Here is a 57,163-nt window from a genome sequence, read left to right as displayed (position 1 = left end):
CTTCCGATATAATTGTTAAAGTGTTAAAAAGATAGATCGTGATATAAAAAATTTGAGCATTCAAAAAGAATGCTAATTATCGACTTACCTAATCACCTCCTAAGGCTCTGCTTTATGTATTTCTTTAAAAGGAATGTGGACACAACGATGTTTTGTGAACTCTCAGCAATGAGAAAATTATATTGTCCATTATCTTTAAAAGTAATTTCGAATGAAAAACGTTATTCAATACATATATCGGTAATAAAAGGTAAAATTTTACCAATTATCTTCTTTTATCAAAGAGCATTCCATTCATACTAAAGAAGGAGGGGGGCAACAAGATACGCTACTTCCCCATGTAATAAAAAAGTTAGAAGGATAATGTAGTTTATCCTTCTAACTTTTATTTAGTCTTTTTAATTCATCTAACCTTGAATCTACTCTAGATAAATATTTTTCATTACCTGATTCCTTTGGTTTATAATACTTTTTATTTATTAATTTATCCGGCAAGTATTGTTGTTTAACCCACGAATTTGGATAATCATGAGGATATTTATAACCTACTCCATGCCCTAATTTAGCCGCCCCATCATAATGAGAATCTTTTAAATGAGCTGGTATTTCACCAACCATACCATGCTTAACATCCTCTATAGCCTCGTCTAAGGCTTTATATGCGCTGTTTGACTTCGGAGACAAACATTGCTCAATAACAATATTCGCAAGTGGGATACGAGCTTCTGGAAGTCCTAAGCGCTCTACTGCATCAACTACAGCAACGGTTTTCATACCGATATCAGGGGCTGCTAAGGAAATATCTTCATAAGCTATTACAATTAACCTCCTACAAATAGAAGTCAAATCCCCACCTTCTAATAACCTTGCTAGATAATGTAGGGCTGCTGAAACGTCACTACCTCTTATTGATTTCTGGAAACTAGAGAGCAACGAATAATAGATGTCCCCGTTCCTATCATGTGAAAACCCTTTCCCCTTTACACAATCTTTTACAATTTCTATATCAACATTTATCGGTTCTAGACTACTTTCAATTGACGCATGGACTACTTCTTCAAGAACAGTTAAGGCAGAACGAGCGTCTCCTCCTGTACTCGATGCTATAACATTTATTGACTCTTCTGAGATATTAATCTCCATTCGTCCTAAGCCTCTTTCTTCATCCTTCAAGGCTCTATACAATAATTCCTTGAGGTCGTCTGAACTTAGTAGCTTCAATTCTTTAATTTGACCACATCTACTTCTAATCGCTGGATTCACATCATGAAATGGATTTTCTGTCGTTGCTCCAATAAGAGTAATTAAACCTCTCTCTACATGCGGTAATAAATAGTCCTGCTGTGCTTTGTTAAACCTGTGTACCTCATCTACAAACAGTATTAATTTCCCTTCCTGTTTGGCAATATGTACTGCATCTTCAATATCTTTTTTACCAGCAGTAGTTGCATTAATTGCTTCAAACGGCGTCTTTATGGTTCCTGCTATTGCTTTAGCAATTGAAGTTTTACCTACACCCGGAGGACCATATAGTAACATTGATGGAACATAATCATTCTTTATCATTTTATATAAAGCAGTTCCTTTACCTAATACATGTTTTTGTCCAACAACTTCATCTATATTCTGAGGTCTCATTCTGTATGGTAAAGGCTCTTTAATAAATGCATCAAATAACAAAATAATCCCCCTCTTTCATATTTGTATTTAAAATTCTTTTATAAACTATTTTTTATTTTATCAAATGTTGAACATGAAATAAAAAATATTATCTACATCTTATGTTCCTATTTAATATCAGTTAATTTTCTTTCTGTTAAAAACTAATCATATGCTATATAAGGCTTCAGAGTTATTTTATCTCTAAATTTCATTTTTTTATCAAAAGTATTAATATAAATGCAGCCCTTTATTATTTAGCCCACTTACTCGAATCCGGTGATTTAGTGGCGGTTTGTAGAAGATTACTCGTAATGGCATATGAAGATATTGGTCTTGCTAATCCCGCTGTTGGTGCACATGTCACAGCAGCCACAGATGCCGCACAGCGACTAGGGATGCCAGAAGCACGTATTCCACTTGCAACAGCGGTTGTCGAGATGTGCTTAAGTGACAAATCCAACTCTGCCTATAAAGCACTTGATGCAGCTATTCAGTCCATACACGAAGGTAACGTAGGGGATATTCCAAATCATTTAAAAGATGCCCATTATGCTGGCGCCTCTATGCTTGGTCATACAGGCTACAAGTATCCACACGATACACCCATCGGTACATTTGGCGGCTGGACTAACCAACAATATTTACCTGATCATTTAATGGATACGGAGTTTTATCAACCGGTTATCGCCGGGGAAGAAAAACGTATGGCGGCCATTTATGAAAAGTTAAAATCCTTTAAAAAATGAGGAGCTCAGCAATGCAGCTCCTCATTTTTTAATATGGAATTTCGAAACAGCCTGTGCAAGTGTCCCAATCACAAGTGAGCTCCGTTCTGTATCGTAACGTGCTTGTTGTGTTAAATCGCTCATTGTTTTCATTGCATCCTCTACAGCCCCTACTACACGCACATTTTGCTCACTACTTGCGGCAATATTTTGCATAATATCTCGCATTTCATCTGTGCCATTTGCCCGTCCATTCGTTCCTGCTGACATCGCATATAACACTTCTTTCACCACTTGAATGTATTGCGCTCCCTGCTCTACCTCATCACTGTTTGTTCGAATGGCTTGTTCAATGAGTGTCGAACTATTTTCGATCAATTTCAACGTTTCATCGATTTCTTCCGTTGCTGTTTTTGTTTGATTCGCTAGCTTTCTAATTTCATCTGCGACAACCGCAAACCCTTTACCATGTTCCCCTGCACGTGCTGCTTCAATGGATGCATTTAGTGCGAGTAAATTTGTTTGTTCTGCAATGGCATTAATCGAAATGACTACTTTACTAATGCTCGCAGATGAATCTGTAAATGTAGACGTTAAGGCAATCGTATTTTTCACTTTTTGTACGATGTCATTCATTTTATTGTTAATGCCTTCTACTTGTTGTTGTGCTTCGATTAGTTGTTTAACGGAGGCTGCTTCCATTTCATCCATCCTCATCGAAATGTGATCTATCGTTGTCATAGCTTCTCGTACATCTTGTAATTGTCTTTGAATGGCACTGAGCATTTCATCCATTTGATTCATCACATGCATAGCGTGCAACTCAACGTTTGACGTACGTTCCCGTAGTTGCTGATTCGTTCGTTGTACATCACTAGATGAGATTTGCACTTTTGCCATTAAACTTGCTTGCGTATCAACAAAATTATTCACCCAGCGCCCCATCTCACCTGTTTCGTCATTAGATAACATATTTTTATCCATACGAATCGTTAAGTCACCCTCACCTTCTGCAATTTTTTGAATCATACCTGTTACACGATTGATCCGTTCAGTAATTGGTTTAATTTGATGCTGCATAAAGTAATATGTGCTACCTAATCCGTATAGTAGATTAATTCCTAGCACAGCTAGTGGTGGCATAAACTGAAAGGCCGTTAACATTTGAAATAGCAAAATATTTATCAGCATAAATACAGTAAAGCTAGTCCCTAGTCGAAGACCGATGGAACGTGTGCGGTATACTTCCTCTAAATCCGCCTCACACATCATTCCCCACACATCAGGGCTATGTGGTAATTGGAATGTAACACCTTTACCAATAACAGGAATATGGCGATAATCTGAATAGCCTGGAAACGCAACAAATAAATTGCCGCCATTTTTAATCGTGTTCGCTACCCCCAGATGCAATTGTTTTGTTGCAGGGTCTGTAAAGCGAATTTCAAATTCTGTATGACGCTTTATTTTGACGATTCCCCATTCTTTTGTATGGACACCCGCTTTTAAATTTTCACCAAGTGTAAATGTTTCATCTTCAAAACGACTGCGAGAAAGAGCAATCCCTTCTTGAATGGCAGGATCTAAATTTGATTTTGTCATAAAGAGATAATTATCACCCGAGTCTGGATAAATATGACCTGCCTCCCGCTGGATTAAATCGGATATGACATCATTTGGCACACGGGCTGCCAGTATATAAGCTAATTGTTGATGTTTAAAGATCGGTTGTAGAAATAGGAGTGTCACTTCATCGTGAAATTTTGAACTGCGAGGACCGATATGCAATGTGAGTGCATCGATAAACGGACCGTATAAAAGTGGTTTTCCTGTTTGCCATACCGTTTGAATGGCTTTCTGGTAAACAGGCGTAGTAGCTGTATTGTAGCATTTGCCAATATGCTCTGGATAGCTCGAAGCAAACACTTCACTATCCCGATTAATTAAAAAAAGCTCGGTAAAATACGAACTGCGATTTTTAGATTGTATTAAAAAAGAAGCCAATTGTTCTGGAAATTCATCGTACCGAATCATTTCTTCCGCGCGTGAATCCAGCGATACCCAGCGATCCATTGTCCACGAATGTAATAAACGAACTCGCGTTTTCGCAATACTTTCAAAAATCTCCTCTTTTGTCGCTTTCGTCTGTTTATTTAATGTATATGACCACCAAAGTGGTAAGCCTTCTTTAAAATCTAACCATCCAAATAGGCCCATAGAAACTCCCCCTCTTACCCAATTCAATACAACTTTTCACACATGTATAATGTAAATTGTAGGCAACATATACAACGTTTTCAATGCTAAACATCGTTGTGTCATGTACTTGAAATAGAGGGTTTAAGTCCTTTTCACTTGCTATAGTTCACCAAAATAAAAATAAAAAATTTTTTCTCCCTCACATCTATACGGTACATAAATCCTATTAATCATCTACCGTTGAAATAAGCGAAGTATATTTTTCTAAAATAAAAACTGTCCATTCAATGAGGACAGTTTAAAATATATTATTATAGCGTTTTTATATAATCATAAAAGTTTTGTAAGCATTCTGTTAATGGGTACGAAACCTTTTCGACTGAGTGGTTACCATTCGAAATTTGTTGCAAGCTTTTGTTAATTTCTTCAAACAGCTCTTCGTTTTCTTCAAATTGCTTATTCGGTAAAATCTTTGCGGCTACTTCATAAGCTCTCGTAATATCGCTTCGAGTTGCTTCATCTAAATCTGATACAGTATGTTGTTTAGCGAGACTGTTAAAATATACTAAACGGGCTGATATATCCATAAACAACACCCAGTAAGGGTTACTGTTTGGTATAGCACCACCATTGCTATCTACATGTACTTCAAAATATTCCCTAACTTGTGCATAGAGCGTGTACAGATTTTCCTGTGCTTTTCCCCAATTTTGCGTCGTATCTACATAATCAAAAACTGTACGATCTAGCTTTTCCTGTAAATCCGCTAAGTTTAAAATCTTATTTGTTACTTCAATACTCATCACCATTTTCTTTCCCCCTTCAAATCCCCTAAGTATACGTTTTGTACACACAATTAACTATATCAAAAAAAAATTCTAGATAATTCAAAAATTATAATTAACGGAAAATATGCGATATTTGTGTGAAATTTTGTATAAATGAAAGGATGACATTTATCCTTATATTCAAAATTTTTTTATTAGGAATATCTAGACATGCTCGGCTAGTCTATAAACATACTTTGGATATAACTTCGCCTCGATTAATGACTGCTCACTTTTATGTAACAAATCTGCTATTCCTACTACCGTAATGTCTTGCCCGTGAAAGCATTTGACCGATTTGTTTGAGCTGTAAAATTGCCACGTCAAACTACTCATCCATTCATTCATATTAGATTTTCTTTTTTCTACAAAAAAATACTTTTGCTTCAATACTTCTGCAAGCTGAAAAAAGCCCTCACTTAGCTCGTAATTTTTCTGTTTAAAATTATAGGTCGGTTCTACTACATAGTTCGTATCATATATGTGTACAACGTCTAATACCTCATCTAACGCGATTTCAACCGAACAAACTTCATCTAGTAAATTTAACCCTTTATATTCCATCTCACTTAATTGCACTTTTTACCTACCTCACTTATTCAATGAAATTGTTTTTATAATCATAACATCCTATTATATCATGCGAATTTTAGCGAACAATTTTCCGTGACAAGCGAAGAAATTTAATATATAAAAGAGAAAATATAGTAAATTAGTATTTCGTTAAACTATTAAGAAAAAATAATAGGAGGAATTCATCATGGAAGCGAAAGTATTACATGGGAAAGATTTAATAGAGAAAAATACTATATTAATGCTTGTATATGGATTAGCCGCCAATTTAGGTGCCATCGCTCAACTCATCCTTGGTCGTCCAATCGGTATTGCTTTATCTTTATTTATTCCTGCACTCATTACTTTAGGGATTTACGTTTTGCAACGAAAAGTTGAAAAAATACGCCCCCTTTTCCCTTTTGTAGTATGTATGGCTGGGACCGTTACAACATACGGAGCAATTGTTACAAATCATGTAACGCTCGCTACAATCGTACTTAGCTTCTTCGTGCTAATTATCAGTACTATACACGGAAAGTATTCTGTACTTGCTGCAGGTTATATCGGTTCCACACTCGGTTTAATTTTCAACTTCACGCTTGATACAAAAGGATTTGCGGTAGACCCGGCCAATGTATTTGTGACACAAGCATTAATGACACTCGCCATCGCGCTTCAAGTACGACAAAGTAAACGTCTATTTCACAATATTGAAGAACTCATGATCGATGCCCATGAAAAAGCTCAGAAAGAAGAAGAGCTCCATACTCACCTGGATGCTGCTGTGCAAACGATGACAGCGAAGTTAGAGCTCATTATTACCGGCACAAATACCGCCTGTATTGCACAGCAAAATATGATGAATGCCGTTCAAGAAGTGAGTATCGGTGCTCATCGTCAAACGGAACATGTCCAAGAAATTGTGCAAAATACACAAGCCACAACAAATGAAATTGAACAAATGGTCAACCAGCTAGAGCAAATTGTGGAGGAAGCAGAAGGGGCGAGTGCCAATGCATCAAATGGTGCAAAAGCAATGGATACTATGAAGCATGAAATGGATGCATTTACAGCATTTTTCAATCAACTGCATGCCACTTTTATTGCGCTTTCAAGTACAATTAACGAAACAAATCACTTTGCTACGGATATCAAAAAAATAACAGAACAAACAAACCTACTTGCACTAAATGCTTCCATTGAAGCAGCTCGTGCTGGTGAACACGGGAAAGGATTTGCCGTTGTAGCAGAAGAAATTCGGAAATTAGCACAAATGACAGCACAAACACTCATTAAAATTGACAACAATTTAAATAATGTAAATAGCTATAATCAAGATGCATTGGAAAAATTGCAAAATGGGCTAGATCAGATTACGATGCAAGTAACCGTCACAGATGAAGTCAATCGTACATTTAGCGAGTTATTTCATTCTATGAAAAAATTACAACTTGATTTAGAGAAGTTCTCTAAAGCGACAACAGAAATTGAAATAAACAGTAAATCGATTCAAATGAGCACAAATGAGTTTGCAGCCATTATTGAAGAAAGCTCACAAGCTGTAGATCAACTAAGCACGATGCTACAAAAAGTGAATGATGAACAGCAAATCATCACTAAAAATATCGAAGAAACTTACCACAATGCTTTAAGTATTACAGGAAGTTAGCAAAAAAGTAGCGATTTGCCTCATGCAAATCGCTACATCTATTTCATAAAAATTTTAACTAAGCAAAGCTTTTGAAACAGCACTATCCTTGTACACGTGTAATTTTTATATCTTTTACAATTTGGTTAATGACCCAGCTCGCAGCAATTAACCCCGCAACAGATGGGACAAATGCATTCGATGAAGGCGGCATTTTTGCTTTACGAATATCCGCATTAGGATTCCCTACTGTTTCCACTACATCTGGGCGAACAACAATCGGTGATTCGTCTGAAAAGACAACCGTTACGCCTTTTTTAATGCCCTCTTTTTTCAGTTTTGTCCGAATAATTTTGGCAAGTGGATCTGTATGTGTTTTGGAAATATCGGCAATTTTAAAACGCGTCGGGTCCATTTTGTTTGCTGCACCCATACTCGAAATCATTGGAATACCGCGCTGTAAACATTCCTTCATAATATGAATTTTGTACATCACTGTGTCTGATGCATCAATAACATAGTCAATCCCTTGTGCAAAGAACTGTTCATATGTTTCCTCTGTATAAAACATATGCATATCAATGACTTCACACTCGGGGTTAATATCAGCAATGCGCTCTTTCATTACAGCTGATTTCGATTTACCGACTGTCGAAAGATAAGCAACGAGCTGACGATTAACATTCGTAATATCAACATTGTCCTTATCTACTAAAATGATTCGGCCAACTCCACTGCGGGCACAAGCCTCTGCCGCAAATGACCCCACACCTCCGACACCTAAAATAGCTACTGTCGTATTTTTTAATTTTTCAAGTCCTTCTTGACCAATCGCTAACTCATTTCGCGAAAATTGATGTAACATGTGGAAACCTCTCACTCCATTTATTTTGAAAGTTATTTGAAAACGCTTTGTTGATAAGTACTATTGTACATACATTGAAACAAAAGTGCTTATCGATCGCCTCAATCTTTATTATTCTACTCGGAATTATACACACTAACGATTCGTCCTGCAACAAAAAATAAAAACCCTTCTACTATTTGTAGAAGAGTGAACAAGTATTTGTATGGACAAACCCTAAATGTGCCGTTCTATATAATATCGTCTTGAACCCACTCTTTAGCAGGGAGGTGTCCTCACTCTTACTTTAAACGTCCCGCTCCAATGGGGCATGTTTGCCACAAGAAAATATCGAACTCCCAATTATCTTATGTTCGGTCAAAACTGATAGGTATTATTTAAAAACGTACACTTTAGGGCTGTTATTGTTATTTTATCATCATTAATCTGAATTTTCAAACTAAAAAATCAAAAAAACTTAAAAATTATTAAACACTTATTTGTTTACATAGTGACACATCTTTGCTCATAAATTAAAAGGACTTGCACAAGGCAAGTCCTTTTGTTTTATCGTTTAACGGCTGTAACACGTAAGTTTAATTCTTCTAGTTGTGCATCTGATACGTTTGACGGAGCAGATGTTAGTAAACAGCTTGCTGTCGCCGTTTTCGGGAATGCAATTGTATCGCGTAAGTTTGTGCGACCTGCTAGTAGCATCACAAATCGGTCAAGACCGAATGCTAAGCCGCCATGTGGAGGCACACCGTATTCAAATGCTTCTAGTAAGAAACCGAATTGCTCGCGTGCTTCTTCCTCTGTAAAGCCTAAAAGCTTGAACATTTTGTTTTGTAGCTCTGGCTCATAAATACGTAAAGAACCACCACCAAGCTCGTAACCGTTTAACACGATATCGTAAGCTTGTGCACGAACTGCTGCTGGGTTTGTATCCATTAGCTCAAGATCTTCATCGAATGGACGCGTGAATGGGTGGTGCGCCGCATAGTAGCGCCCTTCTTCTTCGTCATATTCGAATAATGGCCAATCAACAATCCATAAAAATGCAAATTGAGATTCATCAATTAACTCTAATTCTTTCCCTAATTTTAAACGAAGTGCGCCTAATGCATCCGCCACAATGTTCACTTTATCTGCACCGAATAATAATAAGTCGCCTGCTTCAGCACCCATACGCTCAATTAACTTATCAGCCATTTCACCTTCAAAGAATTTCGCGATTGGGCCGTTTAAGCCTTCGTCTGTTACTTTTAACCAAGCAAGACCTTTTGCTTTATAAATCGCAACAAATTCACCAAGTGCATCGATATCTTTACGCGAGAATTTCTCCGCAGCACCTTTTACGTTGATTGCTTTGACTTCGCCACCTGCTTCAATTGCACCTGTGAATACTTTGAAGCTAGAATCTTTCACGATATCAGAAAGTTGTACTAGCTCTAAGCCGAAACGTACGTCTGGTTTATCTGAACCGAAACGATCCATCGCCTCTTTGTAGCTCATACGTGGGAATGGTGCTGTTACGTCTACACCTTTCACGTCTTTCATAACCGCTTGAATTAAGCGCTCGTTCATCTCAATGATTTCATCCATCGTCATAAACGATGTTTCGATATCGACTTGTGTGAATTCTGGTTGACGATCCGCACGTAAGTCCTCGTCGCGGAAACAACGTGCGATTTGGAAGTATTTCTCGAAACCAGATACCATTAATAATTGCTTAAATAGCTGTGGTGATTGTGGTAACGCATAAAATTCACCATCGTGTACACGAGAAGGTACTAAATAATCACGTGCCCCTTCTGGCGTTGATTTTGTTAAAATTGGTGTTTCTACTTCTAAGAAGCCTTCTTTTTGTAAGAAGTTACGAATTGTTACCGTGACGTCCGAACGCATTTTGAATGTGTCAAACATCACTGGACGACGTAAGTCTAAATAACGATATTTTAAACGTAAGTCTTCTGCTACTTCTACGCGATTTTCAATTGCAAACGGTGGGTTTTTTGCTTCATTAATAATCGTTAAAGAATCTGCAAGAACTTCAATTTCACCTGTTTTAATATTTTTGTTTACTTGTGCATCGTCACGAAGCACGACTTTCCCTGTTACTTCGATAACGTATTCATTACGTACTTTATCTGCTACTTCAAGTGCGTCTTTTGCTTGATCACCGAAAACGACTTGTACGATGCCTGTACGGTCACGCATATCTACGAAAATTAGTCCGCCTAAGTCACGACGTCGCTGTACCCATCCTTTTAATACTACTTCTTGACCATGGTGAGCAGCTGTTACTTCACCACAAGCATGTGTGCGTTGTGCCATTGTTATTCCTCCAAAACTTCTATCTATTTTTGTAAATACGTAACTAATTCATTAAAAGCAACCTTTTCTTGATTACCTGTTGCCATTTCTTTTACATTGACTGCTTGCTCCTCAAGCTCTGAGTCTCCTAGTACGATGACATACTTTGCTCCTTGACGATCGGCTGTCTTCATTTGTGCTTTCATTTTGCGGTCCGCATAGTCCATATCTGCTGAAATACCGTTTGCACGGAATTGGCTCACTAGCTCGATGGCTTTGGCTTTTGCCTCATCTCCCATTACAACGACATACATATCAAGGGCTTCGTTCGTTTCAAGCGTTACACCCTCTGCTTCAAGCGCTAGTAGTAAACGTTCAATGGATAATGCAAAGCCGATGCCCGGTACATCCGGTCCACCGATATCTTCAACTAAACCATTATAACGTCCGCCACCACAAAGTGTTGTAATCGCGCCGAAACCACTTGCTGTAGACATAATTTCAAATGCTGTATGGTTATAGTAGTCTAACCCACGTACTAAATTCGGATCGACTTCATACGGAATCTCTAAAATATCTAAGTAATGTTTTACTTTCGCAAAATATGCAGCCGAATCATCTGTTAAGTAATCCGTTAAAGCAGGAGCTGTTGCCATTAATGGATGCTCACGATCTACTTTACAATCTAAAATACGTAAAGGGTTTTTCTCTAAACGCTTTTGACAGTCTGAACAAAATTCCCCAATAGACGGCTCAAAGTGGTTGATAAGCGCTGTACGGTGTGCGTTACGCGTCTCTTTGTCCCCTAATGAGTTAATGACTAATTTTAAATCTTTTAACCCTACTTTTTTGTAAATGTCCATCGCAAAAGCAATCACTTCTGCATCGATGGCTGGGTCTGCTGAGCCAATTGCTTCCACCCCAAACTGCACGAATTGACGATAACGCCCCGCCTGCTGACGCTCATAGCGGAACATTGGCCCCATATAAGATAGTTTGACTGGTTGATCTGGCTGACCAAACATTTTGTGCTCCACGTAAGAACGAACAGCGGCAGCCGTTCCTTCCGGGCGTAAAGTTAACGAACGTCCCCCACGATCCTCAAATGTGTACATTTCTTTTTGTACAATATCCGTTGTATCGCCAACACCACGTTGGAATAATTCGGTTGACTCAAAAATCGGTGTACGAATTTCTTTGTATCGATACACATGGCAAAGTTCACGTAAAACCTCTTCTACTTTCCGCCACTTTTCCGATTGCCCTGGTAAAATATCTTGTGTTCCACGAGGTACTTTAAAGCTCATGTATGACACTTCCTTTCTCTCCATTGTTAAACGAAAATAAAAAAAGCTTCCGCCCCTTGCGTATTTGCAAGGGACGAAAGCTTGTTACTTCCGCGGTTCCACCCTAGTTGATGCGTATGCATCCACCTCATAATCGGATAACGGCCGATTCCGTTTTTCCCTAGTAAGCAACCCGTTCAGGAAAAAGCCTCCCAAGTGTTATTCGCATCATACATACTGCAGGAAAATTTTCAGCCTAGGATTTTCCCTCTCTTGTCAGTAGTGGTATTTACTACTTGCTTGATCATTAGCATTTCGTTTTAGATTATACATAATCTTAATGTCGAGTACCGTTCTTGTCAACTGTTTTTTAGTAAGACATAGTCCAACAGTACGAAGGTAGTAGGAATATCGTATCTTCTTTTTCAATAATTACATGCCCTAATGACTGCTTATACGCCAAAAAAACTATAGATTTTACTATATCATTGCTTTTAAAATAGATATAATATGATTCGTTAAAGAACTACATATGTGGGATTATTTTCTCATCCTCAAAAAATTATTCTCTCGAGAGGAGACATCTTATGAGAAAAACAGTTCAATTGCTGATTGCGCTTGTACTTATTCTTTCCATATCTATGCCAAAGCTTTCAAATGCTGCAAGCGACGATTTAGTCGTCACTGGAAAAATCCTAAATTTACGTGAAGGTCCAGGGTTATCTTATCCAATTTTAGACGAATTGAAAGAGGGCGATACACTTTCTACGATTGAAAAGTCAGGCGACTGGATCCATGTAAAATCAGGAAATACGGAGGGCTGGGTTGCTAGCTGGTTAACGAAGCCACTTACCCAAAAAGAAAGTGCAGAAACGTCCAAAATCATTGTCGCACAGGTGGATCATTTGAATGTTCGAGCTGAACCATCTCTTTCTGCAGCAGTATTAGCCCAACTCTTTTTAGGGAATGAAGCGAATTACATAAAGTCAGAAAATGATTGGATTCAAATTCAATTTGGCACGGTAACAGGTTGGGTATCTTCTCAGTATATAACAGTAAAAGATAATATTGTAGAAAGTAATGCATCACCTGTGACATCAACTTCAAAAGGAAATGTATTTATAGTTACAGTCGATGCCGTAAATGTACGAAAAAAAGCGGATTTAACATCTAAACGACTTGGCGTAGCCTACAACGGTGAGCAATTTACCGTACTCGACCAAGCAAAAAATTGGGTGCAAATTCAATATGCAGATAAAACAGAAGGTTGGATTTATAGCTTTTACGGGACCTTTTCAACGAATAAAAGCTCTTCATCATCAAATGGACAAACTTCTGATGAAAGTGTAACAATTCTTCATGAAGGTACAAACTTACGTGAAGAAGCTTCCACTTCAGCTGCCATTGTCCATCGTGCAAACGTAGGAGAAACATACCCTATTCTCTCTACAGAGGGCGATTGGTATAAAATTGCGCTGAAAGATGGACAAGCAGCCTTCGTGGCAAACTGGGTTGTCTCGTTAACTAATACCGTTCAACCTGTATCGTCTACAAAAAAAGATAGTAGTGACCGAAAAAAAGGCACATTAAGAGGGCTAACAATCGTCATTGACCCCGGTCACGGTGGAAATGACCACGGAACAACAGGCGTTCGTGGAACAGATGAAAAAGATATTACGTTAAAAACAGCCGAACTTTTAAAATCCAAACTACGAGCTGCAGGCGCGGATGTAGTGCTTACACGTGAATCGGATGTTTATGTCGATTTGCGAAAGCGTGTAGCAATGGGACATCAAGTAGAGGCCGATGCTTTTATTAGTATTCATTATGATGCAACGGAAAATAGCGCTGTTTCAGGTGTAACAACGTATTACATGAATAGCTATCAAAAACAATTAGCTGAATATGTACATGCTGGTCTATCAAAGAAAGTATCGATTCGTGACCGTGGTGTCCAGCCAGGAAATTATTTAGTATTGCGTGAAAATAAGCAAGAAGCCATTTTGATAGAGCTAGGCTTTTTAAGTAACCCAAGTGAAGAACGTAGCATTACAACAGACTACTATCGTGAACAAGCTACACTAGGCATTTATCAAGGCATACTCAACTACTTTGATGCACAATTATAATAAAAAAACAAGAATCCGCTCGCTTTCTAAATGAAAGCGTTGCAGATTCTTTTCTTTGTATAAGCCATGAACTTACTTTTTACATATTTGATAATAACCTTTTCGCAATCATTTGGAACTCTTCTGGTCCAATACCTGGTGCAAATTGTTCAGGTAAATCATCTAAATCTGGCATTTTTCCACCCTCCGGTATACCTTCAACGACGATGAGCGGTGCGTTTGTCGTTGGATGACAACCTTTCCAAATCTTATCAATATCCTTGTAATCTCCCTCATAATTCCATGTAAATAAGACATTACCGTACCCGCGATCCTCATACTTTCGTGCCGCATCAAAAACCCGATTATCGAGATCTGGAATAGGTAGCATCCTTGTCACATCGACCCCTGTTGCCATTTCAAGCGCTCTTGCATAAGCAACAATATGTGTACCACCTCTGACTAATAAATAACCAATCATTTCACGGGCTACAGGATGATCGGTCATTTCATATACTCGCATTTTATGGGTACGTGCCCCGCATTCTAAAAAGAAATTATGCAATAAATCGAGCACTAAATTGCCACTTGAAAATACATTTTCCCCTGTCCACGCCTTGCCCATCGAATCGACTGGGAGTGAGGCTTGCGCTGCTGCAATAAAACTTTGTGTATTGCGCATATTTTTAGCATTTTGTAGTGGCGTTAAATCCGGGGGTGCTGTAAAGGAACTACTTTTATTGAGTAAATTAATCGTTGTTGAAACGAGCTCAACATGCCCAAATTCCTCAGCAGTAATACTTGCGACTAGGTCATAAAAAGGCTTTAATTTTTTCTTTCCACGGAAGTTAAACGATTGATACATGTAATTATTTAATGTAGACATCTCACCAAATTTACCACCTAGTAACTCTTGTACGGCACTTGCAGCATTCGCATCACCATATTCGACATTCGGTAAATCAATCGCTAAACGATTGACACGTTGAAACATAAAAAAACACCTCCGTCTTGTCTCTGTGTAACATATGACAAGCCGAAAGTGCTTATACGTATTAATTTGAAACCCTAGCTAGCGTAATCCAAACAATTTCATCCATTCGAATAAAGAATGGTGTTTTGCAAATTTCGATGACAATATGATCAGGTAATACGGACGTCAGAACGCCCTGCTGAATATTGTTTCCTGTTTGCACGACAATTGGTTGCCTCATTAAACCTTTTAACGTCTCAAATAAGTATGGATTGGATACTTGCATCGATTGATTCCCCCTACCCCTTCAAATATACTCTCACTTTCATTGTATGAAGGGATATAGGAAAAGTTTACTTGGCAGAATCGATGACAATGGTTACTGGTCCATCATTGATCAGTGCAACATCCATCATAGCACCAAAAACACCTGTCTCAACATGTAAACCATATGACCTTAAGGCTTCATTAAACGCATCCCACATCGGCTTTGCTTGTTCGGGACGTGCCGCCTCGATAAAGCTTGGTCGTCTCCCTTTTTTCGTATCCCCATACAATGTGAACTGTGAAACAGATAAAATCGCACCACTCGTTTCTAAAATAGAGTGGTTCATCTTCCCTTCTTCATCTTCCCATAAACGAAGTTCCGCTACTTTTTTTGCACAATAAGCAATATCTTCTGGTGTATCTGTATGTGTAATACCTACTAATAAAACATATCCTTTATCAATTGCACCTGTCACTTCTCCACCTACTGTGACCGATGCTTGTTTTGATCGTTGAATCACAACTTTCATCTTTCGTACCTTCTATCTTTTTTTAATCACTAATATTATTTTTAACTCATAACGAGCAAATCCCGAAAAATATATTACCATTTGAGTAACCGTTGCTTTCCGCTGCGGCACTCGCTTTCCACGGGCGAGATCAAGCCTCCTCGTCGCTCATCCTTCGCTCCTGCGGGGTCTTGATTGTCTCGCTTTTCCCGTAGGAGTCTCGTGCCTCCACTACAAGCAACTATTGTTCAATAAAAAATGAGTTGCTAAAAAATAATGAAATATCCTAATTAATTATAGTAGAAGTTAGGCAACGATATGTGCAAATGGAAAGAAAATGGTCTCTTTTAAAGAAGATAAATGTTTTTCTAGTATATTGAGAAGTATTCACTTTTGCCGTAGCGCGCCATAGCCACAGGAGCCGAAACAGGAGATCCAAACAGGCCGCGCCTGTTTTAGCTCCTGTGTAGGCTGTGGCAAAGCGCGGAGGCTATGATACATACCTTTTATTATTTACCTGGTATTTGATAGGATGCGTTTTTGCTCATTACGAGTTTTAAGCAAATCTAATTAATAACACGTTGGACCGAATAAATGTCTGGTAGTTGTTTAATGCGGTCGACTACTTTATGTAGTCCCGTTATATTCGTAATGGATATCGTTAAGTGAATTGTGGCAATTTTGTCACGGTCCGCGCGACCCGATACGGCTAAAATGTTTGTTTTTGCATCACTTACTGCCATCATGACATCATTTAAAATGCCTGGTCGATCGAATGCAGAAATTTCAATATCTACTGGATATTCTTTGCGCTCTGCTCTACCATTTTCCCATTCCACTTCAATTAAGCGATCGGCATTCTCATCTTCTTGAATATTTGGACAATCTGCTCGGTGCACAGAAACACCGCGACCTTTTGTGATAAAACCAACAATGTCATCCCCAGGAACCGGCGTACAACAGCGTGATAAGCGAATTAATAAATTATCAATGCCTTTCACGACAACCCCTGTTTCCGTCCGTTTTTGCTGGACAGGCTTCGCCATTTCTTTTGCAATCTTTTCAAGCGCTTCCTCATGTTCACGCTCTCTACGCATTTTTTCGGCCAAACGATTCACAATTTGTTGCGCTGTAATACCGCCCACTCCCACGGCAGCATATAAATCATCTTCATGTGTATAATTGAGTTTTTCAATAACCCGTTTAATATTTTCTGTCGTTAATACTTCTTTTAAATCAAACTCTTGGGCTTTAATTTCTTTTTCAACTAAGTCGCGCCCTTTAACGACATTTTCTTCACGTAAATTTTTCTTGAAGAACTGTTTAATTTTATGTTTCGCTTGCGAGCTTTGGGCAATTTTAATCCAATCACGACTTGGACCAAATGATTGTTTAGATGTTAATACCTCAACAATATCCCCTGTTTTAAGCGGTGTATCAAGCGGTACCATTTTGCCGTTTACTTTCGCACCAATTGTCTTGTTCCCAACCTCTGAATGTACACGATACGCAAAATCGATCGGTACGGAACCAGCTGGCAGTTCAACGACGTCACCTTTTGGCGTAAACACATAGACCATATCGGAGAATAAATCAAATTTTAAAGATTCCATGAATTCTTCCGCATTGGATGATTCATTTTGAAACTCTAAAATTTCCCGGAACCATGTTAATTTTTGGTCAATGCTTTCACGTTTGTTTTCAACATTTTTACCTTCTTTATAAGCCCAGTGCGCTGCAATCCCGTACTCCGCAATTTTATGCATTTCCTTTGTACGAATTTGTACTTCTAGCGGATCACCATATGGACCAATGACTGTTGTATGCAATGACTGATACAAGTTTTGCTTCGGCATCGCAATATAATCTTTAAAACGACCAGGCATCGGCTTCCAGAGCGTATGCACAATGCCAATGACAGCGTAGCAATCTTTAATGCTATCAACTAAAATACGGACTGCTAGCAAATCATAAATCTCATTAAACTGCTTTCTTTGCAACGCCATTTTACGATAAATCGAGTAAATATGCTTTGGTCGTCCGTAAATATCTGCATCGATTTCAACATCCGCCAGCTGTGATTTAATCTCATCGATGACATTATCTAAATACGCCTCACGCTCATTGCGCTTTTTTTTCATTAAACTAACAATACGATAATATTGTTGTGGATTTAAATAACGGAGCGCTGTATCTTCAAGCTCCCACTTTACTGTACTAATCCCTAAACGATGCGCAAGTGGTGCGAAAATTTCAAGCGTCTCTTTTGAAATACGACGTTGTTTTTCTGCTGGTAGATGCTTTAACGTCCGCATATTGTGCAGACGGTCTGCCAGTTTAATTAAAATAACGCGTATATCTTGTGCCATGGCCACAAACATTTTTCGATGATTTTCCGCTTGTTGCTCTTCTTTCGACATATATTTAATTTTCCCGAGCTTCGTTACACCATCAACGAGCATCGCGACTTCTTCATTGAATGCACTTACTAAATCTTCACGTGTTACCGCTGTATCCTCTACTACATCATGCAAAAATCCAGCAGCAACCGTTTCCGGATCCATTTGTAAATCCGCTAAAATCCCTGCTACTTGCACAGGATGTATAATATAAGGCTCTCCCGAACTACGGAATTGCTCTTTATGTGCTTCCTTCGCTACTTCATATGCTTTTACAACAAAAGCAACGTGCTCATCATTCATATACGATTTAACGAGCTCGAAAACATCTTCGGGCGCTAAAATTTGTTCTTTCGCCATAATTCGTCCACCTTATTCCGATTTTTTTCTCTATTAAGTATCATAACTTTAATTGTATAAAATAGTCGTACAAATTGTAAAGACATACTAGTGTATACTTCACTGTAATAATAATATATGGAAATTCAGTGAAAATGAAACATTTTTATGGAAGTTAGTTTTTTATTAAAAAAGCAGCCTCAACCTGAAAGAGACTGCTTTTGCGATTAGTATTGGATTAATGTTTTCACTGGGTATTTGCCGATTTTTTCGCGACCTTGTAACTCTAATAATTCAATTAAAAATGCACACCCTACGACTTCTCCGCCTAATTGCTCGATTAAGCGAATCGTTGCTTCTACTGTGCCACCTGTTGCAAGCAAATCATCACAGATTAACACTTTTTGACCTGGCTTTACAGCATCTTTATGCATCGTTAATGTGTCCGTTCCATATTCTAAACCGTAATCAGCCGTAATGACTTCACGTGGCAATTTTCCTGGCTTACGTACTGGAGCAAAGCCAATTTCAAGTGCATAAGCAACAGGACAGCCGATAATGAAACCACGTGCTTCTGGACCAACAATAATTTCTGCACCTACTTCTTTTGCATAAGCAACGATTTGATCGGTTGCATATTTGTAAGCGGGACCGTTATCCATAATCGTTGTAATGTCTTTGAAGCTGATACCTTCCTTTGGCCAGTTATCAACTGTTGTTACATATTGCTTTAAATCCATTATTTTTCCTCCTTGAGGGTTTAGCCCTTCATTCGTTCATTAAACCAATTTTTCAGCTCTGTATATGTAGCATATAAAAGCTTTTGCTCTAATTCTAATTGTGCTGAACGCATTTTATATGACGGTGCCTCTTCTAATGCTTGTTTTGGTGCATTTTCGACAACAGTCGTCAAACCATCCTCTATTTTAACAAATCCCAGCTCAAAAAACACCTTTGTCATAAACTTAATTACATCAATATTTAGTCCAATATGTTGCGATAATTGTTCAATATGCGCTTTTAAGTTAAATGTCGGACGTTTTTTCAAAAATGCATAATACCAGCTAAAGTGCTGACGAGTTGGCATCCCATTGAAATACTGTGAATTCGCTGTATAAAAATGGACATAAATGCGTTTGAATTGCTTTTCTTTCAACATGTTTTCTAGTAATTGTACATTTTCTGGTAAATCAAGAATAACAATATAAGGACCAAGCTGTTGATACGCTGTTTCATTTTCGATTAAGTGAATGGCATGCTGAATTACACTTTGATACTGACTGATTGTCTGCTGTTGGAACGCGACAAAATCAACTTGCTCAACTGGTAACTTCGATAACCAATTGGCCGCTTGACTTTTCCCTCGATAATCATATAATTGCCATTCTTCCGTCTGCACATCCTCGATCATAAATTGCGGCTTTTTGATGCCTTGCCATTCGTTTATTTGCAAATCTCCGACAAACGATACTTGTACATCATAGGAAATTTCATTAAACAAATACCCTTTGCCAAATCCAATAGCATCCACTTTCCCATACGCATCTTCAAGTTCCATTTTTAAATGGTTTTCTTGCGTACCAATACGACGCATTGACGCAACATTCATTTTTTCTAACGCAAATACTGGCTTTGCAAACTCTGTACCAAATGGGCCAAGCTTACGAACTTCTTCAATTGCTTCGATGGACACTTCACTTAAATCAACGGGTACATCAATATAAAGTTTTGGTACAAGCTGCTCTTCTGTTAACACCGCTGTTGCCTGTTGATGAAGACGTGTACGCAATTCATCGACATGCTCAAGTGGCAATGTCATACCCGCCGCCATCGGATGCCCACCAAAATGCGGTAAAATATCACGGTTTTTCGCTAGTTCCTCATATAAATGAAAACCTTCGATACTACGAGCAGAACCTTTTGCTGTTCCTTTTTCTTGATCAAGTGAAAGTACAATCGTCGGCTTATAGTATTTCCCTACAAGCTTGGATGCAACAATTCCTACAACACCGGCGTTCCATCCCTCTTTTGCGACGACTAACACAAGGCTATTCTTAATGGCTTCATCAGATTCAATCATCGCCATAGCCTCTTCTGTAATCGTACTCACGATTTCTTTTCGCTCGTCATTTTTCTGATTGAGCAATTTCACTAATGTGTCTGCTTGTTGTTTTGTTTCACTCATTAAAAAATGAACCCCAGGCATTGCATCCCCTAAGCGACCGATCGCATTGAGACGTGGTCCAAAATAAAAGCCAATCGACTCCTCATTGATTTCTTTTTGCTTTACACCGGAAGCCTCACAAATGGCTTTTACCCACGGACTTTGTGAAGTATGTAGTGCTTCAATGCCGCGCTTGACGAAATAACGATTTTCACCTTTTAACGGTACTAAGTCGGCGATCGTCCCAATGGCAACCAATTCAAATAAATGCTCCGGTACTTCACCATATAAAGCATGAGCGAGCTTAAACGCAACCCCTACACCAGCAAGCTCCCCAAATGGATAATGCCCTTCAGGTACACGAGGATGCAAAATGACGTCTGCTGGTGGTAACACCTCGCCTGCCTCATGATGGTCCGTCACAATCACATCCATTCCAAGCTCCTTCGCTACACGAATCGGCTCAATCCCGCTAATCCCATTATCGACTGTAATAATTAACTTTACGCCATTTTCATACGCCTGGCGGAATAATTCTTCATGTGGACCATACCCGTGTGTGAAACGATTCGGAATCATAAAATCGACATCTGCGCCTAAATCCAATAATACATTAAGCATAACCGTCGTACTGGTTATGCCATCGGAATCATAGTCACCATATACTACTATTTTTTCGCCTTCTTCAAGCGCTTGATCGATACGTGCTACTGCCTGTTCCATCCCATGCATGGAAAATGGGTCGTGAAAATGACGCTCATCGGTTTGGAGCAGTGAGACTGCTTGCTCCTCTGATGTACAACCACGTGCTACTAAAATTTTTGCTGCAATTGCTGAAATCCCTAGATCTTTTTGTAATTGTTGCACTACATGTGCGTCCGGGCGTTGCACAATCCATTTTTTTGCTGATTCTATCATTCTTTCACTTCCTTTATGATGTCCATTATAGCGGTTTTTTATTTTAAATAGGGGAAATATGAATAGATTGTTATTAGAAAAACATCCCTCACCTTAAAATTGTTGTAGATGGATTTAGTGCTTTTTAAAATATGTATACACGCTTTTTAAGCATAAAAAAGCGATAAAATCCTATAAACTAGATTTTACCGCACCGTATAATCTTTTATCTATATCCATTTTTATGTTCCAGCCATAACGATTGACTGTAAAAATCAACCTCCATATTGCAAGCTTATCGCCTCATTTGCTTGCAATATGGCTAAAAATAAATGTATTTTAACGGTTCTGAGGATTTTGACTGGATACGGCAAGATTTTACTCTCACTGGGTAGTTTTGACCAGATGCAGTGACTTTTTGCTCGGATACCATAGTTTTTTGACTGTTCAATGTCGACAGTTTGAAAATGATTTATATATCTACACGACTTCACTTTAAAAACGGGTTGTGATACTCACGGTCCAATTGCTCTTGCATCTTTGTCATTTGTAATTTTAAGCTAATATACTCGGCATTTTTTTCTGTTAATTTGCGATCCATTGTGTGTAGCTCATTTTTTAACTCATTCAATTTATACCGCATAGCGAATAGACGCACAGCTGAAAAACAAGCTGAGATCAATATTCCTATACAAGCTGAACCGACTATAACAAAAAATAATGGCCACTCCGCTTTCCCAAATACATAATTCACAGATACTTTTTCTATGTTAACGTAAGCAAATGCAGCAATCATAAGAGCAAAAAGAAGTCCCGCCAATATTGTCCATTGTACCTTCATAAAAATGTTCCCCTTCTCCATCTATATGCATGCCTATTTACTCAATATGTAATGTCAAAAAGAAAAAAGTGTGCCAAGAAAAAACTTGACACACTTTACTACTTGCTTTATACAACTGGCTCGTCTGAACCCCATTGTTTTTTCTCTTTTTTCACAACTGCTGTACCCTTTTTACCCATCTCACGTGACTTCAACGTATACCAAATTTGAGCAGCGATACAGATAGATGAATACATACCTGTTACTAAACCGATTAATAAGGCAATCGAGAAGTTTTGAATAGAAGGAGCACCTAATGCAATTAACGCAATTACAACGATAATAACCGTTAATACGGTATTCACAGAACGCCCCATTGTTTGACGAAGTGATTTATTAACGATTAACGCTAAATCCTCTTTCGTCGTAATTTTTTCTGAACGCTCGATATTTTCACGAATACGGTCAAATGTTACGATTGTGTCATTAATAGAGTAACCAACAATTGTTAATACAGCGGCGATAAATGTAATGTCTACTTCTAAACGTAAGAAACTGAAAACTGCGACAATGAAGAAGACGTCATGTAGTAATGATACAATAGCGCCTAGACCCATACGCCATTCAAAGCGAACTGCTACATAGATAATGATACCAAGTGCAGCAATCAATAATGCCTTAATTGCATTTTTCACAAGTTCCTTCCCAACTGTTGATGATACGGCGCTGACATTCGGCTCAAGACCATAATCTTCTAGCACTTGTGCTTTAAAATCTAAAATTTCTTTTTGTGTAAATTCTGTTTTATAACGTGCTGCAGCCACATTTTGTTCCTCACCTGAAATGACTACATCTTCAGTCGGATGACCGATTGAATCTAAATAAGTAATCATCTCTTCTTTTGTGACAGCTTGGTTTGTTTCAATATCGACCCGAGTACCACTTGAGAAATCAATCCCTAGATTTAAACGATATATCCCAATAATAACCGAACCAACTAATAAAATAATCAACGAGAATGCGTAGAATTTTTTACGGTTCTTCACAAAATCAAGACGATCAAATTTTGTCGTTAAATCCAGTGTACTAATATTTTCTTCCGGCTTATGTTGCTTTGATTTCGAAATACCAAACCAAGCAGGGCTATTGAAGTAACCGCTATTTACGAGCAAGCCTAGTAAAATACGAGAACCCCATACCGCTGTAATGAATGATAATAAAATCGAAATAATTAACGTCGTTGCAAAACCTTTAACCGAGCTTGTACCGAATGAAAATAATACAACAGCGGCAAGTAATGTTGTTAACTGTGCATCAACAATTGCAGATAGTGACTGCTTCGAACCAAGTTGGAACGCCTCTTTCACTGTACGACCAACACGCAATTCTTCGCGAATCCGTTCAGCTGTTAAAATGTTGGCATCTACAGCCATCCCAATACCAAGTACGATGGCGGCAATCCCTGGTAAGGTTAATACAGCATTAATCCCATTAAATACAACTAATACTAAATACGTAAAGACTGCTAATGTAATAATCGAAATGAAACCTGGTAATCGGTAGTACAATAACATAAATACAAAAATTGCCACAACACCGACAATCCCTGCAAATACTGTATCATTCAGTGCATCTTTACCGAACTGTGCACCAACGGATGTTGAGTATTTCTCTGTTAATTTAACAGGTAATGAACCTGAGTTTAAAATACTTTCTAATGTTTTCGTTTCTTCTACAGTAAAGTTTCCTGAAATTTGAACATCTGTTGAATCAATGACTTGTGAAACCGTAGCCGCTGATGCATACTTCGGCTTCTCACCTTGAGACATTTTTGCCACTTCAGCCGCGTATGAATCCACACCTTCTTCAAAGTCTAACCATACAACTAATAAATTTTCGCCAGCAGGACGTGAAGCAAGCTCACGTGTTACAGCAGCAAATTTATTTGCATCTTTTAATTTTAATGTTACGATTGGTTGGTTTTGCTGGTCAAATGCCGAAGCAGCACCACCCTCTTTTAAATCTGTCCCATCAAGTAATACGTTATCGTTCACATCACGAAACGTTAACTCCGCCGTACTTGATAATAGCTCACGGGCGGATGACTGGTCATCTAAGCCGGCAAGTTGTACACGGATACGGTCTTCTCCCTCTACTTGAATGCTTGGCTCACTAACACCAAATCGATTAATACGATCATTTAAAGCGGTTGTCGTATCAGTCAATACTTTTTGCGTAACGTCTTGGCCATCTACAAGGGATTCGACTTGATACAGTACTTCAAAGCCGCCTTGTAAATCTAGGCCTAGTTTTACGTCTTTTAAAATGCCTTGTACCGTTGTACCCATACCTGCGAATAGTAGCCCTACTACAAGTATAAAGGTCAGGATACGGTTTGCTAATTTCATCTGTAAATCCTCCTCAAAATGCATGCTGACGCACACGAGAAAGAGCGCAAAATGATTTGCGCTCTTCCTTTTACTTATGTAGCAAATATTACTGCTAAGCTATACTTTTCCCTTCACCTTACTATTCTAGAAATACGAATAGCAATGTTGATTAACAGAGAAGTTTGTAAAAGAAACGTGCAATAAGCTTATTATGAAATAGGTCGCGTTCGCTGTCAAATGAACATTCCATAAATAAGCATTTTTTTACTAAAATGTTATTCTTTTTTCTTAGGTCCTAGTAATGCTTCCAGTTCTTCTGCATTTAAGTCAATGATTCCATCATTGAACTGTAGTTCTTTGATTTGTACATGATTTAACAGTTCTGATGGGGTGATTGAAAAAATCGTTGATACTACTACATGTAACGGAAGTTCCTCTACTACTTTTTTGCGCCATTTCTTTTCAACACAATATTGCCATAACTGTTCCATTGTAATGGCATCATATTCATAAAGTTCAAACTCTTCCAGTTTGCTTTGTAAAACTAATTGCATTTTACGATAAAGCGACTCATAAGGAACTGCCACGACAATCCACCCCTAATCGTTAGTTTTAATGGTCGGTGTATTCGCATACCAATATTGTATATGAAACATAAAAAAAAGAGAAGGGATTGCACTGCTCATGGCTTCTTTTGTTAAAGGCACGCTTCTGTTGACCGTCGTTATTTTTTTATCTAAACTATTTGGTTTTGTTTATCGCATGCAGTTCATGCGTATTGCGGGAGAAGAAGTTGTAGGTATTTATATGACGGCCTACCCTGCTTTTATTTTCTTTATCTCTTTAGTGCAACTCGGCTTACCAATTGCTTTAACAAAAGTGGTAGCAGAACTGTATGCAAAGGGGAAAATTACCGATACAAAAAGCGTTTTAAAAACGTGCCTACGTATTTCTACCGTTTCCATTTTAGTTTTATTACCGGCTCTTTGGTTTATTACGCCAACGATTGCAGAAACTTTATTACAAAGTGAGGGGACACGCTATCCACTAATAGTCGCGATTTATACCGTACCAATCGTGGTGTATGCAGGAATTATTAAAGCTTATTTGCTCGGGTTAGGGAAAACGACGCCTACTGCCTGGTCTTCCCTAATAGAGCAAACGATCCGCATTGCTGCTGTTTCCTTTGCTCTGCCGTACTTATTAACCGATTCCAGTACGACAAATGCGGCATTTGCCATGGGAATGACTGCGCTCGGTGAATGTGCCGCACTCATTTACTTACTGATTCACTATCATTTCGTGAAAATACGGACAGACAAAAAAGTAGGTACTTACCGCAGTGGACCACTGTTCCGTATTGCATTACCTTCAGCAGGCAGCAAACTATTCGGTACATTTACGTGGTTTTTAGAGCCTATTATATTTTTAAAAGCACTCACGATTTCAGGTTTAACGGCAACAGCGGCGACTACTTTATACGGGGTGATTTCAGGGGTACATATCCCACTCCTACTCTTCCCAGCATTCATACCGGCAGCACTCGCGATTATTCTCATTCCTGCGATTAGTAATGCCGCAGCTGTTCAAAACGTTCGATTACTCAATCAACGAATTACAATTTCATTGCGCCTTTGCTCACTAATAGGTTGCTATGCTGCGACATTTTTCTTGTTATACGGGGACTTTCTTGCAGTAGAACTATTTCACTTAAAAGATGAAACAAACTACATGAAAATACTGGCACCTATTTTTTATTTTTATTACATTCAAAGTCCGCTCCTGTCCATTTTACAGGCGTTGGACCAAGCCCGTGTGGCGATGATGAATTCGATTTATGGTGGGATTGGGAAGCTTTTATTAATGCTTGTGTTGGCGGCACAGCCAATGTTACAACAGTACGGTGCTATTATTGCGATCGGGTTTGGTGTTTTACTTACTTCGTTTTTACATATTGCATCCGTTCGTAACAACCCAAAAATCGAAGTGGGCTTCCGTTTATTTGCTGCATCCTATGGTTGCTTTGTCGTCACATGTATTGTGCAATCAATGATTTCTTACAATTCCATGATTACAAGTATCGCGACAACATTTGCTGTATTAACCACTTTACTTGTCTTGACAAAACAAATTAATCTATCCGATTTCCGTTACGTCCGTTTACTTTTTTCGCGCCTTTAATTGATAATGAATCTTCCCACCTTCATAACAACAATAAAACACATCATCCGTAGTATGAACACCTTCGTCGCGTAACTGATCTTCTAACCATTTGCGATCTTTCCCGATAAATTTCAAATGTTTATCATCCACGTAACCATCTATGACGATTGGCAGGATGAACGGTTCATCCCCTTTTTTAAAAACTGATAGTTTACCAGACGGTTCTAAAAAAGCATAAGCAATACTTTGTACAGATGAAATACCTTGTTCACGTAACTGTTGAAATAAATCATCTAAATTATAGCGCTGTTTACGCATTTCAGCTTCTACAATTACACCGTCACGAATAATAATGGTCGGATCACCATCAATCGTATCACGCATTTTCTTATTTTTTAAAATAAAAAGGGCATTTAAATACTGGATGATAAATAGTAAAACAATCGGTACAACAGCTAACACTAATGACCGATCTAAATTATCGATTGCTAATGACGCTACTTCGGCAATGAGTACGTATACAGCAAAATCAAGCAAGCTTAGTTCTCCTACTTCTCGTTTTCCCATCAAGCGAAAAACAAGGAGGACGATAATATATAAAACGATCGTACGAAAAGCAATGATCCAAAACTCAGCCATTTCCCACACCCCTTTTTCATTTCAGTGTGGGCGAACAAGTTAGGCATTATACAGAAAAAAGGAAGGGGATGTCCAGAAAGCTTTTACTTTCCAGACATCCCCTTGGCAATATCCATTACGAAATATTGCTCCTGGGATGGTCGCATCAACATGCCACCACCCTCCTTTTTATTATTCTACAACTCTGCCGATTGCTTGGCGTTCAAATTTTACAGTTGTATTATTAGCAATTTTTAAATAAATCGCTGTATCTTCAATTGCATCAATTTCGCCATGTAAGCCACCAATTGTAATGACTTTGTCACCTTTTTTTAGATCGTTTTGCATCGCAACTGTTGCTTTTTGTCGCTTTTGTGCTGGACGGATTAAAATAAACCACATCGCAACAAACATCAAAGCAATCATAATCAATTGTCCATATGCTGCATCCATTTTATATAGACTCCTTTCGAAAATCTTATCTTTACTAGTATAGTATAAATTCTCATTATATGGCGAGATTTTCTATCGAATTCTTGAATTTTTCTATCATAAGAAAGGAATTTCTACAAAAACGATTAGAAATTCTTCGCATCCGGTTTATTATAACCGTATTTTTCGAAAAATTCTTCTTTAAAATCCCCAAGACGATCTTCTCGAATCGCTTGACGTACATCTTCCATGAGCTTAATTAAGAAGCGCAGGTTATGATACGACGTTAAGCGTAGACCAAATGTTTCTTCCGTACGTAATAAATGACGAACATAAGCACGTGTATAGTTTTTACATGTGTAGCAATCACATGTTTCATCAATTGGACGGAAGTCACGCGCATATTTCGCATTTTTAATGACCATACGCCCTTCTGATGTCATTAATGTACCGTTACGGGCAATTCGCGTTGGCAATACACAGTCGAACATATCAATCCCGCGGATAGAACCATCAATCAGCGAATCGGGTGAACCAACCCCCATTAAATAACGCGGCTTGTCTGCTGGCATTAATGGCGCTGTAAAGTCTAATACTTTGTTCATGATGTCTTTTGGCTCACCAACGGATAAACCACCGATTGCATAACCTGGGAAGTCTAGCTCTATTAACGCTTCTGCTGAACGACGACGCAAGTCTTCATATTCTCCACCTTGAATAATCCCAAATAAGCCTTGCTCATCTGGACGCTGATGTGCTTCTTTACAACGTTTTGCCCAGCGTGTTGTACGATCCACAGACGCTAGCATATACTCATACGTCGCTGGAAACGGCGGACATTCATCAAACGCCATCATAATATCTGAGCCAAGGTCATTTTGAATTTCCATCGCTTTTTCAGGAGATAAAAATAATTTATCGCCATTTAAGTGATTACGGAAATGAACGCCTTCCTCTTCAATTTTACGGAATTGACTGAGCGAAAACACTTGGAAGCCGCCTGAATCTGTTAAAATGGGACGATCCCAATTCATAAATTGATGCAATCCGCCCGCTTCTTTGACGATATCATTGCCTGGACGTAGCCATAAGTGATAAGTATTCGATAGGATAATCCCTGCATTCATTTCCTTTAATTCTTCTGGGCTCATCGCTTTTACTGTTGCTTGTGTCCCAACCGGCATAAATGTTGGCGTTTCAAACGATCCGTGTGGTGTGTGCACAATTCCAAGGCGCGCACCTGTTTGAGCACAAGTTTTAATTAATTCGTAACGAATTGGTGGTTGTGTCATAAATAAAATCCCTCTCATTTCTAAAGTAAAAACAGTACTTCGATTGAACTCGTAATATTGTATCACAAAAATTTAAAAGTGCATGGATAAAGCATTTTTATGTTGAAGGGAAATTAACTGTTTTGCATTTTTGTATATTTAAATGAAATGGTTTGGGGTACATTTGGGGTACCTCTGGGGTACTGATATTATTTTAATTAATAAGACCGCTTCCTATTTATATGGAAAGCGGTCTTTCGGTTTTGGTTATGAGTTTCATCTTATTTAATATTCAATATCTTTAACACTTAAAATATCCAAGAAGTGAACTTTATGCATATCCCCCCACTTGTTTTGTATATGTATCAACTTGGTGTTAGCATCCATTTTCGTGACTATGCCTTTTAAGGGTTCTTCTTTTTTATATATAGTGAAAACTTTATATTGCTTTTCTTCCATTGCTTCAGTCAATGCAGCAGCAAGTTCCTCTAATTCAAACTCATCACGAGTCGGATGCTTCGGTTCTTTCTTCTTTGATGCAATTTCTTTTTTAGCTACCATTTCCATCTACCCTTCCTATATAATGTTCCGTTCTCTTTGAATAACCGGAGCAATGGCAAGAACATTATTTATAATAAAAGTCCGTTTTGCCTGTCTTGTAAAACAGTATGCCTGGAATGTATCACCAGCCATTTTAATGATTTTTATACGGCGCTTTGTAATTTTACCGTCCTTGGCCAGGTACATCATATTTGCTGGTTGCCCTCTTTGCATTACCTTTAATAATTGTTCTTTCATTATTCCATCCTCCTTCAAAAAAGAACGTTTGTTTGTATTTATATTAGAACATTCGTTCTTATTTGTAAATAAAAAAATGTCATCCACAATGATCTGTGGATGACTTTAATTTTTATACTTGCTCATATGTAATGTCCTCTCGATGCTTAATACCAACTGCATTGACGATACCTTTTTCTTTTAACATCTTCAATAGTAATTCTTCTGTGGCATACTGTTTTTCTTCCAAAGTTTTAAATTGAATATTTGTTATACCTTCATGCAATTCACCGGCGTAGACATAGTAATACTTAACAAATTGTTCCATGGTCCTCACCTCCCTCTTCGACATAATTCGGGAGAGGAAAATAAATCCCTTTATAAGTGTTCAAATTTAAATTTTGACCGAATCTATTGACAAAATAAAAAAAGAGAGCGATTGCTCGCCCCCTTTCCTACCACGCACTCAGGCGAATAGCCAATTCACCTATTTACAATATATTACACTTTTTGTACATGTACAATACTAGCCAACTTGGCATTTTTAATTTTTGTAGCACCTGTATTAGCAGCTTCTAATCCTTTAAATGTACCTGTTTTTACACGCCACAAATCATTTACTTGATCTAAATAACACGTCCAACCAAAACGATACTTCATAACATCGATAACATTCTCTGCATCCTCACGTGATTTATATGTTCCTGTAAATAAACGATATAGCACATTGGTATCTTCTGGAGATTGAACAGGTTTAGCAATCGCATTAGACCCTTTGACCATTTGCAAAAATGTTGTCCAAGGAATCTTATTGCTTCGTATTAATTTAGGGCAATTCTTACCTGTGTAATAATTGTGTTGTACTACGTTAGATAAAGGAATCCCCTCATCTTGCATAATTTTAGCCACTAATGCAGCAGCGTTTTGCACAGCTTTTTGATAGTTTCCATCTGCATTAACGCAGATTTCAATATGAATCGCTTCATTATTACCACTACCAGCTGCCCAACAACGTATGTCATGCGTAAATGATTGAACTGCTTCATGATCGTCTACTTGCCAATGCCAGGATGCTTGTCTAGTGTTACCATTCTTTTGGAGTCGGCTATGTGCATCTGCATCTGCACCAGCACGTGTATTATCTGTTTCGTGTACACAGATACGTTTTTTACCATTGCCCTTACCATATGACACTTTATCCACAATTAACTGATGTACTAAGTTTTGACGAATTTTCACCATTACTTATCACCACTCTTTACAACTTTAGTAAGGTCAAACGTACCGCAAGCAGCCAAACCACCAATTGCACCTGCTAAAGCCATAATGTATATCGAGTACTCTGTGATTGGCCATACTGCAATCCCAATTAAAATACCGACTGCCACAGAGACAATCGGTACATATTGGTTAGCTAATTGAAATGTTGTTTTTACGACCTGAACGAATGCGTTAATAATTCCTAAAATCGCTACTGCGACGATGAATAATACTGTTAAATCCATGTTTATGCACTCTCCTTCTTATAAGCATATTTTTCGATACGGTCAACGCGCCCCTCTAAAGTTGAAAGGCTTGTATTTATACCCTCTAAAGCGTGAGCCGTTCTTTCTTGTGATTCATTTGAGCGCTCTAAATGCGACATTAACGCCTTTTCACGTTCTTTTGATTCCTCTCGATGCGACTGATCAAGTTGGACTAAATAATTGAAAATGTAGCGCCCAGCAAACATTGCTGCGAAAATTAATACGATGGATAAGTAAATCCATGGATTTGAACTACTCGCTACTTTTTCGGCGATACCTGCCCCCGTTACTACTAATAATTCCAATGCCCTCACCTGCCCATAAAAAATAGCACTGCTCGGTACAGTGCGTTGCTTGGGTCTTGATGCAATATAAAAAGCACTCTCGAGTGAGAGTGCAAAAAGAAAAGAACGCCCAAATGGACGTTCTCTTTCAAGTTATTCGATTTACAACAACTGTTACAGTAACATCTTCGTAGCCTGTTGCTTTAATCGTCCATACATGTGTCCCAATCGTATAGTATCCACCAGACGAAGCTGCGATTTTTCCAACTGATTTTTGAAATGCCGAAATCATATTACTTCCTGTAGGTTTTGAATCGATAGTAGAAGTGATGCTAGTAATGGCGTTTCTCCAATCTGGATCATCTGGAAATGTAAACTCAACAGGACTTCCGTATAAAACTGGTGAATCTGCATACATAACTGGTGCTACTTTCAATCCATTGCTATTCTCGTCTTATCCCTCTCTATCTCGGTTTTATAACGAGCCTTCACCGTGCAGGCGACTTTCATCGCACACGGCGATCCGTCAGCGATAGATCTTCTAAACTTATCTCCCCAATTTTAGTATACTCTTTCAACATTAAATTTACGTTAAAAAATATTTTTGACCATAAAAAATAACGCTAGCTACTGCTGCGTTTAAAAGTCTTGCTTTGTAATTTCTTTGTACTCTTCGGCAGTGATTTCACCAAATGGATTGCTCTCAGTAAAAACAGCTGAACGCAATTGTTCAGCCGTCACCCACTTTAATTTATAAGCCATTTCCCAGAATTCCATTAGGACGCACCTCCTTTCAACTGCATAATTTCAAGTTTCATTTGAGCTACTTGTGTGCCAAGTCCGTTGATAATTGCTTCTTTATACATATTAGCTAGTTTTTCTTGCGCTAATTGAGCACCTAAAGCAGCAACTTTTTCTCTTTCAGTTAAGCCACTAAATATTTTGGTTGGTGGCTTTAAGTTACCAAATTCATCTCGTTCACGGATTTCCATTAGTCAATCACCCCTATCAGTACATGGATTTTTTCATCGGCTAGTAAAGAAGATTGCTGTAAGTCTAGTTGTAAAATGATGTGATCAGCAGGTGTTGCATTTTCATAATGGAATTGATCCTCAAACATGCCCGGTACATTCGCTACTGGTGCTGGCTCTTCTTTTTTAATCATTGGCACAAAGTTTTCAGCCTCACCTGTCTGCGTCATGCTGATAGATGCAGATACTACTAGATTTTCATCACGTCGTACCCAGATAACGACTCCTTTTGCAGTACCGAGTGGAGGTAGGATTTTATAGCGTGCAGTTGATTTCAATTGTTCCGTTTTAACTTCGTTTTTTTGAAGTTTTATAGTACGGCTTGTCTTAGCACCGTAGCTATCAATCACCTCAACGACAATATTATTCAAACCAACTTTGAGCTGGCCAAGCTTTATTTTAAAATCGAAGTGACCATTTGTACCAGATGCGACTTGGACACTGTTGCCACCGTTGATACGATAAGAGACAGTCGTTGTATTGTTGTCCAAATCGTTGTAAGAGCCAGTAATCTCAATCTCGTCACTGTCAATGATACCAGCTGTAACAGGTGGGTTAACAGTTAGTGATGGGGCCCGGTTTGGAACAACGTAAAATGTACGTTCAACAATTGTTGATGTACCGCCTTGGTCATCTGTAGCCCAAACTTTGAGTGTGTGGGCTACACCATCTGTTAAGCCACTGACAATAAGTGTTTCACCGTCGTAAAGATTCCCTCTACGGAATGTTAACGTTTTGCTAAACGCCTCTGCTGTGCCGTTGGAAACAAGCGCTTTTATAGCGCGTACAGTACCAGCATTAATTTGGTACCGTACTGTGACGGTGTTGCCGTTATCTGCGTCGGATGCTGTGCCAGCAATATTAAGTGTGTCGTTTTCGTAAAATGTGTTGCTATTTTGAGTATCTAGTTTTACTACTGGGTTATTATTAAACCAATCTATAGGAATACTTATAGGGATTGCTTGATAATTACCTGCGATACCAGTATCGACTCCAAACCCGTCAAAAACACCATTACTTGTTCTTCCCCCTTTTATAGTGAGCGCTACCTGGTCGGGAATTTTATTTTCATCTAAGTCAATAATAGGACCTAAGAAAACAGACGGATTGTTAGGGGAATCCGCAACTGTATATAATGTATAGGTTTTTTCTCCGTTTTTATAATATAAAGCTGCATAAAAAGATGAAAAATGAACAGCAGTGTGATGATCTAAGCCTACAATTAATTTCAGCCGTACTTTTCCAGATGATACGTAATCTAAGTACGCTTTAACTCTATCACTTCCTATATTTGTATATTTTAAAGGTATTGCTATACTAACAACAGTTGGCATCTCATACCACCTCCACTAACTCAACATTAAACGTCACAAACGGCGCGACATCTAATGTTTGACTTGTTGCATTAACCGCTGCCGTACTACGCGCTACTTTCGCACCTTTACTGTAATCAGCTGTTAAAGCCGCTACCGTAATTGTATTTGCTCCTGTATCAACACTTTGAATCGTTACATGCTCATAGCTATCGGCGTCATAAATTGTCACTACCTGTAACGCTTCGAACAATGAGGCATTTGCTACTGGTATCACTGTATCAGCACTTGTTACAGTAGCCGTTACATCCGTTTGTGCAGTCAATCGCTCAAGACGCGACAAACCATTGCCATCATCAAAAATATCAGCAAATGTACCGTTGTTGCCCGGTGCGCGACCGTCAAGCTCCATTAAAGCTTGCATTTTTTCTATCTCTCGGTACATAAATCCAAGCAGCATATAAGCGTTGTAAATCCCCCACTCGATGTTATTGGCATACTCTGCCCAGAAAGTTGTACCTTCTTCTAACACTTCACTCGTCACTGGATCCACTAAGTCATCTTCCCATTGGGTACGAGTGTAAGGATTATTTTTGGGATCAATTGGGATGGGTCCATTCATTAATGACATTAGCTTTTCACCTCAACTTTTTTCGAAACAATCTCTAATTCAAACGGGAACGATACGGCATAGCCTTGTGAGCCGATAGTGTGATTCATCGTTTTCACGTACCATTCGCGACCCAAACTATCGACAAGCGCCACTTTCGTGACTGTCCCTCGTTCGGTCGTAAACTTCACATACTTACGCAAGCCATGCTTTCGGCTAACGTGCGATATTTCCTTTTCGTATGTGACACCATCAACAGTCACTTTGGCACTAACCGTATTGGCATCTAAAAAATCAATCATGCTATCAATCGCAATTTGTTGTAGCTCTGTAGCCATCTAAACACCTCCAGCACGAAAATGACCACATCGTTTACGGTTGATACCGAACGTGTAGCCATTGTCATTAATATTAACTTTTTCACTTGTAACTGCACCCGGACGAGTTTCCGTTTTAAAATGACCGGTAATCGGCGCATCGAATGGGAATGTATAACTTGGTTGCATTTGATAGGGTGGTAATTTCCCGGCGTTTCCTGGGCGAGATGCTGTTTTAAATCGACCACAAATGCGACCGTTGAATACCCAGCCGTATGTGCCGACAATTAGTTGCAGCATATCCTTTAAAATACCTTCTGCAATAATCATATAAATATTTAACGGCACCATTGGCTCTAAAATATCCAATAGCTCACGATAATAGTTCTGTTCGCTGGGTATCAATAATTCTAAAACATACTCTTGTGCATCTAGATTGATTTGATAATTACCTTCTCCGAAAATAGAGTTCAATAATTGTTGTAACGAGCGCCATGTGTATGGTAGCTTGTTATTAATTTTTGCCAGAACCCTCATTCTTCTTGTTTCAAGCGTATCTGTAGTACGCCGTTTTAATTTCAACATCTTTTCCCATCGAGCAATACCAACTTCATCTGTATGATGAACAAATCGCATGGCAAAAAGTTGTAATAACTCCACTCTCACTCGATTGAAATTTGTATTTTCAACTTTTCCAATTTCAATAAATTCCTCAAAATCACTAACAGTCGGTGGATAACGTTTTGTCATATCAATCTCATGTGTTAACGGTTCATACATTGGTTATCTCACCCCTCGCTGGTATAGCATCACTATCTAAAATAAAGTTATTGGCTACCCCATTGACTGTCGTATTTTGTACATCGATTATGCCATTAATTTCAAGCATTCGTGATTCTAATTGCACAATACGAACAACGAGTTGCGTGGTGTTCTCCCATGTTTTTTTCAGCTCCAACAAATAGTCATCTACCATTTGCTGCACATCTAATTCAACGTCTGCCCAACCATACCCATCCTCAAAAATGATGTTCGGGAAATTAATATCTACTGTAATCCGATTGACACCCACAATTAAAACGGTATGACCGATTGGTGCGATACCTAAGCCCTCTCCTTGGTTGGTCACTGGATCAATGGCTGTCTGTAAAGATTCTAATAGCGTCGGTGATGGCACATTATAAGTTGCGTCTAACACAACCAATTTCACATTGTAAATCCCTTCTCGGATGCGATACGCCTTTACGCCACCTACCCCTTGTAATTCGTGGACCTTCTCCATATAATCTTTCCGATTCCCACCGTAAGCAAGTGCTTCAAAACTTTCCAAATAGCGTTTACGTAAACTTTCTGTTTCTTCCTCATCTTCACCGGGGATTAATAGTTCAGTTAATTCAGCTTTTGTTAAACCGTCGATATACTCAATCGGTATTAATTGCCCAAAATAATTGTTACCGACCGAACCAGGTGTTTCGCATTCTAATTTAAAAACACCGTGACTGATTCTCTCAGTGACGGTGTAATTAAGCATATCCAGGTTAAAGCGGCTCCCCATTGGTACATCCATATTAAATTTGCCTTTTAAAATAGCCTTTTCAGCTGGATATGGTGTGATCCCCCTGTCTTTACATAAACGGATTAAAAATGCACGGGAAGCGGTATCACCAAACATTTCTCGGAGCATACCTTCCATCGAAAAATACAATTCATACAATTGAATCGTATGAGGTGAAAGAGCGTCCCAAACAATCGACCCTTCTCGCTTGTCGATGTTTGTTTTGACCATATCAAGTGCATCCTCAAGTAGCTGCTCTTGTGTAATATGTTCAAACATCAGATATCCACCTCCTTTTTAATTTGAATGAAACCGTATATGGTGTTGGCCATAAGTGACATAAACACCTTGTTCCGTTTGTGACTAAAGGAGAAATCATCTGCCGAAATAATACGATCGTCGTGAAGTAATGCCTCTGTAGTAAGTCGCTTGAGTTCACTATAAACATATGGAATAGGCTTCCCCATAAGTTTGGCGATTTCAGCACCATAGTTCCAACTGTATATAATTTCATTGTATCGATAAGTACTTAATAGCTTATATATTGCTTGTTCCATCGCTTCACGACCATCTGTATAGCCGACAATACGTTTCCTTTCATGGTCCATTCGGTACGTCCTCGATGTTTGAGTGGGTGTTTCTTCAAAATCCATTGTTAAATCGATATTATTTTTGTTTGATGGTAGCATCCTTCACCCACTCCTTATCGAAAATGACATATTTTTGGCCACCCATTGCACGCAGCATGTACACCACATCGCCTTCTTCAAGTGCATTATGGATTTTGTAACGCCATGGCGGTGGTGGGAATGTCCACTCAGGTACCCCATCGGTTATATCCAACTCATGATCTAATACAGCTCTCGTTAAAATTAATTGAGGTGCATATAGCGTTAATTTCGAATCCACCTTAACAGTAAGTGGACTTGTGCTAATAACAGTACCGTAGCAAAAATCAGCTAGTTTCTTACTGTTAATATAGTTGTCTACCACGGTTTTGATTGAAGCAATAATATCATTTATGTTACGCACTAAAACCACCTCCTATTAATGCAAGATCCATTTCGTAGTGACTTTCATAAAATCGATGTTTCGCCTTTTCAATCACCATAAAATTAGCGACAGTTGCATCACCTAAATACAATTGCACTGCGACAGAAGCTCCTGCACGAGCTGAAGTATCTCCGAAAACATCTTTCATGTGCAAAGTACGTTTTTTCTGGTTATACAAGGCTAGTAATCCTGCTGCTCGAGCAGGCGCATTCACCGTATCATCAATCGTTTCAGTATGCTGTAAAACGCCCCACTGATTAATATTGCCACCATCTTGGACAATAGTGACTTCCCGTTTATTGTTCTTTTTATCTTCATAAACAAGTTTAATTTTGTTATATACACCCTCATCAATGGATGTTGTATATTCAAACGATTCACCGGATGTTTCATCAATTAAAATGTTTGTACGAAGTGACAATAGGTTTTTCAAGCTAAGCGCGCCGAAATCATCAAATAATACGTAGGTCGTTCCTGTATGCCCTGTCGTTTCACTCAAGGCATTATTGATTATACTGAACAATTCTTGATTGTCCTCCACTCGAGAAGGGATGACATAACCAGTAGATTCGATACTGCCTACATTCAATCCAAAATCACTGGCTATCATTTTCAATACTTGGTCTGCTGTTTTGTTCATATAAACATAAGTATCTTTATTTTTGAAATAGCGTAATTGATCATATGCCGTTACTTGGATGAAACGATTATTTGTACGTTTTTTCGTAAAAACAAAACCGTAAAATACCTTCTGTCCATCGTACTCAAATCGGACAGCATCCCCCTCCTGAAACCCGAAGTTTTCCCAGTCATCTTTTACAATTTCAAACGTGAGCTTACCGGGCGCCTTCTCTCGTTCGGTTTCCCAAACGATACCTTCCTTAACTGCACATAAATACATGCGAGAACCACTTGAAATGTATAATCGAGCCTTCTTATCATTCAAAACGGATCACCTGCCCTGGATAGATAATTCTAGGGTTTGATATATTGTTTAATTTAGCGATTTCTTTATACTTGCTACCATCTCCTAAATGCTTTTTACATAAAGCCCACAAAGAATCACCTTTTTGAACGGTATATGATTTGGTTGTTTCTTTCCCTGTCGTTGCACGATTATTTACAACAGACGCCGTTGTCGTACCTGATGAAGATGTTTTCAACTCGATTTTTTTATTTCCATAAGCACGAAATTGTTTGAACTTTAAAACCGCTGTTACATCAAAGCCATCTTCAGCACTTTCTTGAATTTGATAATCTTCTAGACCTACCGTTAAATTCGTATCAAATAACAAATCGCCATTCGGTTTTAGCCGATTGACGATTAATTGGAAAGGCTTCTGATTTAATTTGAGTTGTTCGAATTTATCTAGAAAATAAGCAGCTGGTTGAAAACCATCAGGATAAACGGCAAATGGATACTTCACATTGGGCAACATGACCGAAAACTCCACATCCGTTAAGCCAGGTTTTTTTAGAATATTAATCTCGCCTTCATCGATTAACACAACTGTTTCATTTTTATTGGTAATCGAGATTGTCATTTCAGATGGGGCAACAGGTAGTTGCAACCCATCAACATAAAAGTTATACATCTCCTGTTAGTCCCCCTCTGCTATATTCGCTGCGGCCTCTTCCATCTTCTCACCGAAACGATCAATAACCCCGTCGATATCCATATCGGAATTGATAAAGTTTTCGTTCTTCATATCCACTTTAATTTCAGCAGTTGTATAGCGATTGATTGAGTCACGGGCAGCAATATCGCGTAAATACTTCAAATCTTCTTCTAACATCGTGACGCTATCAGCTAGTTTCCCTGTATTATTCGCCGTATCTCGACCTGCAGCATTCCCTTTACCAAGTGCATCCTCAATCCCCCCTAAACCAGCAGCTAAATTATCTAAATCCAAGCCTGCTAAATCGGTGAGATCGGTGAAGGAGTCGGTGATGGAAGGTATACCGAATTTAAATTTATCAGCATTAAATAAATTCGCTCCCCACTCGTAACCTTGCACAGCGTTATCTAATGGTGATGTGTAATCGATTTGCGGTGCCTTCCAATAGTTATCAGGGGCTTCCCCTACCCAATCATTAATGGTATTTTTTAGTCCGCTATAATCGGCAACTAAAGATGCCCTTTGACTTACCTCTCCTACCTTACCTATATCGATACCTGGAACATTATTTAAGGCATCAATTACCCAATTTATAGCCTTTATAGCCATATTGGCACCAGCAATAAACATATTCGCCAAGTTCGTTGCAGCACTATCGAAAGAACCGATCATAGAAGTAGCCATATCAATTGCGGTAGTCGCTAGATTTGCGAATAACCTTTTTATAGCGTACACAGGATTTGTCCATACATTTACCCAGAACTCAGCGAACATTAATATCAAATTCAACATAAATACAATGATGTTATAAAAAGTTGAATACATAAACATAAATCCAGCAACAATTATGCCTGTTGCACTGATAGAGGTATCAGCGAAATGATTCACTACTGCAATCGCGGCGTAAAATAATCCGATTAAGAGAATTATTGCAGCGATAATTAATCCAACAGGATTTGCCATCATAGCTGCATTTAATTCCCATTGCGCTATAGTAAGTAAAATGGTCGCTAATTTAGCGGCCGTTAAATAACCGATAAACGCAAATAATGCACTCCCTGCCAATTGAACAACAGGAGCAATAACTGACCAATTAGTGTATACAAACGAACCGATGCTAGCCATCATTTGTAATGCTTGCATAGCATATTCAGCAAGTAAATACAATTGCCCTTTCATATCTTGTAAAAAAGACTTCATGTTATCGCTATTTGCTATGCTATTTATATACGAAAGTACATCTCTAAAAGCCCATAATGCATCGTTTTTCATATTGGTCCATATTTGTGACCACGTTGTAGGCATGGAATTAAATTTATCGTTTATTTCATCAGATGCTGCAAACATTGCGTTTTTTACAATATCTGCAGTAATAGCCCCTTCTGTAGCTAATTCACGTATTCGACCTATCGGTTCACCTATATAGTCCGCTATAGTACCAATTAAGTTTGGAGCTTGCTCAAAGATTGAGTTTAATTCGTCTCCACGAAGTACACCTGATGCGAGAGCTTGTGATAACTGTAATGTTGCATTACCCGCTTCAACGGCATTTGCACCAGCAATACCGAATTGTTTTTGTACAAGTTCAGTAAACGCGATTACTTCTGATATACTCCCGAATGCATCTCTAGCATTCGAGCCGATACGAGATACCATGTCGGCAGTATCTTTAAATGATGAATAAGATCGTTGGGCTGATTCAAAAATTAATTGTTGAGCTTGTTCAATTTGGCTCATGCCCGTTACTGCCACATTCACATTCATAGAAGTAGCTTGTAGGGCATTCACTTTTCCTTGTACATCATCAAGTGATTGTATATTCTCTACCGAAAGTAGTACGTTCGCTTCATTGGTTCGAATCTGCGAAAGATTAGATGATAGCTCAGCCAACTGCTCGCCGTCTGTTTGCACATCAACATTAACAACTGAATTATCTAAAGCCTTAAGATCTTGCTGAATCTGAAGATCATTCCAATTCGCATTTAGTGTCAGAAGAGTATTTAAATTATCGATATCATGTTGCACTTCGTTTATTCCTGATGATTTCATATCAACATTGATGAATTGGTCATCGATTACTGGCATATCATCAATAAGAAGTTGTATACGAGCTGTAGTATCTGTCATTTGGTCTGACATACTTAACGCTTGGCCGATACCCTGTATAGATAAATACGTACCAGCAATCGCCCCGATTGTGCCAAGTAAATTGCGTGCTAAATCATTCCCGGCACGAATGTCGCGGTTAAACCTTTCCTGTGCATCTTCTGATTGCTGAATTTCATGTTCTAACTGATTGAAGGTGGATTCTAAGTTTTGTAATTCACTATGAGCCTGCCTTAAAGCAGTTACATCAATCGCGTTGCTTGAAGCACTCTCAATCTGTTCAAAAGCATCTATTACACTCGTCATCGCCATATTCATGGCATGAAATTGTTTGGACATCATATCTTCAATCATGATAGATGTATGAATGGTCGCCAAAAGTATCCCTCCTTTCAGACATAATAAAAAGCCACTCAAATACGAGTGACTTTCTGTAATTAATTTAAATTTATAGTACCTGTCTCTGTTCCCCAAAAACCTGTTTTCACTTGTAAATCTAAACCTGTTAATCCAGCTGGTACTTCAAACACTACGTTACCAGTAAGCGCGAGTCCTGGATTGATACCTTCGAAGGTAAAGTATTTATCATCTGCTACGATAATCGATGATGGCGAATATTCAGCTCCATTTGCTGCTTTTAACTTAAAAAAGCTTGAATCCGTTTGAATCATTTCATTACCATCGTTACGTACAGTTACATTCACATTTAAAAATACTGCACCATCAACATCAGGAGTATATTTCATATAACCATTAGCAGCACTGATTTCGTTAACTTCACCGATAGAATTTACTTTAAAAATCACTTTACCTACAGCAAGTTCTTCACCGATGCTAGTTTTTTTATTTTCTTCGACTAAAGGTTTGTCGCTTTCTTCTTTAGTTGTATTTGCAACAGAATCTTTTTCATTTGGATTTTGACTATCATCGCCAATTAGTAGACCGATAATTACTAATAAAACAAATAAAGCAATAGTACCTCCACAACCAAATTTCACAAATTTCTTCATAAAACTATCCCTCCTCATACACAATTATACATGTAGGAAGGTCTACTTTCTACCGCTTTTTACTAGTTTTACCTTTACGCCCTTGCTTCTTTGCTTCCTTTTCCTGCTTCTTATCAGCATCCACTTTAACCTGAATAGAAGCAATAACAAAGGCACGTTCATACCGATCTAACGCTAAATATTGTGACGGCAATAGCTTTAGCTTATGTAACGCATAATGCGCGATATTAGCATCACTATCACCGTCGTTAATTAGTTTTTTGCTTCTTCTACAAGATCATCCATCGATAAATCAAAGCCGTTTACTGATTGAGCGATTTCTTTTGCTTTCGCCAGTTCACCTGGTAACAACATTTTTTGCACTAATTCTTCAGCACCCATTACACCGTAAGAATCCTGTAACTCTTTATTGTGTAAGTCCGGGAATGTAACTGTCGCTGTCACTAATTTAAGTGAGTAAAGGTTGCTATCGAGTTCTGGCATCGTTAAACCTTTTTTCATCGGTACTGGTACACGACGAGTACATTCTTTACGTAATGCAGCATCCTTGTCACCGCCGATTGCGCCGAATTGCCATTTCACAACACCTTTTTCATCCTTAAACCGATTAGATACTGCATGTTCCTCAATAGTTGGGCGCTCTACGTTTTGCGCCATGAATGCTTGTAAATTCATATTTTCCACCTGTCCTTTTTGTATTTTTAATAAACCTCACTAACTGTATAATTTTTACAGAAAGAGAGGTGAGAGTTGTGAATAAATTTGAAAAACATTTACTACAATTTGCTTATGAAAATTACAGTACGAATGGCAGTTCTTATACGGAATTTCAACCACGAAATTCGACGGATGCGATATATTATTCTGATGCCATTGAATACTTAGAAGAAAGTGGACATGTACTATCACATGTCAATAACTTTGCTGACGGTCCGGTTAATCCTTTAAACAACGACACTCTTATTTGTTATGAATTAACCGAACAAGGGGTAGAATTTGCGAAATCTACATTTGTTCCTTAATCTCTAGTGGAAAAGAGAATGTAATAGTACATTTGGGTCCTTCCTTATGAAGAAGTATTTCTTCTAAGTAATTTTGTAATTCGGACGGGGTAGTAGTTTGTAGTTCTTTAAGCAACAATTCGCAAGTAAGCAATTTCGCTTCTGCGGTTGTTGCTTTTAAAAACTTTGCTTCCATAACCCCATCCACTACATTTCTAATATTCATTTCATTCGCCTCCACTTTCTCGGCTATCATAAAAGCCTACCGAAAAATCGGCAAGCTCAATTATCCTTGCATTACATCAAGAATAGAAAACTCTTCTGGCATATCCCAATCTTCAAAAGTAAATTCGAAATCGTCTTCAAGATATTCAGAGTCTGCATCTAACAAGGCAATAATGCCCCCATCCAAGTTACAGTCGATAAGAATTGTAGTCTGACGGCCAACTGTGGAAGTATTATCTTCATTGGTTGTTTGAATATCGAAATAAATATCCTCACCTGTATCTTTGTAATGTTTTAAAATCTTACGGAAAATCGATGTATTAAAGTGGAATGTAGCTGAACCTGTGCCCTCCCATCCTGTCGATTTATTCCCTTTACCTGGACGTCCCATGATTGGCACTTTTGTTTTTGTTTTGTCCATACGTGCCTCTAAATTGATAAGTTGTGCAAATAAATAGCGCGTCTCATCAATCGTTACGTATGCACGACCTTGAGCACCGTGAATTGAGTCACGCGCATGCATTGTGTCTGTTGCACCAGCAAAGAACTGTAAGTTTAACGTTACTAATGGCTGAAAATCCTTCATGTTCCCCCTCCTTACGCTACTGTCGTTGTGACATAAAGTTGCGTCATTGCAACTGTTGGAATGACTTCTTCGTCCACAACAACCGCTTTCTTCGAATTGCCTTGCTTCACAATTAACAGCTCTGGATTGTAATTTTGAATTGCTCGAATACGTTGCATTTCCTCACGGTGCGCTTTTAAATCGTTTCTAAGCGAGATACGACCATCATCATCGTTCGGCACTTTACCTAAGTATCGCTTGTTAAATAAATGCGCCGTATCGATAGCGATTTGATCAAGTACACGGATGACCTGATTCATGCCGAAGTCCTCGTTTTTATCAACTGTAAACGATACGAACGTATTAATATCTTCAAGCACACGAATTTCTTCACCAACATGATGGAAAATAAATTTCCCTGATGTTAAGAGTTCCGTTAACTGTAATTGAGTTGTCGCACCCTCAAAACTAATTTCAAAGTTACCGTCATACAATTTATTGGTATTCGATTTATTTACTTGGCAACCTGCTGCAGCACCACCTACCCAGTAAACTAATTCATGTGTACCACCGACAACTGAATTGTGTACGTCAATAATTCCTTCGTGATCTGTGTTGCCTAAGTTGTGACCGATTAGTTGGAATTTCGCACCTACCGAATCACGCATACGTTTTGTATAAGCGATAAACAGCTCTTTAATACCTTCATCATCGGATGGACAAATTAAGCCGTTAAAGCCTAATGATTCAAATTTATCCAGTGCTTTTTGCCACGGTGTACCTGTTGGTGTTGTACCGTTTGAACCACCGATAAACGGCGTACCAGCTGTTTCTGCTAATGTTGCATTTTTCTTAAATACAACAAATTCTGTATCAACCAATTGCTCTGCTGTTTCAACGGTTTGTTCATCCACTAGCGATGGACCGAAATAAGTCATTACATCAAATTTTGATGGATTGTCTACGTTAATTGAAATAACAATCGTTAAATCATTACCACGAATCCCTTTACGTGCAGCTGTACCATACGCATTAGATGCAGCAACACCGTTTTCATTAATCGGATGGATAAATAACGTATGTGAGTTTTTGAAAATGTCTTTGATGCCGTCTAATTTATCGCTAGTGTAGTCGTAGCCAAATAACGACAAGGAATCACTTTCAAATGCTTCAGCTGTAATAGTCATTGCTCCCTCTTTATACCAATCAAACACATCTGGTAATGCAACATAGCCACGGTCAGCTAAGTTAACAAATGCACGGGCCTTGCTGATGAAATTATGATAAACACCGGGTAACTTCTTATTTTGGGTTAACCATGTACCCCCACCTAACGCCATTACTTGTTCCCTCCTTCATAAAATCCTTTCAAGATTTTTTCTACTTGTAGTTGCGTATATTGCTCATCATCTTTTAATAACACCTTTAAGGCATCACGACGATGGGCGTATTTACGAGACTTCAATAACTGCTCTTTTGAAAATCTCGGAAATGTTTGTTCAATCGCTTCTCCTACTTGTTCAGCTGTAACACCAGTCATTTTTTCAGCCCGATCCATCCAATCACCCTTTCGTTTTTTGATAATGCTCTAACGAACCCATGAGCACTTTTGCTTCGATTTCCTGTAAGAAGAAATTAAAATTCATGAAGTTATGACCGATACCATCAACAACCTCACTTGACTTACTTGTAGCACGCATAAGCGAACCATTTAGGAGTGCTACTTCTTTCAGTGCATGTTGCACCTTCAAACTCATATTGGCGCTCTCCGACGCACCGTTTCGTGGGAAATACTGCACGTTAAACTGCGCTCTTATCTTCCACCGTTTGCCGATTTGTGGAATGTGATCTAAATGCAAAAACTGAATGAAAAAAGCAGGAGTGGAAAACCCCTGCGGTATTTCATCCATATATTTTTTGTAGTTGTTGCCGAACACTTCATGTAGCTTTCGTGAAATAGCAACCATGATATCGTTAATTTCCATCGAAAGCCTCCTTTAGCATTCGTGTTAATTTTCGTTCGATGATTGCTGGTGCTTGCCCTTCTAATTCGTTTGCTGAAATAGTCATCATGAAGCGCCCGTTTACCCAACCTTGATGATTAACAGTACGGTGTCCAAATTCAACATACATAGCGTATTCTGTTGGATTAAACACTTCAATTTGATAATTATTACCAACCTTTTTAACGGTAGTATCAGCAGTCCAAGCATTTCTTAAAGTACCACCAGTACGTCCATCTTCATAAACCCCAACAGGTGTACGCAACTTGACCTTACGTAACAAACGAGCCGCAATCTCTTTCGTCATGGATTCAAGGAACTTTTCATAATCCTGTCCGAGACGTTGTATTTTCCTCTGCATACGTTGTAGTTGCCGATAATCCACGCGTGCTCCACGTCTAGCCATCAAGCCCACCCCTTAAATAAATCGAGTACGATTTCTTGATGGTCCATGAAGATACCAGGTTTACCACTACGAGTGTATTCTTCCATCACATTGTCTTGGGTAACGATGATTTTACATCCTGCCGGTATCTCATATTCATTTCCAAGCGACAGTTTAATTTGCTTTGTAATCATTGCTGGTCCACCGGTTGACGATGTGCTAGTGAGCTTTTCATGGGATAACTTACATTTGAGATTTTCATGAATAGTGGCCTCTCCAGTTGTTGTAACATGAGTGATTGGATCCTCAACTTCTTGCCATGCAATAACAGTGCATTTACCACGCCATAGCTTTTCAAGTGCTTTACGACGAGCGCTTACCATGTGAGCACCCGATATTTCACGAAATCGACTTCGTTATGTTGCAGATAAGTAATAAAAGCGTTGAAGCGTGCTTCTGGTGTGGATTTTGCATCAACGGCAAATTCAACATCGGTGTCACCGTCTTTGACGCGCTTTTCAACAGCATCAAAATTCAACGTGCTAATATCTAGTAAGCCCATGGATTTTTTAGTAAACAAAAATTCCCCAACGGCCATATCGATAGCGACATGTTCTAACCCTTGAGGAATCTCATATAAATTTGTTTGATTATTAATATGGTCAGTCGTTTTTTTTACTGCAAAAGTAAGCAAATAATCATCTGTAGATGTTGGCTCATTAGACACCGCAACACCTAATGCGGCTAAACGTTCTTTTACTTTTTCGAGCATGCAATCACACCCTATTCTGCTTTTTGAGCCTCTTCGATTTTTTTGATAATCCCTTCCTCAGTGGAAGCCTTACCAATATCGATGCCGCGCTCCTCGGCATAAGCTTTTAATTCCTCAATGGTTTTCCCTTCAAACGGATTAACAAGTTGTGGATCAGCTGGAGACATTTCGTCCTTCTCTACTTTGTAACCTTTTGAAGCGAACCATTTAATTAAATGCTCATTCTCCGTTTCACCTATACCATTCACAAATGGTACTGTAGCAGATACCCCCGTATATTTTTTATTAGGTGCATAAATTTTAGCCATGGATTTCCCTCCTTACTTCACCTTGATTTTGCGCATTACACCCGCGGCTTTGGTAGCCTTTAACGCAACGCCCGCAACCATCTCAACCTCACCTTTTTTCACAGCTCCGGCTGTTTTAAAATCTGGTAGCCATGTATTAACAGGTGACTGATTTGCCATTGAAATACCGTGGAAACCGTCTAAGCCTAAACGAGCGGCATACAGGGACGTATGACCATCTATGTCAACTCCTACGACATCTGTATTCGATCCTGGTTTAGCACCAAAATCAACTAACGGAATGCCATTGTAGTACTCAACATTCACACCAAAATCATTTTTCGTAATTTGGTATGCTCCTGCACGGCGAGCTGCCGCGCGGATTTTTGCAATTAGCTTCAAGTTACCACCAATGAAATCGGGCTTACCATCAAGCCCCATTAAGAATTCATCAAGCTCATCCAAGAAGCGAGAATAGTTTGTGTCAACTAATGCTGAAGTAGACAAGTCGATAGCCACCGCTGGGTCGTATTCAGTAGACGATCCAGTTAGTGCTTTATCCAATCCATCAAAACAATTTGCGTCAACAGCTGTGTCACCGTTAATAACAGTGTCATTGAATAATGCAGAAGCTGCTTTGATTTTTTGTTGCATTTGTAATGTTGTTTCACTCACGATACCGCCCATATTCGCAATAATACGGTCAATCTCGAACGAACCACCGAATACTGCTAGATCAGTAGTGATGCGCTCCTTTTGTACTTCACCAGGTGTATACTCATTATTCACCGCGCGGAATCCAGCAGTTGGCTGTGTCTTTAAACGAGTATAGCCATATGTTAATGTTGCGCCGCCACCAGTTGGCGTAACAACATCATCGAATGTTAAATTGTCAAAAAGAAATGAGCTCTTACGGAACTCATCAATTACACCCATTTGTAAATCATCCTGTACATTTAATTTTGCTTGCGCTAATGTTACTGCCATGTGAAATTACCTTCTTCCTTAAAGTTATTCGCCCTTGCTGAAATAAGCGGCTACAGCATCACCTAGGGACTTTGGCTGTGCGTTCGGCTGCCCTGCACCACCGTCACCGGCAGGAGGAACAAAACCTCTTAAATTTGTTTGTTGTTGCTGTGTTTCCTTTTCAGGCACAAATAAAAACGACTTCGATTCTTTCAAAGTCGTTAACTGATCGTCAAGACCACCTTTAATAGCGCACTTGTCATCTAATTCAATTTTCGCTTTGTCTAGCAAGCCTGCTACAATATCAACATCTTGCACCTTACCAGCTAAAGATAATTTAACAGCCGCGCTTAAACGCTCTTCCTGTAATTGCTGTTCATATTGCTCCTTAGCTTGTTGCTGGGCTTCCTGGAGCTTCGTAATTTCGGCTTGCAATGTTTCATGACCTTTCGCCTTGTCCTGCAAATCCTTCAACTGTGCATCATGCGTTTCAATCTGCTTTTCAAGTGCCTTTTTTGCATTGTTTACCTCATCAAAGCGCGTCTTAGGGATAACAACACCTTGTGCATCCAATAGCTGTTGCGCTTGCTCCTCCGTATAGCCCATCGATAATAAAATTTCTTTCGTTAACATGTGCATCCTCCTTCGACTTTAACGTGCAACGGCACGATGGAATGTTTGCTCTATTCGCTTTTTACGCCTGTTTGAGCTTTTGGCGGAAAGTATTTCATATATAGGGTAATCGTATGGCAAAAATAAAAAGCCTTTCAAATTAATGAGTGACTTAGATTGATTTATACAACAAAACGCTCATACCATTCCGGATATTTAATCTTGCTATCAATATAATAAATTTCACCGTTTCGACCACGAGCCACCCTTTGACTATAATCGTCATCAAAAAACGGAGCTGTGGTCGTACGACAAAAGGGTGGAAAGGATTTGCTGTAATGCCTGGCTCAAAATCGCTCATTTTGAATACTTTCCCGTCCATAGACTGGCATATGTCACTGGTCTTGCTGTCCAATGTGGCAATAATTTCGTACTGCTCAACATTTAGCTCTCCAAATGCAGCCTTTTGCGCGGCAGCACTAAAGAAGGAGGATTCCGTCATGACTAAACGGCGCACTTGATTTTTAGAAGCAGCCGAACCAAGCTTTTGATGCACTGCACTCACAATCTTTTCTGGTCCAATGCCGCGTGCAACAGATTGTCCTAGCTCCTTGTGTAACGTGTCAATTAGCAAGCCACGATCACGCCAAAGCTTTGAGCTGAAAGTCAGGTTATCTGCTGTCCAAGGCTTACTAATCACTTGCGTTAACAACCTTTCATCGAGCTTCTGTAACGTAAAACCAACACCAAAAGCACGCTGCACTTCAAAAGCTGTATGATAGTATTGGGACTGATAGCTTTCTTTAATAAACTGTTCAAAGCCTTTAATATGCCCGTCATACAACTTTTCAATGTGCTGCTGTATTTGTATCTGTAGGGACTCTAATCGGCTAATATGAACCCGCGCGGAGGCATTTTCAAGCTGTTTCATCCACTGCTGATTCATCGCGTTCTTTTGGCCATAATCAATGTATTCTTCTACTGTCCAACGAAACTCGCGCAGCTCGTCAGATTTCAACAAACGTTTAGCCTCATCTAGTGTAATTTCGTTATTGTCAGCGAACCCCGCATACCACTTTAGAATATCCTTCTCAAGCTCAGCCATCGTTTTAATGTATATCTTCTCAAGTTCAGCATAATAAAAAACGGAACGGCGGTGCTGGGCATCTTCTAATAGCTCAAATCGTTTGCGCCAATAATTGCGCGGCTTTTTTACCATTCAATCACCTACTTTCATGGCAATAATAAAAAGCCACTCTATTGAGTGACTTCATTGACGTTTATATTCCCGTACTGTGAAATGTTCTTCTGATTCTTCAACCGTAAAATCAGAACCGAAAATAGAAGTAGATTTTCCGGTATCATAGGTTCCTTTAGGAGATGAGTTTTTTATATCCTCATATAGTTCTTTGCTTAAAACAACTTCCGCTTTTTTGCCCGGGTTATTAGCATAAAAATCTTTTAATTCTCCTGAAATTTCATCCAATACATCACCAATAATTTTATTCTTCGACAATTCAAACGCCCCCTAAAAGTGTTTTCTAAATTATACCACCTTCAACACCCTGCTTCTGCTTAAAAGTCTCATCATAATTATCAAACATATTCATTTGTTCCTGCTGCTCTTGCTTCTTGCGCTTCAATTCTAGTTGCACATCTTTTACATAAGGATGCTGAGCAATCTTTGTTTCCTCAGATAAATACGTTGATTTATCTAAGCCCTCAATAACCTCTGTTTCATTGATTAATACATCACGATTAAAGATGATATCCACTTGCTCACCGTCAAAGTCACCTAGTCCCTTATTAGCAAAATCCTGATTGATGAACCATAACAAGTCCTCAAATGCGGCTTGATATTCCGTTTCGATCGCATTAGCGTCTAGATCGATATCCAAATACATTGATTGAATATTCATCTGATTCATGTTGCCGCCCATACGCTCGTCCTTCATATCTACACCTTTGCCATTTTCAATAATGGCCCGCTTGAACAATTTCAAAATGGACTCATAGTTATCTTTATTTACGGTAATTTCAAGTGTACGGACATCACCGCGGCTCCCGCCATCGGAACGTACTTTTACCGCGCCATACTTCGCAAGATTATGACGGAACTCTCCTAGGTTCTGCCCATCGTAATTTTCTAGTACGATAATGGTATTGTGCGTGTCCTCATCCATATGGTTCTCGAAATTTGAAAGAATTTTATTGTATGCGTCCTGAAGGTTTTTCACACGCTTAATCAGTGGGATAACCTTGTGATTGTATTTGAACGGAATGAGCGGCAGGCGCTCCCAATTCAAATAATCCACCTGTAGCTCGTCACCGGCATAGGACTCCAATGTTAAATAATACGAACGATCCTCTGCTGGAATAAGCGCATTATTTACCCATTCATAATGATCGATACCGTCTAGCTGATAATGCTCTACCTTGGTCACAATCTTTTCTTTCGTCCCATGCAACTCGACAATGTTGTAAATACGCATAGCCGACTTAACATTAGTCTTATCACCGTCCTCCCAAAAAGGAAGAATTTCATGCGCAGGGAACCGCTTAAACGCGAGCTGACCCTTTTCATCATAATAAGGATGCAGCCAAGCAAGCCCTTGATTTAACGAAGCTTCACCTACATTACGCAATAACCGATGAAAACGCTTGTTTAGCACCTGCTTGAGCGCGGCATGATATTGTTCGTTTTGCGTTTCTACCGTCAATGGTTTGGCGAGTAAATAGTTCACCTTTTGGTCCACTAACATCGCATATTGATTATCGACGCGGCGGTTATTCGGTAAATGTTCGGCTTGTACTTGCATGCCATTCGGTCCGATAACTGTACGCTCACGCTTCAAAATATCATGCTCTCCCTCATAGTAAGCCTCACCCAGTAACATCAATTTACGCTCATCTGATTTTAAAAATCGTAAAACCGCGCGCTCAAGTGCTTTCAAATCATCAGTAGCCATTGGCACGTGCTGAGATATTAATTGATTTAACTTATCTGTCTCTGTCGTATTGCCCTGAAACGGGAAATAACCTGTCATACATGTTCACACCTTTCTTAATCGAAACTGAATGTAGATGGACGCATATCACCTTCAAATGCATAACGTGTTGCATCGATCGTATGATTGTCTTTGTCCTCTAAGCGCGGCAACGGATTGCCATCTTTATCTGTTTGATAATCGATATTTTCAAATTCTTTGGCGATATCTGGTGTACGTAATGGGTCAATGTAAATAGCATCTAAATCATCTAGCCATTCCTCGCCATATTCAACGCTATCAGGACCTTTTTTCACACCGTAAATGCGCGGGATACCTAACTCGTCACGAAGCTCCGCAATGGACTTTGGCTCCGCACTATCTGCTGCAATGCGGTCATTTTGATAGCCGCGCTCCTTTAGCTTTTTAGCTAGCGCGCGGTTACTTATTTTTACACCGTATACCTGGTCAATGGCATAGATAGCATTTTTCTTTTTATCATAATGCCAGCGCACAAACGCTAATGGATCCGTAGCATAACCAAAGTCAACAGCGTTACGAATGTTATCGAATGAAGCTACCATCTCATCGGTAATACATCCCTTCTGAACGACTAAATTATCGAATGGTACAACACCTGAGCCAATCGCTTCGCCACCATACTCCCAGCGATAACGTAATGGATTTCGTGCTTTTGCAGCTTCTGCCTCTTCAATAAATTGCTTTGAAATGTACGGATTGTCATGATACGTAGAATGATGTACCACGGTATTATCTGGCTGGAACGAGCTCTCATACTTTTTATTCACCCAAGATTGCTTTCTTTTCGGTGGATTATATGAATAGAAAAACTTATAAAAAAGACCATCATCCAGCTCGCCGCGCAAAAGCGAGTTAGTGATAGTCGTAATTTCATCTTCATTTTTAAATTCAGCCATTTCCTCTACCCAGCATAATGCAAATGGAAATTCGGCACTTTTCAAAGATTTGATACGTGCAGGATCCTGTGCGCCTCTGAAAATCATATAGTTACCGCGCGGCATATATGTTACACGCATCGGACTCTTATTAATCTTAAATAAATGCGCCACCCCTTGCTCATGAATGGCCCACTTAATTTGCTCGAAAATCGATGCTTCAATTGTGTTGTCAACCTTACGAATCCCCACAGCATTGACTGGATAACGCATGAGTAGCTGCACAAATATATGCGCTATATTCGATGACTTACCGCTACCACGACCGCCCTTGCAAACAACATGTAAAATATCCTTCGCAAGCGCGGCATTCCATAGCGGGTGGAAAGCTTTCGGAATGAGTTCAGATAACTTCTTTGTCGTCATTTTTTCTCACCGCTTATATCATCAACGAATATCGGCGTAACAGTACCGTTGATTTCCTGTTTATCCGTCCACATTGCGTATCGCTTGCCCAGAAGTTCTGCAGCCTTAATACGTTCAGCCGTTGTCGGTGGCATCTCTTCATCGATTGTTTGAGCACCTTCGCCGATGCCGCGCAATACTGCTGATTGTGCCTCACCACGTAATACTGACGTTAGCAGCTCCAATATTTCCTGCTGATCCGCTACACGTTCCGACTTCAATTCTTCCATACGTTCGGCTATATAAGCGGAAACGTTAGCATTTGTTAGCAATCTACTCGCATTCGCTTTAGCTGTTGTTTCCTTCTTAACATTTGGATATGCCTTTAAATACGCTTGTGTCGCATTTCCTAGCTCGATATAGGCATCGGCAAACGCTTGTTGCTTTATTGTTAATTTATTTACTTTCCCAATGGCCTCACCTCATTTATGTTAATCACTCAATAAAAATAATTTAAAAAGCCACGCTCATAGAAACGTGACTTATAAATATTGAAACTCTTATATATAGGTAATCGTATGGCAAAAAGCAATAAATACTTTATGCAATATCAAACAAATCCTGCTGAGTCCCATTTTCAAGGTTCTTACGAATTTTCCTTTTAGCTCGGTTATAATAACTTTGCACTGTACTTTTTGTTACAACTAGCATTTTTGCTACTTGGCTAAACGAACTGCGGTCAGCTTCGATTGCTACAAATACAGCCCGTTCATCGTCAGTCAACCCTTTTAGCGCACTGTTTATCTTCTGCTTATTATCTTCAGCTCTGCGCCACTCTGCCTTAAAACGCTGTTCATGCTTGTGAGAGCTTAAATAATTTTGTAAATTCATTAAGGAATCTAACATTTTATCCTCGTCGTTAACATAAGCCATATATGTTTGCATATGATATGGGTCTACTGGGTACGAATCAATCCGAGTAGCCGCGCGATACTCAGCTGGATCATAACCAGTTTCCATCCACTTAATAGCTTCCATCAAGTCCCGCTGCATACTTAGACAACCACCGATCTCTCGTAAATCCTTCAATGACTGCTTATATTCTTCGATTAAATCTGGAAAATACATGCCCGTTGCCCCCTTTAAAATAAAAAAGAGGACACAAAGCTAGAGACTGCCCTTGTCTCTAAACTTCATGTCCTCCGGTGTTTTCCGTAAAAGACTATTTAGTTTTAATACGGCGACGTTTACTTTCGCTCACCTCGAAAACTGAACCATGTTGCCAATTAATAATGTCCTGCCCGTATTCTTTCGGTAACAGTACATCTACAATTTTACCGCCCTGTACAATGTGCACACCGTCTTCTAATGTTATTGCTTGTTGAGTTGATTCTTTGCCCATGTCGCCCACCTCGTATATAATGGAGTTACGTGTATAAGTTTGATAGATTTTGAGGTGGCTCGGCTGATGCTGGGCTATTTTTTATGGCAAAATACTTTCAACTATGGATAATACAAAATCCACTAGATCATGTAACATGCTTTTCTTTTTGCTACGTTTCCCTCTAGCCATTTCTATAACTCATGCAAGCGTGACAATTTAATGTTTTTATCGACGCATTGATCAGAGTCACAATAAATTAAATCTTGGTCTGTAGTTTCGTAAACCTCGCCACAATCGTCGCATTCGTATTTCAGAGTCTCCATTTATCACAATCACCTTCCTACGTATAATTGACGGAATGCTTAGTTATCTTTTTCTCGTGCATCATGAATCTTATTCCAAATTTTCTCCAACATTTGATGTTCGGGTTCATCTTGGCTGTAGTCACCTTGATCTACATGCTCTACACATCGAAGTAACAAGGACAACTCATGGGATGTAAAATAAATACTCTTCCCCAAAAACTCACGTCCTTTCCTAAGCAAAATGTTTCAATCAAAAATAGTGCCGATAATTCTTGATCTAAAATGAACGTTAGCAATCAAATTCTCATCGCCCGCCATAAACGCTCCCATATGCATACTCACTTCTTCGTTCCAACCTTCATCCGAGTCTTCATCATCGAATATCCGAATAATGTGACCGTCATAAATCTTGTTACCGTCCATGTCTTCATAACCGCTATATTGTAAAAGCTTAAATTGATTTTCTTTTGCGCTTTCTATTAGCTCGCCGAACCCCATTTCAAATGCTACGCCGTTAAATGTAATCTGTTTATTTTTAAAGTCAATCCATTCCACATCAACAATCTTCCCAGCGCTTAAATGTGATTCATCGATGATTTTTGCACGAAACTTTATATTGTCCATATCAACCCTCCAATTACTGCGCAAAATGTTTATGCTGCTCATCTTCGTAATCTATAAAACAACCACAACCACCAATATCCCAAATATCACACTGGATAGGTTTCTTCTCCAGCTCGTTTAATGTCATAGTCTTGATGTACGAATACGGTTTATTGATTGGCTTTCCTTTACTGTCATTACCAAACAACCTACGCTCTGAAGCTAGATAATCGGCATTCGCTAAAATGTTCTTTATTTTATCCGATTTGACACCATTCGAAAGGAAAGTGTATACATCTTCGAATAGATAATCTTTACATTTACCACTCTTTATTTGTGGTTGTTTTGCATACCGGATGTATTCGCTTATGATAATTTCCTGCTCTTTTACTTCTTGAAATGTCTTCTCATCTTTCATCAGTAGATTTTTATAATGTCCTTGCCCTGCCTTAACGCAGCGTCCCTTGCAGTTGTTATGAACAAAGCCCATATCATAAAGTCGTGGTCTGCGTATGCTATATAATTTCAATATTTCCTCGTTGTCTACTACTTCCTCAATTAATGGCATTTGCACATCGAATGGCGCCCAGTTCTTTTTAATAGCTCCTTCTCGATGCATTTCATCCCACCCAATGCCAAAATAAACAGAAGTATCGGTTACAAACTCTTCACTTAACGGCTCAATCGGTGCTTTCAAAAATTGATCGTTATACCATTTTTCTATAGCTGGTTTGATGCCCTTCTTGAAAAATTTCGCTGCTGGTTCCATCTTTAATTTTTTCGAACAATTACCAACGCGACTGTTATATAAAAATCGCTCTCTGGCCATCAACTGTGGTGGCGTTAAACCTACTGAATGGTACAACATCGGAAGTTCCAATTTGTCACTAGCTTCGTAGATGAAGCGATATAAGTCCTCATCCTCCCAAAGGGTATCTGTAAAATAAAGCAATATGTTATCGTTCGGGAATCGCTTTTTAACTAAGTGAGCGACTGTAAATGATGATTTGCCTCCGCTGAAAAATATGACATGGTTCTTCAAAATCGCTCACTCCCTTCTTACCTCCAGTCAATAGGTTTTATAAAAACAATTAATGCGAAGAGATGATTTTTTTTGTTTAGGAGGGGGTACC

General features: G+C 38.9%; 66 protein-coding genes, 1 other RNA gene, 1 pseudogene and 1 other annotated feature. Of the genes and pseudogenes, 5 read left to right on the top strand and 63 right to left on the bottom strand.

The window, feature by feature from the left end; translation table 11 throughout:
• Nucleotides 1-378: 378 nt before the first annotated feature.
• Nucleotides 379-1,638, bottom strand: coding sequence for a replication-associated recombination protein A (locus tag AC3II9_RS12870; protein ID WP_489156090.1), 1,260 nt, complete (start codon nucleotides 1,636-1,638; stop codon nucleotides 379-381).
• A gap of 257 nt (nucleotides 1,639-1,895) precedes the next feature.
• Between AC3II9_RS12870 and AC3II9_RS12865 the strand changes: the two are divergent.
• Nucleotides 1,896-2,408 (top strand): annotated as a pseudogene (locus AC3II9_RS12865) (AAA family ATPase); the annotation flags it as partial.
• Nucleotides 2,409-2,429: 21 nt separating this feature from the next.
• Here AC3II9_RS12865 and AC3II9_RS12860 read toward each other — a convergent pair.
• From AC3II9_RS12860 to AC3II9_RS12850, 3 genes are all read right to left on the bottom strand, one after another.
• A complete protein-coding gene (locus tag AC3II9_RS12860; protein WP_489156013.1) occupies nucleotides 2,430-4,604 on the bottom strand; it encodes a methyl-accepting chemotaxis protein in 2,175 nt (724 codons plus the stop codon).
• Between the two features lie 293 nt (nucleotides 4,605-4,897).
• Nucleotides 4,898-5,395 (bottom strand): hypothetical protein, encoded by a 498-nt coding sequence (locus AC3II9_RS12855; protein ID WP_489156011.1) that lies wholly within the window; start codon nucleotides 5,393-5,395, stop codon nucleotides 4,898-4,900.
• A gap of 183 nt (nucleotides 5,396-5,578) precedes the next feature.
• The gene (locus AC3II9_RS12850; protein ID WP_489156009.1) at nucleotides 5,579-5,992 is read right to left on the bottom strand and encodes an aminopeptidase; all 414 of its coding nucleotides are present in this window, start codon (nucleotides 5,990-5,992) and stop codon (nucleotides 5,579-5,581) included.
• Between the two features lie 181 nt (nucleotides 5,993-6,173).
• Here AC3II9_RS12850 and AC3II9_RS12845 point away from each other — a divergent pair, with 181 nt between their 5' ends.
• Nucleotides 6,174-7,637 (top strand): methyl-accepting chemotaxis protein, encoded by a 1,464-nt coding sequence (locus AC3II9_RS12845; RefSeq protein ID WP_489156007.1) that lies wholly within the window; start codon nucleotides 6,174-6,176, stop codon nucleotides 7,635-7,637.
• Between the two features lie 82 nt (nucleotides 7,638-7,719).
• Here the strand turns inward: AC3II9_RS12845 and AC3II9_RS12840 are convergent, their stop codons facing one another.
• The 4 genes from AC3II9_RS12840 to hisS form a co-directional block, all read right to left on the bottom strand.
• On the bottom strand, nucleotides 7,720-8,481 hold the full coding sequence (locus AC3II9_RS12840) for a tRNA threonylcarbamoyladenosine dehydratase (RefSeq protein ID WP_489156005.1): 762 nt from the start codon (nucleotides 8,479-8,481) through the stop codon (nucleotides 7,720-7,722).
• Between the two features lie 209 nt (nucleotides 8,482-8,690).
• A non-coding RNA gene (ssrS, locus tag AC3II9_RS12835) (6S RNA) lies at nucleotides 8,691-8,883 on the bottom strand.
• A gap of 144 nt (nucleotides 8,884-9,027) precedes the next feature.
• Nucleotides 9,028-10,797 (bottom strand): aspartate--tRNA ligase, encoded by a 1,770-nt coding sequence (gene aspS / locus AC3II9_RS12830; RefSeq protein WP_489156003.1) that lies wholly within the window; start codon nucleotides 10,795-10,797, stop codon nucleotides 9,028-9,030.
• Nucleotides 10,798-10,820: 23 nt separating this feature from the next.
• Entirely contained in the window at nucleotides 10,821-12,083 is a 1,263-nt protein-coding gene (gene hisS, locus AC3II9_RS12825; protein WP_489156001.1) for a histidine--tRNA ligase, read from the bottom strand.
• A gap of 66 nt (nucleotides 12,084-12,149) precedes the next feature.
• Nucleotides 12,150-12,379, bottom strand: a binding site (T-box leader).
• A gap of 270 nt (nucleotides 12,380-12,649) precedes the next feature.
• On the opposite strand from hisS, the gene AC3II9_RS12820 reads away from it, so the two are divergent.
• Nucleotides 12,650-14,191 carry an N-acetylmuramoyl-L-alanine amidase family protein gene (locus AC3II9_RS12820; RefSeq protein WP_489156000.1) on the top strand — a complete coding sequence of 514 codons (1,542 nt, stop codon included), beginning with the start codon at nucleotides 12,650-12,652 and terminating at the stop codon, nucleotides 14,189-14,191.
• Nucleotides 14,192-14,270: 79 nt separating this feature from the next.
• On the opposite strand, the gene AC3II9_RS12815 is transcribed toward AC3II9_RS12820, so the two are convergent.
• The 9 genes from AC3II9_RS12815 to AC3II9_RS12775 all read right to left on the bottom strand — a co-directional run bounded on the left by AC3II9_RS12815 (nucleotide 14,271) and on the right by AC3II9_RS12775 (nucleotide 25,515).
• Nucleotides 14,271-15,164 (bottom strand): manganese catalase family protein, encoded by an 894-nt coding sequence (locus tag AC3II9_RS12815; RefSeq protein ID WP_489155998.1) that lies wholly within the window; start codon nucleotides 15,162-15,164, stop codon nucleotides 14,271-14,273.
• A gap of 61 nt (nucleotides 15,165-15,225) precedes the next feature.
• Nucleotides 15,226-15,429 carry a DUF2642 domain-containing protein gene (locus AC3II9_RS12810; RefSeq protein WP_391375894.1) on the bottom strand — a complete coding sequence of 68 codons (204 nt, stop codon included), beginning with the start codon at nucleotides 15,427-15,429 and terminating at the stop codon, nucleotides 15,226-15,228.
• A gap of 67 nt (nucleotides 15,430-15,496) precedes the next feature.
• Nucleotides 15,497-15,940 (bottom strand): D-aminoacyl-tRNA deacylase, encoded by a 444-nt coding sequence (dtd, locus tag AC3II9_RS12805; protein WP_489155996.1) that lies wholly within the window; start codon nucleotides 15,938-15,940, stop codon nucleotides 15,497-15,499.
• A 545-nt stretch (nucleotides 15,941-16,485) separates the two neighbouring features.
• A complete protein-coding gene (locus tag AC3II9_RS12800; protein WP_391375888.1) occupies nucleotides 16,486-18,678 on the bottom strand; it encodes a RelA/SpoT family protein in 2,193 nt (730 codons plus the stop codon).
• A 206-nt stretch (nucleotides 18,679-18,884) separates the two neighbouring features.
• The gene (locus AC3II9_RS12795) at nucleotides 18,885-19,397 is read right to left on the bottom strand and encodes an adenine phosphoribosyltransferase (protein ID WP_391375885.1); all 513 of its coding nucleotides are present in this window, start codon (nucleotides 19,395-19,397) and stop codon (nucleotides 18,885-18,887) included.
• Between the two features lie 20 nt (nucleotides 19,398-19,417).
• Nucleotides 19,418-21,739: a single-stranded-DNA-specific exonuclease RecJ gene (gene recJ / locus AC3II9_RS12790; protein ID WP_489155994.1), complete on the bottom strand. Its 2,322-nt coding sequence runs from the start codon at nucleotides 21,737-21,739 to the stop codon at nucleotides 19,418-19,420.
• A 469-nt stretch (nucleotides 21,740-22,208) separates the two neighbouring features.
• Nucleotides 22,209-22,559, bottom strand: coding sequence for a LapA family protein (locus AC3II9_RS12785; protein WP_489155993.1), 351 nt, complete (start codon nucleotides 22,557-22,559; stop codon nucleotides 22,209-22,211).
• Nucleotides 22,560-22,666: 107 nt separating this feature from the next.
• Entirely contained in the window at nucleotides 22,667-24,946 is a 2,280-nt protein-coding gene (gene secDF / locus AC3II9_RS12780) for a protein translocase subunit SecDF (RefSeq protein WP_489155992.1), read from the bottom strand.
• Nucleotides 24,947-25,203: 257 nt separating this feature from the next.
• Nucleotides 25,204-25,515, bottom strand: coding sequence for a post-transcriptional regulator (locus AC3II9_RS12775; protein WP_391375875.1), 312 nt, complete (start codon nucleotides 25,513-25,515; stop codon nucleotides 25,204-25,206).
• Between the two features lie 97 nt (nucleotides 25,516-25,612).
• On the opposite strand from AC3II9_RS12775, the gene AC3II9_RS12770 reads away from it, so the two are divergent.
• Nucleotides 25,613-27,109: a putative polysaccharide biosynthesis protein gene (locus AC3II9_RS12770; RefSeq protein WP_489155990.1), complete on the top strand. Its 1,497-nt coding sequence runs from the start codon at nucleotides 25,613-25,615 to the stop codon at nucleotides 27,107-27,109.
• Here the strand turns inward: AC3II9_RS12770 and AC3II9_RS12765 are convergent.
• The 25 genes from AC3II9_RS12765 to AC3II9_RS12645 form a co-directional block, all read right to left on the bottom strand.
• Nucleotides 27,089-27,730: a DUF421 domain-containing protein gene (locus AC3II9_RS12765; protein ID WP_489155988.1), complete on the bottom strand. Its 642-nt coding sequence runs from the start codon at nucleotides 27,728-27,730 to the stop codon at nucleotides 27,089-27,091. The two genes, AC3II9_RS12770 and AC3II9_RS12765, sit on opposite strands and share 21 nt — an antisense overlap.
• 171 nt (nucleotides 27,731-27,901) lie before the next feature.
• Nucleotides 27,902-28,162 carry a preprotein translocase subunit YajC gene (gene yajC / locus AC3II9_RS12760; RefSeq protein WP_391375866.1) on the bottom strand — a complete coding sequence of 87 codons (261 nt, stop codon included), beginning with the start codon at nucleotides 28,160-28,162 and terminating at the stop codon, nucleotides 27,902-27,904.
• Nucleotides 28,163-28,287: 125 nt separating this feature from the next.
• Nucleotides 28,288-29,433 (bottom strand): tRNA guanosine(34) transglycosylase Tgt, encoded by a 1,146-nt coding sequence (gene tgt / locus AC3II9_RS12755; RefSeq protein WP_489155987.1) that lies wholly within the window; start codon nucleotides 29,431-29,433, stop codon nucleotides 28,288-28,290.
• Between the two features lie 264 nt (nucleotides 29,434-29,697).
• Nucleotides 29,698-29,979 carry a YolD-like family protein gene (locus AC3II9_RS12750; RefSeq protein WP_489155986.1) on the bottom strand — a complete coding sequence of 94 codons (282 nt, stop codon included), beginning with the start codon at nucleotides 29,977-29,979 and terminating at the stop codon, nucleotides 29,698-29,700.
• A gap of 9 nt (nucleotides 29,980-29,988) precedes the next feature.
• Nucleotides 29,989-30,210 carry a transcriptional regulator gene (locus AC3II9_RS12745; RefSeq protein ID WP_489155984.1) on the bottom strand — a complete coding sequence of 74 codons (222 nt, stop codon included), beginning with the start codon at nucleotides 30,208-30,210 and terminating at the stop codon, nucleotides 29,989-29,991.
• 112 nt (nucleotides 30,211-30,322) lie between these two features.
• On the bottom strand, nucleotides 30,323-30,517 hold the full coding sequence (locus AC3II9_RS12740) for a hypothetical protein (protein ID WP_489155983.1): 195 nt from the start codon (nucleotides 30,515-30,517) through the stop codon (nucleotides 30,323-30,325).
• A 173-nt stretch (nucleotides 30,518-30,690) separates the two neighbouring features.
• Nucleotides 30,691-31,431, bottom strand: coding sequence for a peptidoglycan recognition protein family protein (locus AC3II9_RS12735; RefSeq protein WP_489155981.1), 741 nt, complete (start codon nucleotides 31,429-31,431; stop codon nucleotides 30,691-30,693).
• Nucleotides 31,431-31,694, bottom strand: a complete 264-nt coding sequence (locus AC3II9_RS12730) for a holin (protein ID WP_489155979.1) — start codon at nucleotides 31,692-31,694, stop codon at nucleotides 31,431-31,433. Before AC3II9_RS12730 ends, AC3II9_RS12735 begins: the two co-directional genes overlap by 1 nt.
• 2 nt (nucleotides 31,695-31,696) lie before the next feature.
• Nucleotides 31,697-32,029 (bottom strand): hypothetical protein, encoded by a 333-nt coding sequence (locus AC3II9_RS12725; protein WP_489155977.1) that lies wholly within the window; start codon nucleotides 32,027-32,029, stop codon nucleotides 31,697-31,699.
• A 118-nt stretch (nucleotides 32,030-32,147) separates the two neighbouring features.
• Entirely contained in the window at nucleotides 32,148-32,435 is a 288-nt protein-coding gene (locus tag AC3II9_RS12720; protein ID WP_489155975.1) for a hemoblobin-interacting domain-containing protein, read from the bottom strand.
• 203 nt (nucleotides 32,436-32,638) lie between these two features.
• Nucleotides 32,639-32,776 carry an XkdX family protein gene (locus AC3II9_RS12715; RefSeq protein ID WP_489155973.1) on the bottom strand — a complete coding sequence of 46 codons (138 nt, stop codon included), beginning with the start codon at nucleotides 32,774-32,776 and terminating at the stop codon, nucleotides 32,639-32,641.
• Entirely contained in the window at nucleotides 32,776-32,991 is a 216-nt protein-coding gene (locus AC3II9_RS12710; protein ID WP_489155971.1) for a hypothetical protein, read from the bottom strand. The genes AC3II9_RS12715 and AC3II9_RS12710 overlap by 1 nt, the downstream gene beginning before the upstream one ends.
• A complete protein-coding gene (locus AC3II9_RS12705; RefSeq protein ID WP_489155970.1) occupies nucleotides 32,991-34,364 on the bottom strand; it encodes a hypothetical protein in 1,374 nt (457 codons plus the stop codon). Before AC3II9_RS12705 ends, AC3II9_RS12710 begins: the two co-directional genes overlap by 1 nt.
• Nucleotide 34,365: 1 nt before the next feature.
• Nucleotides 34,366-34,974, bottom strand: a complete 609-nt coding sequence (locus AC3II9_RS12700; protein ID WP_489155969.1) for a hypothetical protein — start codon at nucleotides 34,972-34,974, stop codon at nucleotides 34,366-34,368.
• Nucleotides 34,974-35,291 (bottom strand): hypothetical protein, encoded by a 318-nt coding sequence (locus AC3II9_RS12695; protein ID WP_489155967.1) that lies wholly within the window; start codon nucleotides 35,289-35,291, stop codon nucleotides 34,974-34,976. The genes AC3II9_RS12700 and AC3II9_RS12695 overlap by 1 nt, the downstream gene beginning before the upstream one ends.
• The gene (locus tag AC3II9_RS12690) at nucleotides 35,292-36,050 is read right to left on the bottom strand and encodes a putative phage tail protein (protein WP_489155965.1); all 759 of its coding nucleotides are present in this window, start codon (nucleotides 36,048-36,050) and stop codon (nucleotides 35,292-35,294) included. It lies immediately after the preceding gene.
• Nucleotides 36,043-37,104 (bottom strand): baseplate J/gp47 family protein, encoded by a 1,062-nt coding sequence (locus tag AC3II9_RS12685; protein WP_489155963.1) that lies wholly within the window; start codon nucleotides 37,102-37,104, stop codon nucleotides 36,043-36,045. Before AC3II9_RS12685 ends, AC3II9_RS12690 begins: the two co-directional genes overlap by 8 nt.
• Entirely contained in the window at nucleotides 37,104-37,514 is a 411-nt protein-coding gene (locus AC3II9_RS12680; protein WP_489155961.1) for a DUF2634 domain-containing protein, read from the bottom strand. The genes AC3II9_RS12685 and AC3II9_RS12680 overlap by 1 nt, the downstream gene beginning before the upstream one ends.
• The gene (locus tag AC3II9_RS12675) at nucleotides 37,492-37,857 is read right to left on the bottom strand and encodes a DUF2577 domain-containing protein (protein ID WP_489155959.1); all 366 of its coding nucleotides are present in this window, start codon (nucleotides 37,855-37,857) and stop codon (nucleotides 37,492-37,494) included. Before AC3II9_RS12675 ends, AC3II9_RS12680 begins: the two co-directional genes overlap by 23 nt.
• On the bottom strand, nucleotides 37,850-38,824 hold the full coding sequence (locus tag AC3II9_RS12670; protein ID WP_489155957.1) for an XkdQ/YqbQ family protein: 975 nt from the start codon (nucleotides 38,822-38,824) through the stop codon (nucleotides 37,850-37,852). Before AC3II9_RS12670 ends, AC3II9_RS12675 begins: the two co-directional genes overlap by 8 nt.
• Complete coding sequence (locus AC3II9_RS12665) at nucleotides 38,817-39,473, bottom strand: LysM peptidoglycan-binding domain-containing protein (RefSeq protein ID WP_489155956.1); 657 nt, start codon at nucleotides 39,471-39,473, stop codon at nucleotides 38,817-38,819. The genes AC3II9_RS12670 and AC3II9_RS12665 overlap by 8 nt, the downstream gene beginning before the upstream one ends.
• 6 nt (nucleotides 39,474-39,479) lie before the next feature.
• A complete protein-coding gene (locus tag AC3II9_RS12660; RefSeq protein WP_489155954.1) occupies nucleotides 39,480-41,981 on the bottom strand; it encodes a tape measure protein in 2,502 nt (833 codons plus the stop codon).
• A gap of 59 nt (nucleotides 41,982-42,040) precedes the next feature.
• On the bottom strand, nucleotides 42,041-42,613 hold the full coding sequence (locus tag AC3II9_RS12655; protein WP_489155952.1) for a DUF4352 domain-containing protein: 573 nt from the start codon (nucleotides 42,611-42,613) through the stop codon (nucleotides 42,041-42,043).
• 49 nt (nucleotides 42,614-42,662) lie between these two features.
• Entirely contained in the window at nucleotides 42,663-42,806 is a 144-nt protein-coding gene (locus tag AC3II9_RS12650; RefSeq protein ID WP_489155950.1) for a hypothetical protein, read from the bottom strand.
• A gap of 59 nt (nucleotides 42,807-42,865) precedes the next feature.
• Nucleotides 42,866-43,288: a phage tail assembly chaperone gene (locus tag AC3II9_RS12645; RefSeq protein WP_489155949.1), complete on the bottom strand. Its 423-nt coding sequence runs from the start codon at nucleotides 43,286-43,288 to the stop codon at nucleotides 42,866-42,868.
• Between the two features lie 77 nt (nucleotides 43,289-43,365).
• On the opposite strand from AC3II9_RS12645, the gene AC3II9_RS12640 reads away from it, so the two are divergent.
• Entirely contained in the window at nucleotides 43,366-43,635 is a 270-nt protein-coding gene (locus tag AC3II9_RS12640) for a hypothetical protein (RefSeq protein ID WP_489155947.1), read from the top strand.
• On the opposite strand, the gene AC3II9_RS12635 is transcribed toward AC3II9_RS12640, so the two are convergent.
• From AC3II9_RS12635 to AC3II9_RS12535, 21 genes are all read right to left on the bottom strand, one after another.
• Nucleotides 43,619-43,840 (bottom strand): hypothetical protein, encoded by a 222-nt coding sequence (locus AC3II9_RS12635; RefSeq protein ID WP_489155945.1) that lies wholly within the window; start codon nucleotides 43,838-43,840, stop codon nucleotides 43,619-43,621. The two genes, AC3II9_RS12640 and AC3II9_RS12635, sit on opposite strands and share 17 nt — an antisense overlap.
• A 60-nt stretch (nucleotides 43,841-43,900) precedes the next feature.
• Nucleotides 43,901-44,425, bottom strand: coding sequence for a phage tail tube protein (locus AC3II9_RS12630; protein WP_489155944.1), 525 nt, complete (start codon nucleotides 44,423-44,425; stop codon nucleotides 43,901-43,903).
• Nucleotides 44,426-44,436: 11 nt separating this feature from the next.
• Nucleotides 44,437-45,744 (bottom strand): phage tail sheath family protein, encoded by a 1,308-nt coding sequence (locus AC3II9_RS12625; protein ID WP_489155942.1) that lies wholly within the window; start codon nucleotides 45,742-45,744, stop codon nucleotides 44,437-44,439.
• Nucleotides 45,744-45,962 carry a hypothetical protein gene (locus AC3II9_RS12620; protein ID WP_489155940.1) on the bottom strand — a complete coding sequence of 73 codons (219 nt, stop codon included), beginning with the start codon at nucleotides 45,960-45,962 and terminating at the stop codon, nucleotides 45,744-45,746. The genes AC3II9_RS12625 and AC3II9_RS12620 overlap by 1 nt, the downstream gene beginning before the upstream one ends.
• 4 nt (nucleotides 45,963-45,966) lie before the next feature.
• Complete coding sequence (locus tag AC3II9_RS12615; protein ID WP_489155938.1) at nucleotides 45,967-46,389, bottom strand: phage tail terminator family protein; 423 nt, start codon at nucleotides 46,387-46,389, stop codon at nucleotides 45,967-45,969.
• The gene (locus tag AC3II9_RS12610; RefSeq protein WP_489155936.1) at nucleotides 46,379-46,813 is read right to left on the bottom strand and encodes an HK97 gp10 family phage protein; all 435 of its coding nucleotides are present in this window, start codon (nucleotides 46,811-46,813) and stop codon (nucleotides 46,379-46,381) included. The genes AC3II9_RS12615 and AC3II9_RS12610 overlap by 11 nt, the downstream gene beginning before the upstream one ends.
• Complete coding sequence (locus tag AC3II9_RS12605; RefSeq protein WP_489155934.1) at nucleotides 46,813-47,175, bottom strand: hypothetical protein; 363 nt, start codon at nucleotides 47,173-47,175, stop codon at nucleotides 46,813-46,815. The genes AC3II9_RS12610 and AC3II9_RS12605 overlap by 1 nt, the downstream gene beginning before the upstream one ends.
• Nucleotides 47,169-47,564, bottom strand: a complete 396-nt coding sequence (locus tag AC3II9_RS12600) for a hypothetical protein (RefSeq protein ID WP_489155932.1) — start codon at nucleotides 47,562-47,564, stop codon at nucleotides 47,169-47,171. Before AC3II9_RS12600 ends, AC3II9_RS12605 begins: the two co-directional genes overlap by 7 nt.
• Nucleotides 47,565-47,575: 11 nt before the next feature.
• Nucleotides 47,576-47,872 (bottom strand): hypothetical protein, encoded by a 297-nt coding sequence (locus tag AC3II9_RS12595; protein ID WP_489155930.1) that lies wholly within the window; start codon nucleotides 47,870-47,872, stop codon nucleotides 47,576-47,578.
• Between the two features lie 12 nt (nucleotides 47,873-47,884).
• Nucleotides 47,885-48,838: a major capsid protein gene (locus tag AC3II9_RS12590; protein WP_489155928.1), complete on the bottom strand. Its 954-nt coding sequence runs from the start codon at nucleotides 48,836-48,838 to the stop codon at nucleotides 47,885-47,887.
• Between the two features lie 24 nt (nucleotides 48,839-48,862).
• Entirely contained in the window at nucleotides 48,863-49,450 is a 588-nt protein-coding gene (locus AC3II9_RS12585; RefSeq protein ID WP_489155926.1) for a phage scaffolding protein, read from the bottom strand.
• A 151-nt stretch (nucleotides 49,451-49,601) separates the two neighbouring features.
• Nucleotides 49,602-50,648: a minor capsid protein gene (locus AC3II9_RS12580; protein ID WP_489155924.1), complete on the bottom strand. Its 1,047-nt coding sequence runs from the start codon at nucleotides 50,646-50,648 to the stop codon at nucleotides 49,602-49,604.
• Between the two features lie 51 nt (nucleotides 50,649-50,699).
• Nucleotides 50,700-50,945: a hypothetical protein gene (locus tag AC3II9_RS12575; protein WP_489155923.1), complete on the bottom strand. Its 246-nt coding sequence runs from the start codon at nucleotides 50,943-50,945 to the stop codon at nucleotides 50,700-50,702.
• 25 nt (nucleotides 50,946-50,970) lie between these two features.
• On the bottom strand, nucleotides 50,971-52,476 hold the full coding sequence (locus tag AC3II9_RS12570) for a phage portal protein (protein ID WP_489155921.1): 1,506 nt from the start codon (nucleotides 52,474-52,476) through the stop codon (nucleotides 50,971-50,973).
• A 17-nt stretch (nucleotides 52,477-52,493) separates the two neighbouring features.
• A complete protein-coding gene (locus AC3II9_RS12565) occupies nucleotides 52,494-53,759 on the bottom strand; it encodes a PBSX family phage terminase large subunit (protein ID WP_489155919.1) in 1,266 nt (421 codons plus the stop codon).
• A complete protein-coding gene (locus AC3II9_RS12560; RefSeq protein WP_489156088.1) occupies nucleotides 53,756-54,187 on the bottom strand; it encodes a terminase small subunit in 432 nt (143 codons plus the stop codon). The genes AC3II9_RS12565 and AC3II9_RS12560 overlap by 4 nt, the downstream gene beginning before the upstream one ends.
• 151 nt (nucleotides 54,188-54,338) lie before the next feature.
• The gene (locus tag AC3II9_RS12555; protein WP_489155918.1) at nucleotides 54,339-54,866 is read right to left on the bottom strand and encodes a sigma factor-like helix-turn-helix DNA-binding protein; all 528 of its coding nucleotides are present in this window, start codon (nucleotides 54,864-54,866) and stop codon (nucleotides 54,339-54,341) included.
• Nucleotides 54,867-54,960: 94 nt separating this feature from the next.
• Nucleotides 54,961-55,140, bottom strand: coding sequence for a hypothetical protein (locus AC3II9_RS12550; RefSeq protein WP_391366634.1), 180 nt, complete (start codon nucleotides 55,138-55,140; stop codon nucleotides 54,961-54,963).
• A 344-nt stretch (nucleotides 55,141-55,484) separates the two neighbouring features.
• Nucleotides 55,485-55,643 (bottom strand): hypothetical protein, encoded by a 159-nt coding sequence (locus tag AC3II9_RS12545; protein ID WP_489155916.1) that lies wholly within the window; start codon nucleotides 55,641-55,643, stop codon nucleotides 55,485-55,487.
• A 30-nt stretch (nucleotides 55,644-55,673) separates the two neighbouring features.
• On the bottom strand, nucleotides 55,674-56,051 hold the full coding sequence (locus AC3II9_RS12540) for a YopX family protein (RefSeq protein WP_489155914.1): 378 nt from the start codon (nucleotides 56,049-56,051) through the stop codon (nucleotides 55,674-55,676).
• Nucleotides 56,052-56,064: 13 nt separating this feature from the next.
• Nucleotides 56,065-57,072 (bottom strand): phosphoadenosine phosphosulfate reductase domain-containing protein, encoded by a 1,008-nt coding sequence (locus tag AC3II9_RS12535; protein ID WP_489155912.1) that lies wholly within the window; start codon nucleotides 57,070-57,072, stop codon nucleotides 56,065-56,067.
• Nucleotides 57,073-57,163 lie beyond the last annotated feature (91 nt).

The organism is Lysinibacillus sp. RU7, assembly GCF_057837305.1.
This window is presented reverse-complemented; position numbering and strand designations above follow the sequence as displayed.

Excerpts from the sequence above, each read along its gene's own strand:
- AC3II9_RS12870 (WP_489156090.1), bottom strand. The coding sequence starts at position 1,638 with ATGAGACCTCAGAATATAGATGAAGTTGTTGGACAAAAACATGTATTA.
- AC3II9_RS12860 (WP_489156013.1), bottom strand. The coding sequence starts at position 4,604 with ATGGGCCTATTTGGATGGTTAGATTTTAAAGAAGGCTTACCACTTTGG.
- AC3II9_RS12855 (WP_489156011.1), bottom strand. The coding sequence starts at position 5,395 with ATGGTGATGAGTATTGAAGTAACAAATAAGATTTTAAACTTAGCGGAT.
- AC3II9_RS12845 (WP_489156007.1), top strand. The coding sequence starts at position 6,174 with ATGGAAGCGAAAGTATTACATGGGAAAGATTTAATAGAGAAAAATACT.
- AC3II9_RS12840 (WP_489156005.1), bottom strand. The coding sequence starts at position 8,481 with ATGTTACATCAATTTTCGCGAAATGAGTTAGCGATTGGTCAAGAAGGA.
- aspS (WP_489156003.1), bottom strand. The coding sequence starts at position 10,797 with ATGGCACAACGCACACATGCTTGTGGTGAAGTAACAGCTGCTCACCAT.
- hisS (WP_489156001.1), bottom strand. The coding sequence starts at position 12,083 with ATGAGCTTTAAAGTACCTCGTGGAACACAAGATATTTTACCAGGGCAA.
- AC3II9_RS12820 (WP_489156000.1), top strand. The coding sequence starts at position 12,650 with ATGAGAAAAACAGTTCAATTGCTGATTGCGCTTGTACTTATTCTTTCC.
- AC3II9_RS12815 (WP_489155998.1), bottom strand. The coding sequence starts at position 15,164 with ATGTTTCAACGTGTCAATCGTTTAGCGATTGATTTACCGAATGTCGAA.
- AC3II9_RS12810 (WP_391375894.1), bottom strand. The coding sequence starts at position 15,429 with ATGCAAGTATCCAATCCATACTTATTTGAGACGTTAAAAGGTTTAATG.
- dtd (WP_489155996.1), bottom strand. The coding sequence starts at position 15,940 with ATGAAAGTTGTGATTCAACGATCAAAACAAGCATCGGTCACAGTAGGT.
- AC3II9_RS12800 (WP_391375888.1), bottom strand. The coding sequence starts at position 18,678 with ATGGCGAAAGAACAAATTTTAGCGCCCGAAGATGTTTTCGAGCTCGTT.
- AC3II9_RS12795 (WP_391375885.1), bottom strand. The coding sequence starts at position 19,397 with ATGGATTTAAAGCAATATGTAACAACAGTTGATAACTGGCCAAAGGAA.
- recJ (WP_489155994.1), bottom strand. The coding sequence starts at position 21,739 with ATGATAGAATCAGCAAAAAAATGGATTGTGCAACGCCCGGACGCACAT.
- AC3II9_RS12785 (WP_489155993.1), bottom strand. The coding sequence starts at position 22,559 with ATGAAGGTACAATGGACAATATTGGCGGGACTTCTTTTTGCTCTTATG.
- secDF (WP_489155992.1), bottom strand. The coding sequence starts at position 24,946 with ATGAAATTAGCAAACCGTATCCTGACCTTTATACTTGTAGTAGGGCTA.
- AC3II9_RS12770 (WP_489155990.1), top strand. The coding sequence starts at position 25,613 with ATGGCTTCTTTTGTTAAAGGCACGCTTCTGTTGACCGTCGTTATTTTT.
- AC3II9_RS12765 (WP_489155988.1), bottom strand. The coding sequence starts at position 27,730 with ATGGCTGAGTTTTGGATCATTGCTTTTCGTACGATCGTTTTATATATT.
- yajC (WP_391375866.1), bottom strand. The coding sequence starts at position 28,162 with ATGGATGCAGCATATGGACAATTGATTATGATTGCTTTGATGTTTGTT.
- tgt (WP_489155987.1), bottom strand. The coding sequence starts at position 29,433 with ATGACACAACCACCAATTCGTTACGAATTAATTAAAACTTGTGCTCAA.
- AC3II9_RS12750 (WP_489155986.1), bottom strand. The coding sequence starts at position 29,979 with ATGGAAATGGTAGCTAAAAAAGAAATTGCATCAAAGAAGAAAGAACCG.
- AC3II9_RS12745 (WP_489155984.1), bottom strand. The coding sequence starts at position 30,210 with ATGAAAGAACAATTATTAAAGGTAATGCAAAGAGGGCAACCAGCAAAT.
- AC3II9_RS12740 (WP_489155983.1), bottom strand. The coding sequence starts at position 30,517 with ATGGAACAATTTGTTAAGTATTACTATGTCTACGCCGGTGAATTGCAT.
- AC3II9_RS12735 (WP_489155981.1), bottom strand. The coding sequence starts at position 31,431 with ATGGTGAAAATTCGTCAAAACTTAGTACATCAGTTAATTGTGGATAAA.
- AC3II9_RS12730 (WP_489155979.1), bottom strand. The coding sequence starts at position 31,694 with ATGGATTTAACAGTATTATTCATCGTCGCAGTAGCGATTTTAGGAATT.
- AC3II9_RS12715 (WP_489155973.1), bottom strand. The coding sequence starts at position 32,776 with ATGGAATTCTGGGAAATGGCTTATAAATTAAAGTGGGTGACGGCTGAA.
- AC3II9_RS12710 (WP_489155971.1), bottom strand. The coding sequence starts at position 32,991 with ATGGAAATCCGTGAACGAGATGAATTTGGTAACTTAAAGCCACCAACC.
- AC3II9_RS12705 (WP_489155970.1), bottom strand. The coding sequence starts at position 34,364 with ATGCCAACTGTTGTTAGTATAGCAATACCTTTAAAATATACAAATATA.
- AC3II9_RS12700 (WP_489155969.1), bottom strand. The coding sequence starts at position 34,974 with ATGTCATTAATGAATGGACCCATCCCAATTGATCCCAAAAATAATCCT.
- AC3II9_RS12695 (WP_489155967.1), bottom strand. The coding sequence starts at position 35,291 with ATGGCTACAGAGCTACAACAAATTGCGATTGATAGCATGATTGATTTT.
- AC3II9_RS12690 (WP_489155965.1), bottom strand. The coding sequence starts at position 36,050 with ATGTATGAACCGTTAACACATGAGATTGATATGACAAAACGTTATCCA.
- AC3II9_RS12685 (WP_489155963.1), bottom strand. The coding sequence starts at position 37,104 with ATGTTTGAACATATTACACAAGAGCAGCTACTTGAGGATGCACTTGAT.
- AC3II9_RS12680 (WP_489155961.1), bottom strand. The coding sequence starts at position 37,514 with ATGCTACCATCAAACAAAAATAATATCGATTTAACAATGGATTTTGAA.
- AC3II9_RS12665 (WP_489155956.1), bottom strand. The coding sequence starts at position 39,473 with ATGTATAACTTTTATGTTGATGGGTTGCAACTACCTGTTGCCCCATCT.
- AC3II9_RS12655 (WP_489155952.1), bottom strand. The coding sequence starts at position 42,613 with ATGAAGAAATTTGTGAAATTTGGTTGTGGAGGTACTATTGCTTTATTT.
- AC3II9_RS12645 (WP_489155949.1), bottom strand. The coding sequence starts at position 43,288 with ATGAATTTACAAGCATTCATGGCGCAAAACGTAGAGCGCCCAACTATT.
- AC3II9_RS12635 (WP_489155945.1), bottom strand. The coding sequence starts at position 43,840 with ATGAATATTAGAAATGTAGTGGATGGGGTTATGGAAGCAAAGTTTTTA.
- AC3II9_RS12630 (WP_489155944.1), bottom strand. The coding sequence starts at position 44,425 with ATGAAGGATTTTCAGCCATTAGTAACGTTAAACTTACAGTTCTTTGCT.
- AC3II9_RS12625 (WP_489155942.1), bottom strand. The coding sequence starts at position 45,744 with ATGGCGTTAGGTGGGGGTACATGGTTAACCCAAAATAAGAAGTTACCC.
- AC3II9_RS12620 (WP_489155940.1), bottom strand. The coding sequence starts at position 45,962 with ATGGATCGGGCTGAAAAAATGACTGGTGTTACAGCTGAACAAGTAGGA.
- AC3II9_RS12615 (WP_489155938.1), bottom strand. The coding sequence starts at position 46,389 with ATGGAAATTAACGATATCATGGTTGCTATTTCACGAAAGCTACATGAA.
- AC3II9_RS12610 (WP_489155936.1), bottom strand. The coding sequence starts at position 46,813 with ATGGCTAGACGTGGAGCACGCGTGGATTATCGGCAACTACAACGTATG.
- AC3II9_RS12605 (WP_489155934.1), bottom strand. The coding sequence starts at position 47,175 with ATGGTAAGCGCTCGTCGTAAAGCACTTGAAAAGCTATGGCGTGGTAAA.
- AC3II9_RS12600 (WP_489155932.1), bottom strand. The coding sequence starts at position 47,564 with ATGCTCGAAAAAGTAAAAGAACGTTTAGCCGCATTAGGTGTTGCGGTG.
- AC3II9_RS12595 (WP_489155930.1), bottom strand. The coding sequence starts at position 47,872 with ATGGCTAAAATTTATGCACCTAATAAAAAATATACGGGGGTATCTGCT.
- AC3II9_RS12590 (WP_489155928.1), bottom strand. The coding sequence starts at position 48,838 with ATGGCAGTAACATTAGCGCAAGCAAAATTAAATGTACAGGATGATTTA.
- AC3II9_RS12585 (WP_489155926.1), bottom strand. The coding sequence starts at position 49,450 with ATGTTAACGAAAGAAATTTTATTATCGATGGGCTATACGGAGGAGCAA.
- AC3II9_RS12580 (WP_489155924.1), bottom strand. The coding sequence starts at position 50,648 with ATGGTAAAAAAGCCGCGCAATTATTGGCGCAAACGATTTGAGCTATTA.
- AC3II9_RS12570 (WP_489155921.1), bottom strand. The coding sequence starts at position 52,476 with ATGACAGGTTATTTCCCGTTTCAGGGCAATACGACAGAGACAGATAAG.
- AC3II9_RS12565 (WP_489155919.1), bottom strand. The coding sequence starts at position 53,759 with ATGACGACAAAGAAGTTATCTGAACTCATTCCGAAAGCTTTCCACCCG.
- AC3II9_RS12555 (WP_489155918.1), bottom strand. The coding sequence starts at position 54,866 with ATGTATTTTCCAGATTTAATCGAAGAATATAAGCAGTCATTGAAGGAT.
- AC3II9_RS12550 (WP_391366634.1), bottom strand. The coding sequence starts at position 55,140 with ATGGGCAAAGAATCAACTCAACAAGCAATAACATTAGAAGACGGTGTG.
- AC3II9_RS12540 (WP_489155914.1), bottom strand. The coding sequence starts at position 56,051 with ATGGACAATATAAAGTTTCGTGCAAAAATCATCGATGAATCACATTTA.